This window comes from Ruegeria sp. SCSIO 43209 (assembly GCF_019904295.1).
Classification (GTDB): domain Bacteria; phylum Pseudomonadota; class Alphaproteobacteria; order Rhodobacterales; family Rhodobacteraceae; genus Ruegeria.
On the sequence record NZ_CP065359.1, the window covers coordinates 3,275,344 to 3,333,014 of the forward strand.

General features: G+C 57.2%; 40 protein-coding genes (2 of these 40 only partly in view). 26 read left to right on the forward strand and 14 right to left on the reverse strand.

Annotation, left to right across the window (positions count from 1 at the left end; translation table 11 throughout):
- Both I5192_RS16350 and I5192_RS16355 read right to left on the reverse strand, forming a co-directional pair.
- Positions 1 to 523 carry the 5' portion of a ribokinase gene (locus I5192_RS16350; protein ID WP_223117305.1) on the reverse strand. 350 nt of this gene lie to the left of the window's left edge, so only the first 523 of its 873 coding nucleotides appear in the window; its start codon is at positions 521 to 523; its stop codon lies beyond the left edge, outside the window.
- Positions 524 to 526: 3 nt separating this feature from the next.
- On the reverse strand, positions 527 to 2,782 hold the full coding sequence (locus I5192_RS16355) for an NADP-dependent malic enzyme (RefSeq protein ID WP_223118325.1): 2,256 nt from the start codon (positions 2,780 to 2,782) through the stop codon (positions 527 to 529).
- A 161-nt stretch (positions 2,783 to 2,943) separates the two neighbouring features.
- Between I5192_RS16355 and mutS the strand changes: the two genes are divergently transcribed.
- Positions 2,944 to 5,556, forward strand: a complete 2,613-nt coding sequence (gene mutS, locus I5192_RS16360; protein WP_223118326.1) for a DNA mismatch repair protein MutS — start codon at positions 2,944 to 2,946, stop codon at positions 5,554 to 5,556.
- Between the two features lie 31 nt (positions 5,557 to 5,587).
- Here the strand turns inward: mutS and I5192_RS16365 are convergent, their stop codons facing one another.
- Both I5192_RS16365 and hrcA read right to left on the reverse strand, forming a co-directional pair.
- A complete protein-coding gene (locus I5192_RS16365; protein WP_170399405.1) occupies positions 5,588 to 6,151 on the reverse strand; it encodes a nucleotide exchange factor GrpE in 564 nt (187 codons plus the stop codon).
- A 10-nt stretch (positions 6,152 to 6,161) separates the two neighbouring features.
- Entirely contained in the window at positions 6,162 to 7,226 is a 1,065-nt protein-coding gene (gene hrcA, locus I5192_RS16370; RefSeq protein WP_170399408.1) for a heat-inducible transcriptional repressor HrcA, read from the reverse strand.
- A gap of 112 nt (positions 7,227 to 7,338) precedes the next feature.
- Between hrcA and rph the strand changes: the two genes are divergently transcribed.
- Genes rph through I5192_RS16390 form a run of 4 tightly spaced genes read left to right on the forward strand, consistent with a single transcriptional unit; the run spans position 7,339 to position 10,164 of the window.
- Positions 7,339 to 8,052, forward strand: coding sequence for a ribonuclease PH (rph, locus tag I5192_RS16375; protein ID WP_223117306.1), 714 nt, complete (start codon positions 7,339 to 7,341; stop codon positions 8,050 to 8,052).
- Positions 8,049 to 8,663 carry an RdgB/HAM1 family non-canonical purine NTP pyrophosphatase gene (gene rdgB / locus I5192_RS16380; RefSeq protein WP_223117307.1) on the forward strand — a complete coding sequence of 205 codons (615 nt, stop codon included), beginning with the start codon at positions 8,049 to 8,051 and terminating at the stop codon, positions 8,661 to 8,663. The genes rph and rdgB overlap by 4 nt, the downstream gene beginning before the upstream one ends.
- Positions 8,653 to 9,807 carry a radical SAM family heme chaperone HemW gene (gene hemW, locus I5192_RS16385; RefSeq protein ID WP_223117308.1) on the forward strand — a complete coding sequence of 385 codons (1,155 nt, stop codon included), beginning with the start codon at positions 8,653 to 8,655 and terminating at the stop codon, positions 9,805 to 9,807. Before rdgB ends, hemW begins: the two co-directional genes overlap by 11 nt.
- Before the next feature lie 3 nt (positions 9,808 to 9,810).
- The gene (locus I5192_RS16390; protein WP_170399420.1) at positions 9,811 to 10,164 is read left to right on the forward strand and encodes a YbaN family protein; all 354 of its coding nucleotides are present in this window, start codon (positions 9,811 to 9,813) and stop codon (positions 10,162 to 10,164) included.
- On the opposite strand, the gene I5192_RS16395 is transcribed toward I5192_RS16390, so the two are convergent.
- The 7 genes from I5192_RS16395 to hemJ form a co-directional block, all read right to left on the reverse strand.
- Entirely contained in the window at positions 10,154 to 11,047 is an 894-nt protein-coding gene (locus I5192_RS16395) for a ParB/RepB/Spo0J family partition protein (RefSeq protein ID WP_223117309.1), read from the reverse strand. The two genes, I5192_RS16390 and I5192_RS16395, sit on opposite strands and share 11 nt — an antisense overlap.
- 20 nt (positions 11,048 to 11,067) lie before the next feature.
- Complete coding sequence (locus I5192_RS16400; protein ID WP_223117310.1) at positions 11,068 to 11,871, reverse strand: ParA family protein; 804 nt, start codon at positions 11,869 to 11,871, stop codon at positions 11,068 to 11,070.
- Complete coding sequence (rsmG, locus tag I5192_RS16405) at positions 11,864 to 12,487, reverse strand: 16S rRNA (guanine(527)-N(7))-methyltransferase RsmG (protein WP_170649056.1); 624 nt, start codon at positions 12,485 to 12,487, stop codon at positions 11,864 to 11,866. The genes I5192_RS16400 and rsmG overlap by 8 nt, the downstream gene beginning before the upstream one ends.
- Positions 12,484 to 14,352, reverse strand: a complete 1,869-nt coding sequence (gene mnmG / locus I5192_RS16410; RefSeq protein ID WP_223117311.1) for a tRNA uridine-5-carboxymethylaminomethyl(34) synthesis enzyme MnmG — start codon at positions 14,350 to 14,352, stop codon at positions 12,484 to 12,486. The genes rsmG and mnmG overlap by 4 nt, the downstream gene beginning before the upstream one ends.
- A 12-nt stretch (positions 14,353 to 14,364) precedes the next feature.
- Complete coding sequence (gene mnmE / locus I5192_RS16415; protein WP_223117312.1) at positions 14,365 to 15,651, reverse strand: tRNA uridine-5-carboxymethylaminomethyl(34) synthesis GTPase MnmE; 1,287 nt, start codon at positions 15,649 to 15,651, stop codon at positions 14,365 to 14,367.
- A gap of 31 nt (positions 15,652 to 15,682) precedes the next feature.
- Positions 15,683 to 16,954, reverse strand: a complete 1,272-nt coding sequence (gene rho, locus I5192_RS16420; RefSeq protein WP_170399438.1) for a transcription termination factor Rho — start codon at positions 16,952 to 16,954, stop codon at positions 15,683 to 15,685.
- Between the two features lie 126 nt (positions 16,955 to 17,080).
- On the reverse strand, positions 17,081 to 17,530 hold the full coding sequence (hemJ, locus tag I5192_RS16425) for a protoporphyrinogen oxidase HemJ (RefSeq protein WP_170515519.1): 450 nt from the start codon (positions 17,528 to 17,530) through the stop codon (positions 17,081 to 17,083).
- A 403-nt stretch (positions 17,531 to 17,933) separates the two neighbouring features.
- On the opposite strand from hemJ, the gene I5192_RS16430 reads away from it, so the two are divergent.
- From I5192_RS16430 to dnaQ, 4 genes are read left to right on the forward strand one after another with little or no spacing between them, the layout of a single operon-like run.
- Entirely contained in the window at positions 17,934 to 18,533 is a 600-nt protein-coding gene (locus tag I5192_RS16430) for a nucleoside triphosphate pyrophosphatase (RefSeq protein WP_223117313.1), read from the forward strand.
- Entirely contained in the window at positions 18,530 to 19,363 is an 834-nt protein-coding gene (locus I5192_RS16435; RefSeq protein ID WP_170515525.1) for a shikimate dehydrogenase, read from the forward strand. Before I5192_RS16430 ends, I5192_RS16435 begins: the two co-directional genes overlap by 4 nt.
- Entirely contained in the window at positions 19,360 to 19,953 is a 594-nt protein-coding gene (coaE, locus tag I5192_RS16440) for a dephospho-CoA kinase (RefSeq protein WP_223117314.1), read from the forward strand. Before I5192_RS16435 ends, coaE begins: the two co-directional genes overlap by 4 nt.
- On the forward strand, positions 19,946 to 20,668 hold the full coding sequence (gene dnaQ / locus I5192_RS16445; protein ID WP_170399452.1) for a DNA polymerase III subunit epsilon: 723 nt from the start codon (positions 19,946 to 19,948) through the stop codon (positions 20,666 to 20,668). Before coaE ends, dnaQ begins: the two co-directional genes overlap by 8 nt.
- A 25-nt stretch (positions 20,669 to 20,693) precedes the next feature.
- On the opposite strand, the gene secB is transcribed toward dnaQ, so the two are convergent.
- On the reverse strand, positions 20,694 to 21,197 hold the full coding sequence (secB, locus tag I5192_RS16450) for a protein-export chaperone SecB (protein ID WP_170399455.1): 504 nt from the start codon (positions 21,195 to 21,197) through the stop codon (positions 20,694 to 20,696).
- A 54-nt stretch (positions 21,198 to 21,251) separates the two neighbouring features.
- Positions 21,252 to 21,752 (reverse strand): FxsA family protein, encoded by a 501-nt coding sequence (locus I5192_RS16455; RefSeq protein ID WP_170399458.1) that lies wholly within the window; start codon positions 21,750 to 21,752, stop codon positions 21,252 to 21,254.
- Between the two features lie 108 nt (positions 21,753 to 21,860).
- On the opposite strand from I5192_RS16455, the gene I5192_RS16460 reads away from it, so the two are divergent.
- The 6 genes from I5192_RS16460 (at position 21,861) to I5192_RS16485 (ending at position 42,766) form a co-directional block, all read left to right on the forward strand.
- Positions 21,861 to 22,520 (forward strand): Tim44/TimA family putative adaptor protein, encoded by a 660-nt coding sequence (locus tag I5192_RS16460; RefSeq protein ID WP_170399461.1) that lies wholly within the window; start codon positions 21,861 to 21,863, stop codon positions 22,518 to 22,520.
- Complete coding sequence (locus tag I5192_RS16465; protein WP_170408811.1) at positions 22,517 to 23,557, forward strand: murein transglycosylase A; 1,041 nt, start codon at positions 22,517 to 22,519, stop codon at positions 23,555 to 23,557. Before I5192_RS16460 ends, I5192_RS16465 begins: the two co-directional genes overlap by 4 nt.
- Positions 23,557 to 24,144, forward strand: coding sequence for a Smr/MutS family protein (locus I5192_RS16470; RefSeq protein ID WP_170515080.1), 588 nt, complete (start codon positions 23,557 to 23,559; stop codon positions 24,142 to 24,144). Before I5192_RS16465 ends, I5192_RS16470 begins: the two co-directional genes overlap by 1 nt.
- A gap of 299 nt (positions 24,145 to 24,443) precedes the next feature.
- Positions 24,444 to 32,411: a SpvB/TcaC N-terminal domain-containing protein gene (locus I5192_RS16475; protein ID WP_223117315.1), complete on the forward strand. Its 7,968-nt coding sequence runs from the start codon at positions 24,444 to 24,446 to the stop codon at positions 32,409 to 32,411.
- A gap of 28 nt (positions 32,412 to 32,439) precedes the next feature.
- On the forward strand, positions 32,440 to 39,387 hold the full coding sequence (locus tag I5192_RS16480; protein ID WP_223117316.1) for a neuraminidase-like domain-containing protein: 6,948 nt from the start codon (positions 32,440 to 32,442) through the stop codon (positions 39,385 to 39,387).
- Between the two features lie 19 nt (positions 39,388 to 39,406).
- Positions 39,407 to 42,766 (forward strand): hypothetical protein, encoded by a 3,360-nt coding sequence (locus I5192_RS16485; RefSeq protein ID WP_223117317.1) that lies wholly within the window; start codon positions 39,407 to 39,409, stop codon positions 42,764 to 42,766.
- A 23-nt stretch (positions 42,767 to 42,789) separates the two neighbouring features.
- On the opposite strand, the gene I5192_RS16490 is transcribed toward I5192_RS16485, so the two are convergent.
- Positions 42,790 to 44,319, reverse strand: coding sequence for a sulfatase-like hydrolase/transferase (locus tag I5192_RS16490; protein WP_170399478.1), 1,530 nt, complete (start codon positions 44,317 to 44,319; stop codon positions 42,790 to 42,792).
- 375 nt (positions 44,320 to 44,694) lie between these two features.
- Between I5192_RS16490 and I5192_RS16495 the strand changes: the two genes are divergently transcribed.
- From I5192_RS16495 to I5192_RS16545, 11 genes are all read left to right on the forward strand, one after another.
- Positions 44,695 to 45,498, forward strand: coding sequence for an inositol monophosphatase family protein (locus I5192_RS16495; RefSeq protein ID WP_223117318.1), 804 nt, complete (start codon positions 44,695 to 44,697; stop codon positions 45,496 to 45,498).
- 4 nt (positions 45,499 to 45,502) lie between these two features.
- The gene (locus tag I5192_RS16500) at positions 45,503 to 47,203 is read left to right on the forward strand and encodes a Na/Pi cotransporter family protein (protein WP_223117319.1); all 1,701 of its coding nucleotides are present in this window, start codon (positions 45,503 to 45,505) and stop codon (positions 47,201 to 47,203) included.
- Entirely contained in the window at positions 47,200 to 47,949 is a 750-nt protein-coding gene (locus tag I5192_RS16505) for an N-formylglutamate amidohydrolase (protein WP_223117320.1), read from the forward strand. The genes I5192_RS16500 and I5192_RS16505 overlap by 4 nt, the downstream gene beginning before the upstream one ends.
- Positions 47,946 to 49,307, forward strand: coding sequence for a glutamine synthetase family protein (locus tag I5192_RS16510; protein WP_223117321.1), 1,362 nt, complete (start codon positions 47,946 to 47,948; stop codon positions 49,305 to 49,307). Before I5192_RS16505 ends, I5192_RS16510 begins: the two co-directional genes overlap by 4 nt.
- A 128-nt stretch (positions 49,308 to 49,435) precedes the next feature.
- The gene (locus I5192_RS16515; protein WP_223116729.1) at positions 49,436 to 50,818 is read left to right on the forward strand and encodes an aldehyde dehydrogenase family protein; all 1,383 of its coding nucleotides are present in this window, start codon (positions 49,436 to 49,438) and stop codon (positions 50,816 to 50,818) included.
- Between the two features lie 67 nt (positions 50,819 to 50,885).
- Positions 50,886 to 52,031: an iron-containing alcohol dehydrogenase gene (locus tag I5192_RS16520; RefSeq protein ID WP_223117322.1), complete on the forward strand. Its 1,146-nt coding sequence runs from the start codon at positions 50,886 to 50,888 to the stop codon at positions 52,029 to 52,031.
- Positions 52,032 to 52,033: 2 nt separating this feature from the next.
- Entirely contained in the window at positions 52,034 to 52,873 is an 840-nt protein-coding gene (locus I5192_RS16525; protein ID WP_170397778.1) for an EamA family transporter, read from the forward strand.
- Positions 52,874 to 53,051: 178 nt separating this feature from the next.
- Positions 53,052 to 53,945: a DeoR/GlpR family DNA-binding transcription regulator gene (locus tag I5192_RS16530; RefSeq protein WP_170397781.1), complete on the forward strand. Its 894-nt coding sequence runs from the start codon at positions 53,052 to 53,054 to the stop codon at positions 53,943 to 53,945.
- 20 nt (positions 53,946 to 53,965) lie between these two features.
- Positions 53,966 to 56,005, forward strand: a complete 2,040-nt coding sequence (locus I5192_RS16535; protein ID WP_223117323.1) for an ABC transporter substrate-binding protein — start codon at positions 53,966 to 53,968, stop codon at positions 56,003 to 56,005.
- Positions 56,006 to 56,066: 61 nt separating this feature from the next.
- On the forward strand, positions 56,067 to 57,071 hold the full coding sequence (locus I5192_RS16540; protein ID WP_170397787.1) for an ABC transporter permease: 1,005 nt from the start codon (positions 56,067 to 56,069) through the stop codon (positions 57,069 to 57,071).
- Between the two features lie 4 nt (positions 57,072 to 57,075).
- Positions 57,076 to 57,671, forward strand: partial view of an ABC transporter permease gene (locus tag I5192_RS16545; protein WP_223117324.1) — the 5' portion only. The gene runs 535 nt beyond the window's last position; 596 of the gene's 1,131 nt are visible here — the first part of the coding sequence; it begins with the start codon at positions 57,076 to 57,078; the stop codon falls past the right edge of the window.

Genomic DNA, 57,671 nt, shown 5'->3' on the forward strand with positions numbered 1-57,671 from the left:
AATCCAAATACGGTAGAACCGCTTGAACTGCGTCTGCCTGAAATGGGGCGGCGGCGTAACAGACGGTCAGCCCCATTTCACAACCTAGTTTAGCGGCCTCAATCTGCGCATTGGTTTCGTTCTGCATCACCAGCAGATCACCTGAAACAGCCGAGGACAACGCCTGCCCAAGTTGGTCGTTCGAGATGGCATGGTTAGCGCCTTGATACAGAATGATCAGGTTTTCACCCTGCGCATCTACTGCGATGATGGCGTGACCGGTCGGCACATCCACCTCGGCAATATGCCGCGTGTCCACGCCATATTCGGTCAGCCGGTCCCGTGCCCAAAGGCCATCCGAGCCCACCGCGCCGATATGGGATACCCGCGATCCGGCTCGTGCAGACGCCACAGACATGTTGGCGCCCTTGCCACCCAGAAACCTCTGTAGCCCGCTGGCCGCCAGAGTCTCACCCGCTTCGGGCAAATGCGGCAGGGCATAGACCATATCCGCGTTGATTGAGCCAAGGTTCCAGATTGTCATGATTTACCCGATATCGCAGGAGGCCAGGATGGCCATGTTCAGAATGTCATTTGCGGTCGAGACCGTCGAACAGATCTGGATCGGCTTGTCGACGCCGGACAGGATCGGGCCGATCACGGTGGCGCCGCCCATTTCCTGCATCAGTTTGGTCGAAATCGAGGCCGAGTGTCGTGCAGGAACAATCAGGATATTGGCTGGTCCAGTCAGTCGTTGGAACGGATAGGCTTCCTGCTGATCCACATTCAGGGCCACATCAACCGTCATCTCGCCCTCGTACTCGAAATCGACGCCGCGCTCGTCCAGCACTGCCGGGGCGCGGTGCATCTTCTCAGCACGTTCAGACACCGGGTAACCGAAGGTCGAGAAACTGACAAAGGCCGCCCGGGGCTCTAGCCCCATGTGGCGCGCCACGGCTGCGGCGCGCTCAGCGATATTGGCCAGATCGTTCTCATCCGGCCATTCATGCACCAAAGTGTCGCCAATCAGAACAATCCGTCCCTTGTGCAGCAAGGCGGTAACCCCAGCCGCACCATGGGCGGCATCGGCATCAAACACATGGTTGATGCGGTCCAAAACATGGGCCGACTTGCGCGTTGCCCCGGTCACCAGACCATCCGCATGACCATGCGCCAGCATCAGAGACGAAAACACATGTCGATCCCGTGCAGCGAGGCGGTGAATATCTTTGTGATCAAAGCCCTTACGCTGCAGGCGCTGATACAGAAAATCCTTATAGGCCTCGAGATGCGCGGTATTGGCGGCGTTCACCACATCAATTTCACGCACCGCGTCCCCAAGACCAGCGGCTTCGAGCTTTTCCTTTACGTCGTCTGGCCGGCCCACAACCAGAGCCTTACCAAAGCCCGAGCGTTGGTACATTACGGCCGCGCGCAATACGCGCGGATCGTCACCCTCGGCAAAGATCATCCGGCTTTGCGCCTGACGCGCCCGCGCATTCAAGCCGCGCAGGATGCTGGCCGTCGGGTCCATGCGGGATTTCAGGCTCAGCTCATAAGCGTCCATATCGATGATCGGACGTCGCGCCGCGCCGGTATCCATACCAGCCTTGGCAACCGCAGGCGGGATACGGTGGATCAGGCGCGGATCAAAAGGCGTTGGAATGATGTAGTCGCGCCCAAAAGTCAGCGACTTGCCATAGGCCATGGCAACCTCATCCGGAACATCTTCACGTGCCAATCGCGCCAGAGCGTGGGCGCAGGCGATTTTCATCTCGTCATTGATCGCACGGGCATGAATATCCAGCGCACCGCGGAACAGGTAAGGAAAACCCAGAACGTTATTCACCTGATTCGGATAATCGCTACGGCCCGTCGCGACGATCGCATCAACGCGCACCTCGTGCGCCTCTTCCGGGGTGATTTCCGGGTCAGGGTTCGCCATGGCGAAAATCACCGGATTGTCAGCCATGCTGGCGACCATGTCTTGTGTCACCGCCCCTTTGACCGATACGCCCAGAAATACATCCGCATCCTTCATGGCCTCTTCCAAATTGCGAAGATCAGTCGTGATGGCATGGGCCGACTTCCACTGGTTCATGCCCTCGGTCCGGCCCTGATAAATCACGCCCTTGGTGTCGCAGACGATGCAATTCTCGTGCCGTGCACCCATGGCCTTGAGCAGTTCGATACAGGCAATTCCTGCAGCGCCTGCCCCGTTCAGGACGATTTTTACATCTTCGATCTTCTTCCCCGAGATATGCAACGCGTTAAGCAGGCCCGCCGCACAAATCACTGCTGTGCCATGCTGATCATCGTGGAAGACCGGGATATCCATCTCTTCCTTCAAGCGTTGTTCGATGATGAAACATTCGGGTGCTTTGATATCTTCCAGATTGATACCGCCAAAGGTCGGACCCATCAGGCGCACAGCGCGACAGAACTCGTCAGGGTCTTCGGTATCCAGCTCGATATCGATCGAGTTCACATCAGCGAACCGCTTGAACAGGACCGATTTGCCTTCCATCACCGGTTTTGAGCCCAGCGCACCCAGATTTCCAAGGCCCAGAACGGCGGTACCGTTCGAGATCACGGCAACCAGATTGCCTTTGTTTGTATAGTCATACGCCGTCTCTGGTGCTTCAGCGATGGCTTCACAGGGAACCGCAACGCCAGGGCTGTAAGCTAGCGAAAGATCGCGCTGCGTGGTCATGGGTACGGTGGCCTGCACCTCCCACTTGCCGGGGGTCGGGTCGAGGTGAAAGGCCAGCGCCTCTTCTTTGGTGATCTTCGCTTTGGGCATCTTACAGGTCGTTTCCATGACTTTGGGGCTTTTGCCTCATAACGCAGGCGGGGCCGCGCCTCAACGAGAATGAGTTTTCACCTTTTACTGAAGATGCGGGATTTGTAAGGTCGCGCCCGGAACACGCCAGAAGGGGGCCGAATTTGTCCACAGTCACGCCGATGATGGCGCAGTACCTTGAGATCAAAGAGGCTCATGCAGATGCCCTGCTGTTTTATCGCATGGGTGACTTCTACGAGATGTTCTTCGGGGATGCGGTGAACGCGGCTGAGGCGTTGGATATCGCGCTGACCAAGCGCGGCAAACACAATGGCGACGATATCCCGATGTGCGGCGTGCCGGTGCATTCTGCCGAGGGCTACTTGCTGACCTTGATCCGCAAAGGATTCCGCGTCGCGGTCTGCGAGCAGATGGAAAGCCCGGCGGAAGCCAAGAAAAGAGGCTCTAAATCGGTGGTAAAGCGCGGTGTTGTGCGTCTGGTGACGCCCGGCACACTGACCGAAGATGCCCTGCTAGAGGCGCGGCGGCACAACTTTCTGGCCGCCTATGCCGAGGTTCGGGACGAAGCCGCACTGGCCTGGGCCGATATCTCAACCGGTGCGTTTCACGTGATGCCGCTGACGTCAATCCGGTTGAGCCCTGAACTCGCTCGGCTGGCCCCATCTGAGCTGATCGTGGCCGATGGGTCCGAGGAAAAGCTGCATGAAACCGTCATGGACCTTGGCATATCGCTTACGCCTGTCGGACGCGCCAGTTTTGACAGCGCTGCAGCCGAGAAACGCATCTGCGGGTTGTTTCACGTCGGCGCTCTGGATGCATTCGGGAACTTCGGGCGTGCCGAGGTTTCGGCCATGGGCGCGCTGATCGATTATCTGGAGATCACACAAAAGGGCAAACTGCCACTACTGCAAACTCCCCTGAAGGAATCCGAGGATCGCGTGGTTCAGATCGACGCCGCAGCGCGACGCAATCTGGAACTGACCCGGTCGCTGTCTGGTGGGCGCGCCGGGTCGCTGCTGTCCGTGGTCGACAGAACAGTAACGCCAGGTGGCGCAAGACTTCTGGAACAGCGACTGTCCAGCCCCTCGCGTAATCTGGATGTGATCCACGCCCGACTCGACGCGGTATCTTTCGCGGTCGAAGATAGCCTGATCGCCTCAGATCTGCGCGAAGCTTTGCGAAAAACACCTGATCTGGATCGTGCCCTGTCCCGGCTTTCGCTGGACCGGGGCGGCCCGCGTGATCTGGCCGCTATCCGCAATGGATTGGAACAAGCCGCAACAATCGCCGAAACCTGTGCCTCACAGGATCTGCCTGTTCTGCTGGCCACTGCCGTCCAGAACCTTGTCGGATTTGACGATCTGTTGGCTTTGCTGGACGAAGCATTGGTTGCTGATCCACCCTTGCTGGCCCGCGATGGCGGCTTTATCGCCCCCGGGTTTGATACCGAATTGGACGAAGCGCGCACCTTGCGTGACGAAGGCCGTTCGGTCATCGCAGGTTTCCAACAGAAATACGCCGAGCATACCGGCATCACGTCACTGAAGATCAAACACAACAATGTGCTTGGCTACTTCATCGAGACCACGGCAACCCATGCCGAGAAAATGTTGAACCCGCCATTTAGCGAGACTTATATCCACCGCCAAACCACCGCCAATCAGGTGCGCTTCACCACAGTGGAGCTGTCCGAGATCGAAACAAAGATTCTGAATGCCGGAAATCTCGCGTTAGAGATCGAAAAACGGCTCTATCAAAGGCTTTCTGGGGCTATTCTGGATATTGCCGCACGGCTAAATCAGGCCGCGCGCGGACTGGCTGAGTTGGATTTGACCACTGCACTCGCCGATCTGGCTCGCGGCGAAAGCTGGTGCCGTCCAAAGGTCGACGGGTCACGCGCATTCGACATCAAAGGAGGCCGTCACCCGGTGGTCGAGCATGCCCTGAGGCAGCAAAGCGGCGATGCTTTCATCGCCAACGACTGCGATCTGAGCGCCGATGCAGGCGCTGCAATTTGGTTGCTCACCGGTCCCAACATGGCCGGTAAATCAACCTTCCTGCGCCAGAATGCGCTGATCGCCCTACTGGCGCAGATGGGCAGCTATGTTCCGGCGGAACGGGCGCAAATCGGATTAGTCAGTCAATTGTTCAGCCGCGTCGGAGCGTCAGACGATCTGGCGCGGGGCCGCTCGACCTTTATGGTCGAAATGGTCGAAACCGCAGCTATTCTGAATCAGGCCGACGACCGCGCGCTCGTAATCCTTGATGAGATCGGCCGAGGCACCGCGACCTACGACGGCCTTTCCATTGCCTGGGCCACATTGGAACACCTACACGCGGCAAACCAATGCCGCGCATTGTTCGCCACCCACTACCACGAATTAACTGCACTCGCTGGAAGTCTGAACGGTGTAGAAAACGCGACCGTTGCAGTCAAAGAATGGGAGGGTGAAGTCATCTTTCTGCATGAGGTACATAAAGGCGCTGCCGATCGGTCTTACGGCGTCCAGGTTGCACAATTGGCTGGCTTGCCCACCTCGGTCGTGGACCGCGCCCGTATCGTGTTGGATCAATTAGAAAAAACCGAACGTGAAGGCGGTAAGCAGAAAGCACTGATCGACGATCTGCCCCTGTTTTCAGCTGCGCCGCCGCCTCCCCCTGCGCCAAAAACCTCGCCCGTTGCTGATATGCTGGAAACCATCCTTCCAGATGAACTCAGCCCCCGCGAAGCCTTGGACTTGATCTACAAACTGAAAGAGGCGGCCAGATCCTGACCGCCTCGAACCCGGTTGACCCAGGAACTGTTCAGCTTGCGGGCGTTGACGACACCCCAACCTGCGCCGGACGCAACAACCTGTCGTGCAGCATGAAGCCTTCTGCCGACACCTGAATGATGTCGCCGGCTTTGGTTCCGGGCACCGGGGCCTCGAACATCGCCTCATGTACATTCGGGTCGAACCTGTCCCCGACCTGTGGCGTAATCACCTCAATCCCATGCTTCTGGAACACATCCTTCAGCGCGCGCATGGTCAACTCGACACCTTCCAGCAAGCCGGCGGCAACCTCTTTCTGCTCATCCGTCGCGGCCTCAAGCGCGCGTTTCATATTGTCGTAAACCGGAAGCATGTCGCGGGCCAGTTTTGACCCGCCATATTGTTCCGCATCCCGACGCGCCTTGTCGCCACGCTTGCGCGCATTTTCGGCATCGGCCAGCGCACGCATGAACTTGTCTTTGTAATCATCGCGCTCAGCACGCAGTTGATCGACCTCAAGCGCCTCATCGCTGATCTCAGCAAAATCTTCGGCAAACTCTTCCGCCTCGGCGGACATGATGTCGTCCAGAAAATCTTCGTTCTTGGGCTCTGCCATCTCTTACCCTCTAGCTCCGGTCGGAAATCAGCTTGCCGACCAGTTGCGCCGTATAATCCACGATTGGTACGATTCGCCCGTAATTCAGACGTGTGGGTCCAATGACCCCAACCGCACCGATTATCTTACGATCAGCGTTCATATATGGAGACACCACCAAAGAGGAACCCGAAAGTGAGAAAAGTTTGTTCTCAGAGCCAATAAAAATGCGCACACCTTCGCCTTCTTCGGTCAATTCAAGGAATTCGGCGATATCGCGTTTGCGTTCAAGGTCGTCAAACAGGGTGCGGATTCGATCAAGTTCTTCTGCCTGACCCGGCTCATTTAACAGATTCGCCCGCCCGCGCACGATCAGCCGGGCCGAGTCGCCGCCGTCCCCGTCCCAAGCGGCAATGCCGCTCTCGACCATCTCACGCGCCAGAACATCGATTTCCTGTTTCCGCGCATCGATCTGCGACAGCATCTGCCGCCGCACTTCGCCAAGCGTACGTCCTTCGATCAGTGCATTCAGGAAATTGGCTGCCTCGCGCATCGAACTGGGTGTTTGGCCAGGCGGAGGTGTAAACAGCCGGTTTTCTACCTGCCCGTCTGAAAACACCAGAACCACCAAGGCCCGGTCATGCCCAAGCGAGACGAACTCGATATGCTTGATCTCGGCCTCATGCTTTGGCGTCAGAACCAGCGAAGCCCCTTGTGTCACGTGTGATAGCGCCGCGCCGACGCGATCGAGCATACCACCCACATCGCCTGCGTTAGAGCCTAGTGTTTCGTCCAGCTTCTGCCGATCATCCGCACCCAGATCGCCCATTTCCAGCAATCCGTCAACGAACATGCGCAGCCCCTGCTGTGTTGGAATTCGACCAGCGCTGACATGCGGACTGTCGAGCAAACCCAGAAATTCAAGATCCTGCATCACATTGCGTACGGTCGCAGCACTGACTTTCTCGGACAATGTGCGCGTCAGAGTCCGGCTGCCCACGGGTTCGCCGCTTTCCAGATAGCTTTCGACAATCAACCGGAACACCTCACGCGACCGGTCATTCATCTCGTCCAGAATTTTGCTTGCTTCGCTCATCGGCGGCCCTCTGCTGGATCGTCATTAAATCGCAGGCAAATGAAAGGTCAATCGGGCTTGCATCGTAACGCCGCAGGACGGTATCCCCAACCCAGCAGATAAAGGATTTCTCATGCGACCCTCAGGACGTGATCTAAACGAAATGCGCGCCGTTTCAATTGAAACGGGGTTCACCAAACATGCCGAAGGCTCTTGCCTGATCAAGATGGGCGACACCCATGTGCTATGCACCGCCACAATCGAGGATCGCGTGCCACCGTTCATCAAAGGCTCGGGCCTGGGTTGGGTCACCGCTGAATATGGCATGCTGCCCCGTGCGACCAATACGCGGATGCGGCGCGAGGCTGCCAGCGGCAAGCAAGGCGGACGCACCGTGGAAATCCAGCGCCTTATCGGCCGCGCCTTGCGCGCCGGTGTGGACCGGGTTGCCTTGGGAGAACGGCAGATCACTGTTGACTGCGATGTCATTCAAGCCGACGGCGGCACCCGCTGTGCCTCGATCACTGGCGGTTGGATAGCGCTGCGTCTGGCCGTGAACAAGCTGATGAAAACAGGCGATGTGATCTCTGACCCTTTATTAGACCCTGTTGCCGCCGTTTCATGCGGAATTTATGCCGGTCAGCCCGTGCTAGATCTGGACTATCCCGAAGATAGCGAAGCTGGCGTTGACGGCAATTTCATCATGACCGGCTCGGGCAAGCTGATCGAAGTGCAGATGAGCGCCGAAGGATCCGTTTTCAGCCGCGCGCAAATGGATCAACTGATGGACCTGGCCGAGAAAGGCGTGGGTGAACTTGCTGCTGCCCAGAAAGCTGCAACCGCATGACTCGCAGGTTCGAAGGTCATCGACTGCTGGTCGCCACCCACAACAAAGGCAAGCTCGAGGAGATGGCGCATCTGCTTGAGCCCTTTGGCGTAACGGTTGTCGGCGCGGGCGAAATGAACCTGCCCGAACCGGAAGAGACCGAGGACACTTTCGTCGGTAACGCCCGGATCAAGGCCCACGCAGCTGCAAAGGCGACCGGCCTACCTGCCTTGTCGGACGATTCCGGGATCACCATCGATGCATTGGATGGCGCACCCGGTGTTTACACCGCCGATTGGGCCGAAACCGGCAGTGGCCGCGATTTCCTGATGGCGATGACTCGCGCCCATAATGAGCTAGAGGCGAAAGACGCCCCCCACCCGCGTATGGCCCAGTTTCGCTGCACCCTGGTTCTGGCCTGGCCCGACGGGCATGACGAAGTGTTCGAAGGCATCGCGCCCGGTCACCTGACTTGGCCGATCCGCGGCAAGGACGGGTTCGGCTATGACCCGATGTTTGTCCCTGAGGGGCACGACATTACCTTTGCCGAAATGGATCGCTGGGAAAAGAACAAGATCAGCCATCGCGGGCGCGCGGTGGAGATGTTCGTGAAAGGCTGCTTTGGCGGATGATTGGCGAAACGGGGGCTTTGGCCTTTATGTGCATTGGCCCTTTTGCGAGGCCAAGTGCCCCTATTGCGATTTCAACAGCCACGTTTCCAAGAATATTAATCAAAAACAATGGTTTGAGTGTTATCTCAGCGAACTAAGCCGCTCGGCCATCGAAACTCCTGACCGGGTTTTGAACACAATCTTCTTTGGCGGCGGAACTCCATCACTGATGGCGCCTGAGACCGTCGCCACCATCATCGACAAGGCCCGCGCCCTTTGGCGATCGGCCAACGATATGGAAATCACGCTTGAGGCCAATCCAGGCTCGGTCGAGGCCGGACGGTTCGCGGCCTATCATGATGCGGGCGTGAACCGCATCTCGATGGGTGTTCAGGCCTTGAACGACGATGACCTGCGTCGTCTGGGGCGCATTCACACGGTTGCCGAGGCTCGCGCTGCCTTCGATATCGCGCGCTCTTGCTTTGACCGTGTGAGCTTTGATCTGATCTATGCCCGCCAGCATCAAACTCTGGACGCCTGGCGTGCTGAGCTGACCGAGGCGCTATCGATGGCAGTTGATCACCTGTCGCTATACCAACTGACCATTGAGGAAGGCACAGCCTTTGGTGATCGCTATGCCCTGGGCAAGCTGCGCGGTTTGCCCGAGGATGACAACGCTGCGGATATGTATCTGGCGACGCAGGAAATCTGCGAAGCGCATGGGCTGCCTGCCTATGAGATCTCAAACCACGCCCGGCCCGGAGCGGAATCACGGCATAACCTCATCTATTGGCGCTATGGTGACTACATCGGTATTGGACCCGGCGCACACGGTCGGATCACCCTGGATCGCCGGAAATTCGCGACGGAAACTCATCTTTCACCAAACAAATGGCTGACGGCTGCCTCCAATGGGCACGGCGAAAGCAATCGGTTCGAGCTTAGCCAACGTGAACAAGCCTCAGAATACCTTATGATGTGTCTACGTTTGGTCGAGGGCCTAAATATAGACAGATACACTCTGCTTGCAGGTGAAGAGCTTTCGCATGACAAACTTGATTCACTGATCGATCTGGGCATGCTAACCCTTGATCGCAATCAATTGCGCGCCACTTCAAACGGGCGCGCCGTGCTCAATGCGGTAATCCGAGAGCTGTTGGAGTAACAGATGCAATTTCTCTGGGCCGGATTGGGGTTGTTATGCGTTGCGCTTGCCATGATCGGAGTCGCTCTGCCGCTGCTGCCGACGGTGCCATTTCTTCTGTTGGCCGCGTTCTTTTTTGCCCGCTCATCGTCACGGCTACATAACTGGTTGCTGAGCCATCGAACCTTTGGTCCTATGATCATCGATTGGCAAAGCTCTGGCGCGATCAGACCCGGTGCAAAAAAGGCGGCCACCCTTTCGGTTGCCGCCGTATTTGGCTTATCGGTTCTGCTGTCGGTTCCTTCTCACGTCCTGATCATTCAGGCCATTGTGCTCAGCGCTGTGATGCTCTTTATCTGGACCCGACCTAACGGCTGAGCTTTGCGCACAGGTCATCCAACTGATCCAGGTTCTCATAAGCCATCACAACCTGCCCGGATTCAGATCCGGCCTTATGGTTGATCGTCACCTTCATCGCCAGAATCGCAGACAAATCCTTTTCAAGCGCTCGGGTGTCTGCGTCCTTCCCAGCATTCAGGTTTCTGGATTTCGGAGCCGGCTTATCCGCTCCACCTTGCTGCTTTTTCACTAGTGCCTCGGTCGCACGCACCGAAAGGCCCTCACGAACCACCTGTTTCGCCAGCTCCGATGGGTTTTCTGCCGTGATCAATGCCCTTGCATGACCGGCGGATAATTTTCCTTCTATTACAAGGGATTGCACGTCCAATGGGAGTGACAAAAGACGCAGCAGATTAGCGATATGGCTTCTGCTTTTACCAAGCGCTTCGGCCAGCTTTTCTTGCGTGTGACCAAAGCGATCCATCAATTGCTTAAAGCCTGCCGCCTCTTCCACCGCGTTCAGATCTGCGCGCTGAATGTTCTCGATAATCGCGACCTCAAGCACTTCGGTGTCATCAAATTCGCGAACAATAACTGGAATATCATGCAGTTGCGCCATCTGCGCAGCACGCCAGCGCCGTTCACCCGCAACGATTTCGTATTGGCCGCCATCGATGCTGCGGACAATCAGCGGCTGGATAATACCCTTTTCCTTGACCGAGGCCGCAAGCTCATCCAATTGCTCTTGCGCGAAACGGCGGCGCGGCTGATCTGGGTTCGCCTGCAGTTTTTCGATCGGTACCGTGAGATCCGGACGGCGGGGTTCAGATACAATCCGACCGTCAGCTTCTGGTGCGACATCAGCCATCAACGCAGATAGCCCGCGACCTAATCCTCGGGGTTTTCCTTTCCTGGCATTCATGTTGCCCTCCTCACGGCCACTTAAATGGCTACCTTGTTGTTCTTGTGCATAACCTCTCGGGCCAAATGCCGGTACGCCATCGCCCCAAGCGAACCCGAATCATATTGCAGCACAGGAAGCGCGTAAGATGGTGCCTCGCTGACCCGCACATTTCTGGGTATCTTGGTTTTAAATACCATCTCACCCAGATTGTCACGCGCATCCTTTTCGACCTGACGGGACAAGTTGTTGCGGTTGTCATACATCGTTAACACAACACCTTCGATTCTGAGGTCAGGATTAGCGGTCTGACGAACCTCGCGAATGGTCAACATCAATTGTGACAGCCCTTCCAGCGCAAAGAACTCACTTTGCAATGGAACAAGGACGGAATGCGCTGCTACCATTGCGTTTACCGTGAGCAGGTTCAAGGACGGCGGACAATCAATCAGCACAAAGTCCAGATTGAAGGCATCAATTGCAGTCTGTCGAAGCGCGTCATGCAGCAAATAACTGCGCTTTTCATTCGAGATCAGCTCAATATCTGCTGAGCTGAGATCTACGGTCGCCGGAACCACAAAAAGATTACCGATCTCGGTCTCCTGCACCACAGCTTCCAATGGTGCATCGTCGAGAAGAAGATCATATGTCGTCCAGTCGCGATCTTCGACCCCTAGACCCGTAGAGGCATTTCCCTGAGGATCGAGATCGACCACAAGAACCTTGCATCCGGCCTCGGCCAATCCGGCTGCCAGATTGATCGCTGTAGTGGTTTTCCCGACCCCGCCCTTTTGATTAGCAACCGCGATAATCCGAGGCCCAGCAGGACGAGACAGATCAACCACGTGCAACTCCTTTGATTTTCAGGATAACGGCTTGGGGTTCTGTTGAACTCTTAATGGGTTCAGCCTCGAATTTCCATTCTTTGCGCGCATCTTCCAGCTCTTTTTTCCAGGTTGCGCCTTTTGGCAACAACGCTGTACCGTTTTTACTTAAATGCCTGTCACAAAATGACATTAGAGTGGTCAGATCAGCCAGAGCCCGAGCTGAAAGCACGTCCGCATGCAAGGGATCAATGGCTTCAATTCGACGAGAGATCACGGAACAATTGGCGCCACTCTCTCTGGTCACACTTCGAAGAAATGCGGATTTACGTTGGTCGCTTTCGACTAATGTGAAACGCGTTTCAGGCGCAGATTCAATTGCCATGATGGCGCAGACCATGCCAGGAAAGCCGCCTCCGCTGCCTAAATCCACCCAATGATCTACCCGATCTGCGTTCTGAAAAACTTGAATGGAGTCTTTGATATGGCGAATCCAAATCTCTTCAAGACTATTTCTTGAAACCAGATTGATTTTTGGGTTCCATTTTTCAAGCAGAGATACATAGATCACCAGGCGTTCGAATGTTTCACGTGAAACATCCAGAGCCTCCGCAGAAGCGACGTTCTGATAAATCATGCTTTTCTGGCTTTCACATCGCGCCTGAGCTTCGCCAGGACGAGAGTTAAAGCCGCAGGCGTGACACCTTCTACCCGACTCGCCTGCGCAATATTCGCAGGCTTCGCCTGCGATAGCTTTTGCTTCATTTCATTCGACAGACCATCAAGCGCAAAATAATTGAAATCCCGAGGAATTTCATGCGCCTCATCGCGCTTCATTGCTTCGACATCCCGTTGTTGGCGCGCAATATAGTTTGCATACAACGCATCGCGCTCGACCTGACGGCGAATTTCATCGTCTGTATTCTGTAGATCGGGTTCGAGCAAAACCATGTCTTCAAACGATACTTCTGGAAAAGCAAGAACCGCCATTCCATCACGCCGGTTTCCGTCTTGATTTATGCTGATACCAGCTTCGCGAATTTGCTTTGGCGTATATGTGGTCTCTGTCAGTTTATTCTTTGCTTTTTCAAGCTTTTCTGATTTCTCAGCAAAAACCTTGCGGCGGAGTTCACCCACACAGCCCAGCTGCTCGCCAATCGGAGTCAGTCTTTGATCTGCGTTGTCAGCACGAAGTGATAGGCGAAACTCTGCACGGGATGTGAACATCCGATAAGGCTCGGCAACGCCTCGTGTTGTCAAATCGTCAATCATTACGCCAATATAACTGTCTGAGCGTGTAAAATGTATTGGCGCACGCCCCTGTGTTTCCAGAGCTGCATTCAAACCTGCAACGAGGCCTTGCGCGGCCGCTTCCTCATATCCTGTGGTCCCATTGATCTGTCCTGCAAGATATAGACCAGGAACATCGGGCACAGACAAAGACGCAGATAGAACGCGCGGGTCAACGTAGTCGTATTCAATCGCGTATCCGGGTTGTAGGATTACCGCGTTTTCCAATCCTACGATGGATTGGACATATTCGACTTGTACATCTTCGGGCAAAGACGTTGAAATCCCGTTTGGGTACACCGTATGATCCCGCACGCCTTCTGGTTCCAGAAATATCTGGTGTGACTCTTTTTCCGCAAATCGGACGATTTTGTCTTCGATTGAAGGGCAATATCTGGGACCAACACCATCAATTTGACCTCCATACATTGCTGATCGCGATAGATTTTTCTCGATTATTCCGTGCGTCTGAGCATTGGTATGAGTTATTCCACAGGCGATTTGCGGCGCCGTCACCGCTTGGGACATGAATGAAAACAGTGTTGGCTCTGCATCGCCATCCTGTCGTTCAAGTATATCCCAATTTATGGTTCGTCCGTCCAACCTCGGTGGCGTACCTGTTTTCAGCCGTGCCGTCGGTAATTCAAAAGCGTCAAGGCGCTCAGCCAACCTAACCGATGGACGATCCCCCATGCGTCCACCTGGCCTTGTAACGTCTCCTATGTGAATTACACCGCGCAGAAATGTACCCGACGTCAGAACAACTGTCTGAGCTGGGACCTCGGAACCGTCGGCTAGTTTGACACCGATTACGTAGTCACCATCCATTAGGAAATCGACCACTTCCCCAGTGATCACCGACAAATTGTCTTGTTTTTTCGTTTCTTCCTTCATCGCGGTCCGATAAAGCGCACGGTCCGCTTGCGCCCTTGGGCCTTGAACAGCTGGTCCTTTACGTCGGTTCAATAGACGAAACTGAATGCCGGCACGATCCGCCACACGACCCATGACCCCGTCCATTGCATCGATTTCACGGACCAGATGACCTTTCCCTAGCCCTCCGATCGCAGGATTGCAGGACATGACACCAATGTCCTTTTCGGACAAAGTAACCAGCGCCGTGTTCGCACCCATCCGTGCTGCCGCATGGGCAGCTTCGGTACCGGCATGTCCAGCGCCAATGACTACAACATCAAATCTCGAATGTTTCACGTGAAACACTCCCTATTTTCCCAGACAGAAACTTGCGAAGATTTCATCCAAAAGGGTTTCGACATCAATCCTGCCAACCAAAGATTCAAGCGACCGAATTGCCGTTCTCAACTCTTCAGCAGCTATATCATACATGTCCGGACCTGATTCCAGAACATCTCGCGCAGCCGCAAGTGCGTCCGATGCTTTAGTCATCGCAATACGGTGACGTTCCCGCGTTGCAATACCATGGCTAGCTGTTCGAACAGTCAGTACACGCGATATGTTGTCTATCAACTGGTCAATCCCGTGCCCGGTTTTCCCCGATATACCACCGGAAAAGGGCTCACGCAGGTCAGATTTTGGCAGAACATGAATGTCATCTGCCTGCATCGGTACACCTAGCTGATCAGGCTCATCCGACAGAAATACTCGTAGATCGGCCGCCTCTGCCCGTTTGCGCGCCAGTTCAATTCCCAGGTTTTCAACGTGATCATCGGTTTGCCTCAAACCGGCCGTGTCTAGCAGCGTGACAGGCAATCCGTCCAAGTCCATACGAACTTCAATCACATCACGGGTTGTCCCGGCATATTCCGAGGTAATAGCGGCTTCCCGACCTGCCAACGCGTTCAGCAAGGTCGATTTCCCTGCGTTCGGAAGGCCAACAATGGCGACCTCAAAGCCGGTGCGAATGCGTTCTGCGATCCGAACGCCTTTCGCTTCTTGCCTCAGCTCCTCCATAACACCAGAGATTAACGTTCGAACCTCCGGGGTTACGTCGATCGGCACCTCTTCATCAGCAAAATCAATCACGGCTTCCAACAGGGAAGCCGCGCGGATCAGATCACGCCGCCAACTTTCTGCCAATGTGCCCAAAGCACCAGCCAAAATCGTCTGTGCTTGTTTCCGTTGTGCTTCGGTTTCTGCATCAATCAGATCAGCAAGACCTTCGACCTGCGCCAGATCCATCTTGCCGTTTTCCAGTGCACGACGCGTGAACTCACCAGGTTCGGCCAGCCGAAGATCGTCCATATCCGAAAGAGAGGTCAGCACTGCGTTGACTGACGCCATACTTCCGTGAATCTGAAGCTCGGCCACGTCTTCGCCGGTAAAGCTGGACGGGGCCTGAAACGTCAGAACCAAGCCCTCATCCAACCGCGATCCATCCGACGCGCTGAGTGTTCGAACTCTCATTCCACGCCTTGGCAGGCCACCGCCAGACAACTCATTGGCGGAGGCATATGCCTGCGGACCAGAAAGCCTGATCACAGCCACGCCTGCTTTGCCCTGGGCGCTGGCCAGGGCGAATATCGTATCCATTGATAGCCCCCGCGTCAGTGCCAGAACCTTGTCAGGTGTTCATTGAATCGAAGAACTCGCCGTTCGTCTTGGTTTGTTTCAACTTCGACAACAGGAACTCGATTGCATCTGTTGTGCCCATCGGATTGAGGATGCGGCGCAGAACGAATGTCTTGGCCAGATCGCCCTTGTCGACCAGCAGATCCTCTTTCCGGGTGCCGGATTTGAGGATGTCGATTGCCGGGAACACGCGTTTGTCTGCGATCTTACGATCCAGAACGATTTCCGAGTTACCGGTGCCTTTGAATTCTTCGAAGATCACTTCGTCCATGCGGCTGCCGGTATCGATCAGGGCGGTGGCGATGATGGTCAGCGAACCACCTTCTTCGATGTTCCGCGCAGCACCAAAGAAGCGCTTGGGCCGTTGCAGGGCATTTGCATCCACACCACCGGTCAGAACTTTACCCGAGGATGGCACCACGGTGTTAAACGCCCTACCAAGTCTTGTGATTGAGTCGAGAAGAATAACAACATCTCGTTTATGCTCAACCAAACGCTTGGCTTTTTCGATCACCATCTCGGATACGGCCACGTGGCGGGTCGCGGGCTCATCGAAGGTTGAAGACACAACTTCACCCTTCACCGAGCGTTGCATGTCAGTCACCTCTTCCGGGCGTTCGTCGATCAGCAGGACGATCAGATAACACTCCGGGTGGTTCTGTTCGATGGAATGCGCGATGTTCTGCAGGATCACCGTCTTACCAGTCCGCGGAGGCGCCACGATCAGCGATCGCTGACCTTTACCAATCGGCGAAACCAAATCGATCACGCGAGCAGACTTGTCCTTGATGGTCGGATCTTCGATTTCCATCTTCAGACGCTCATCCGGATACAGAGGCGTCAGGTTGTCGAACAGAATCTTGTGTTTGGCCTTGTCCGGATTTTCAAAGTTGATCTTGGTGACATTTGTCAGCGCAAAGTAACGCTCGTTTTCATCGGGCGCTTTGATCTCACCTTCAACCGTATCTCCAGTGCGCAGCGAATGCTTGCGGATCATGTCAGGCGAAACATAGATGTCATCCGGTCCGGGTAGATAGTTCGCCTCGGGCGAGCGCAGAAACCCGAACCCGTCTTGTAGAACCTCCAGCACGCCGTCGCCACCGATGGTCCAGCCCTCATCCGCACGTTCGCGCAGAATCTGAAACATCATCTCGCCCTTGCGCATGGTTGAGGCGTTTTCGACCTCAAGCTCCTCGGCCATGGCCAGAAGGTCTTTGGGGCTTTTGGCCTTCAGATCGGCCAGATTCAGGGATTCAGTTGTCATGATGATACGAACCTCGGCCGCTTGGATCGCGGCACCAGAGTGGAATTTCAGAACGGAAGATACCTCGCCCGGACGGGCGCGTTACGCGTTAGATAAGCGCTTACCTAAGAAGAGTCAAACAGGCCCTCAGAACTTCACAACGACCGCTAGAACGATAACAACCATTAAAACGGTCGGAACCTCATTCATCATGCGGTACTGCCGCCCAGTCAGCTTATTTCGCCCCTCAGCAAAGTCCTTACGCCGAGCCATAAGCCAATGGTGAAACCATGTCATGCCGATCACTGCTGCGCCTTTGACCCAGGGCCAGTTCCAGTCCCACCCGACAATACCAGGTGTGAAAACCATGATCAGCCCGCAAATCCAGGCCACGACCATTGCGGGGCGCATGATCACACGCAGCAGCTTTTCTTCCATTTCAAAGAAAATCTGTTGCGCACCCTCTACGGCTTGCGCCTTTTCAACGTGATACACGAACAATCTGGGCAGATAGAATAAACCAGCCATCCATGAAATCACGGCCATGATGTGCAGCGATTTCACCCAAGGGTATATTGCGAAAAGAATATCGGTCATTGGGTATTCCGGGCTTACCTGAACCCCTCCTAATAAAAAAAATAAGAAAGAAAAAGGATGATGGTTTTGTAGGGAGGTCAAATTCGGTGGATTACTTTTTTGTCCTGCCTTTTTCCCCAGGTGGAAAAAGTGAAGCACATCGGCGCAGAATCTGTTGATCAAGAAAAAAAATGATTAATAACAATAAATTATGAGATAAAAGCTCGGGCTGAATTGTGGATAACCATTGGAACAATCCGGGACGGGATGCTTATCCGAGTATTCCAACTTATCCTTGTCCCGTCTGGACAGGATCCGGGCGACTCGGGGAAGTCTTGCGCCAAATTCCCGGGGTTGCGTGTCAACCGGAAAGCCATACAAACCATTCGAGACTACTCATTGATTTGCACACGGGGTTTTCCACATGACTGTCCCCATAGTCCTTGCCTCAGGGTCCGTGATCCGCGCGCAGTTGCTCAGAAACGCAGGCGTCCCGTTTTCGGTTCAGATCGCGCGGGTGGATGAAGACACAGCCAAACGCGCCCTGATGGCTGAGGGAGCTTCGCCCCGTGATGTTGCCGATGCGCTTGCCGAAATGAAAGCACGTAAGATCAGTGACAAAGTGCGCGGCGCTATGGTTCTGGGTTGCGATCAGGTTCTGGATTTCGAAGGTCAGATGCTGTCGAAGCCGGAAACACCCGAAAAAGCACTGGCGCAGCTTAAAGCAATGCGCGGCAAGCGACATATGTTGCTGTCGGCGGCGGTGATCTATCAGGATGGTGAGCCCATCTGGCGGCAAGTCGGTCAGGTGCGTTTGCGGATGCGGGCCAGCTCGGATGCTTATTTACGTGATTACGTGGCGCGGAACTGGGATAGTATTCGGCACGCAGTGGGGGCTTATAAACTGGAAGAAGAAGGCGTGCGCCTGTTTGCTACCATTGACGGCGACTATTTTAATGTTTTGGGTATGCCCCTGTTAGAGTTGCTCAATTTTCTGGCCGTAAAGGGAGTAATCGATCAATGACGGAGCATCGCGTTCCTCTGGCCGGCGTGATTGGGCAACCCATTGCACATTCCCGCTCGCCAAAACTGCACGGGCATTGGCTGAAAACCTATGGATTGGTGGGGCACTACATCCCAATGGATGTCGCCCCGGCCGATCTGGAAACCGTTCTGCGGACACTACCCAAGGCTGGGTTTGTTGGGGCCAACGTGACCGTACCGCATAAAGAGGCTGCTTTGCGGTTGGCGGATCATGTCTCGGACCGTGCCTCAGTCATCGGGGCGGCAAATACGCTTGTATTCCGCGAGGATGGTTCAATTCACGCGGATAATACGGATGGCTACGGGTTCATGGCTAATCTTCGCAGCGGTGCGCCCGATTGGAACCCGCAGGATGGGCCTGCGGTTGTATTTGGTGCGGGCGGTGCTGCGCGGGCGGTGCTTCAAGCGCTGGCAGAAGCCGGAGTGCCTGAAATCCTGTTGACCAACCGCACCCGCACCCGTGCGGATCATTTGAAGGAAGAGTTCGGCCAACGGATTACGGTCGTTGACTGGGTGCAGGCAGGAAATGTGATCGAAGACGCAGAACTAGTCGTGAACACCACGTCTTTGGGTATGCAAGGGCAGCCAGAGTTACGCGTTCCACTGGATGGATTGCAACCCGGCGCTGTTGTCACCGATCTGGTATACGCGCCGCTTCAAACGCATCTGTTAAAACAGGCGGAAGAGGTTGGATGTACAACGGTCGACGGGCTGGGAATGTTGCTGCATCAAGCTGTTCCCGGGTTTGAACGCTGGTTCGGTGTTCGCCCCGAAGTGGACGCTGAAACCCGCGCGGCGGCCTTGGCATGAATTTTGCGCTGGGGCTCACCGGATCAATCGGGATGGGCAAGAGCACGACCGCTCAGATGTTTGCAGATGAAGGCTGTGCGCTTTGGGATGCGGATGCTGCGGTGCATCGGCTCTATGCAAAGGGCGGCGCTGCGGTTGAGCCCATGCGGATTACGTTTCCCACCGCCATTGCCGAGGATGCGGTCAGCCGGGATGCATTGAAGCAAATCATTGCGGATAATCCTGACGCGCTAAAAACAATAGAAAAAATCGTACACCCTCTGGTAGCGGCGGATCGCGCCTCATTTCGTTCTTCGTCGTCCGCCGATATCTTGGTATTCGACATTCCGCTGTTGTTTGAAACCGGTGGTGATGCGGCGATGGATGCTGTTGCTTGTGTTTCAATCTCTGCTGAAGAACAAAAAAGACGGGTCATGGCGCGCGGCACGATGAATGAGGCGCAGTTTGAGCAGATTCGCTCCAAGCAAATGCCAAACGAAGAGAAATGCGCGCGGTCGGATTTCGTGATTGTCACGGATACTCTGGACCATGCTCGCGCGCAGGTGCAGGATATCGTCAGGCAGATACGGGCAGGGTTGGCAGATGCGTGAGATTGTACTCGATACCGAGACCACAGGGTTTGATCCCGAAAGCGGCGACCGGATCGTCGAGATCGGCGCGGTTGAGCTGTGGAACCACGTTGCCACAGGAGAAACTTATCACGTCTACATCAACCCCGAGCGTTCTATGCCGGAAGAGGCATTTGGTGTGCATGGCATCGGCCCCGACCTGCTGGAAAACCCGCGCCCGCCGGAAAAGGGCGAAGTGACGCTGAAGGACAAACCTGTCTTTGCCAAGGTTGGGCAAGGGTTTCGTGAATTCGTGGGTGACGCCAAGCTGGTGATCCACAACGCCTCGTTCGACATGAAGTTTCTGAACGCCGAACTGGGCTGGATGGGGGTGTCGCTGATCCCGATGGATCAGGCAATCGACACGCTGGCCATTGCGCGTAAGCGGTTTCCTGGATCACCCGCTTCGTTGGATGCGTTGTGCCGCCGGTTTGGCATCGATAACTCAAACAGGGTGCTGCACGGCGCGCTGCTTGACTCGGAAATTCTGGCCGAAGTGTATCTGGAGCTGATCGGAGGCCGTCAGCCCGACTTTGGATTGTCAACGTCGGCAAGCGCAGCGTCTGGCGGTGGTGAGGAATGGCGCCCGACAGCGCGACCCGATGCCCTGCCATCCCGGATCACCGAGGATGAGCGCGCAGCACATCAGAAATTTGTTGAAAAGCTGGGCGAGAACGCCCTGTGGACCCGCGCCTGACCCGAACCAGACGCGGACCAAAACCTTAGGCGTCGGTTTTTTGCTCTTGTGCGGCCGCCTGACGGCGCGCCAGTTCGTTGCGATAGAGCGCCACGAAATCAATGTTATCCAGGTTGACCGGCGGGTAGCCACCGTCGCGTGTGATATCGCTGACGATGCGGCGCAGGAACGGGAACAGCATGCGCGGGCATTCGATCATCAGGAACGGATGCATTTGATCTTCGGGCACACCTTCCACGTGGAACAGGCCGCAATAGTCGATTTCGCACAGGAACAGGACGTCTTCTAGGCCCTTGGCCTTGGATGTCAGTTTTAGCTTGATCGAGACTTCATACTGGTGCTCGGTCGTGCGTTTCTTTGCGTCCAGATTGACCTGAACTGAAATCTCGGGCTGTACGTCGCCTGAGACGCCTTTTTGCGCCATGACGTTTTCAAAGGACATGTCGCGAATGAACTGTCCCAGAACGCGCATCTGGATCTGAGGGGCTGCCTGTGCGGCGGTGTTTTCTGCAGGGCTTTCGTCAGCCATGAAACTTCTCCGGAATTGAAATTCGGCACTGCTTAGCAATTTGGGCCGGATAGCTCAATGCTGGTGCGGGCCTTCCACCCACTTCGACGGCTTTCCGGAGTTCTGGCGAGGGCGAACCTCGGTGAATTCGCCATCTATCACATCGTCCTGATCAAACGGGTTTGGCCCCGACCTGAATTGTGCGCCGGTGCCCATTTGAAAATGTGTGATGGTCGCCTTGGACTTGAGATAGCGGAACACTGCGACCCGGATGCCGGGAACAAGCAGCGCAAAACCAATGGCATCGGTGAAAAACCCTGGTGTCAGCAGCAAAACACCAGACAGCAAGATCATCGCCCCATGGGCCAGCGGTTCGGTTGGGTCGTCCAATTCGGCAAAGGATCGCTGCAAATTCGCCAGCGCCATGCGACCTTGTGTCCGCACCAGAACCGTGCCCAGAACGGCGGTCAGAACCACGATTGCAAGCGTCGGCCAAAGCCCGATCAGACCGCCAACCTGGATAAACAGGGCGATCTCGATGATCGGAACCAATAAAAAAGCCAAGAACAAGTACATTTGCGGTATCCTTTAGCATGGTCCGGGCTGTGGACTTGGCCCCGACTGTCACCTACATAGTGGCAGAGGGCAGCGTATACAAAGCCCGGGTTCTGAAAAGAGGACGAAATGAACTCACCCCTGATCCAGCTTCTGGTGCTGGCCGGAATTGCCATTTTCCTGATCCTGCGCTTGAAAAGCGTGTTGGGTACACGCGAAGGTTTTGAGAAACCGCCCCTTCAGCAACAGCCTGATACCAATGGCGCGCGCCGTGATTTCGAAGTGATTGAAGGCGGGCCAGATCACGACATCACCGACCATGTGGCCGAAGACAGTGAACAGGCGCAAACATTGGCCGCAATGAAGCGGGTCGAACCCAGTTTTTCTGTCAGCGAATTTGTTCAGGGCGCGCGCGGCGCCTATGAGATGATCGTGATGGGCTTTGAAAAGGGCAATCTGGACGAAATCCAGCCGTTCCTGTCCGAAGAAGTATTCGACAGTTTTGTATCGGTTGTTGCGGATCGTGAAGACAAAGGTCTGACCATCGAAGCCGAATTCATCGGGGTGCGTGAAACCACTCTGGTCGATGCGACCTTCGATAAGGATACCAATCAGGCCGAGATCACCATGCGCTTTATCGGTGAGCTGACGTCGGTCGTGCGCGATCGCGGCGGGGATATTGTCGAAGGCAACCCGAACACCGTCAAACGCCAAAAGGACAGCTGGACCTTTGCCCGTGTCATGGGCGCGGACGATCCGAACTGGCTGCTTGTTGCCACGGACGCATGATTGCAGCGCTCCGGTCGCTATTTCTGGGGGTCGTCATGACCACTGCCAGCGCCGCCGGAGCCGAGGCGACGCGATCCATCCTGTCATTCGATGACCTCGATGGCTGGGCCGCCGACGATCACGGGGCGGCCCTTTCGGTTTTTCTGAACACCTGTGGTGATCTGGACGATCCTGATTGGCAGGCGCTGTGTGGCGTGGCTCAGAGTTATGAACCTGGCGCGGCGCGGGCTTTTTTCGAGCTGTTCTTTCGCCCTGTTCTGGTCGAAGACGGCGATGATGCCCTGTTCACCGGATATTTTGAACCTGAACTGGATGGGTCGAAAACCCCAACTGATAAATACCGCTATCCACTCTACCGGATGCCGCCCGAGGCGCGAGAGGCGGGCAAGTGGCTCAGTCGCCGTGACCTGCTGACCGGTGACGCCCTGACAGGTCGGGGCCTTGAGATAGCGTGGGTCGATGACCCTGTTGAGTTGTTCTTTCTGCAAATTCAAGGCTCGGGCCGGATACGTCTGCCCGATGGCGGTGCATTGCGGGTTGGATATGGCGGTGCGAATGGGCATCCCTATCGCTCGATCGGCGCGGAACTGGTCCGACGGGGTGCGCTGGGCGCGCACCAGGTCAGCGCGCAGATGATCCGGACCTGGGTACGCAAAAACCCTGAAGCCGGGGCTGAGCTGTTACTACACAACCCTTCTTATGTTTTCTTCCGAGAGGTGACGCGTGTTGCGCCCGAGTTCGGACCGTTAGGCGCCATGAACCGCTCAGTGACCACGATGCGCAGTATCGCGGCAGATCCGGCTTATACACCTTTGGGCGCGCCAGTTTGGGTAGAAAAGGATGGCAAAAACCCGCTGCGCCGATTGATGATCGCACAAGACACCGGATCGGCGATCAAGGGTGCGCAACGTGCCGACATTTTCTTTGGCACAGGGGATGATGCCGGGCAGGCCGCCGGTCGCTTGAAGGATCCCGGCCGTATGGTTGTGCTGTTGCCGATCCAGAGGGCCTACGCCCTGTTACCGGATGAGTTCTGATGACCCGGCGCAAACTAACTGCGGATGAGATCGATTTGTGGCGCAAGGTCGCCAAACAGGCTGAGCGTTTGCACCCCGAACTGCCTCAGACTGTGCACCCCACTACCTTGCCCAAGCCCAAACCGACCAAAACGCCCAAGGCGCGGATAGAAGCCTTTGAACTGGGTCAGACTGCGCCAACCAAACCGTCACGGAATAACCTGAAGCCATCGATCACCGAAGGTTTACGGACAAATCCGGTGCAGATGGACACCAAGTCTTTTGGTCGCATGAAACGCGGCAAGCTCAAGCCCGAAGGCAAGCTGGACCTGCACGGGATGCGCATGAGCGCAGCCCATCCCGCATTGGTTCGGTTCGTCCTGACCGCACAGGCACAGGGCAAACGGCTGGTGCTTGTCATAACCGGCAAGGGCAAGGACCGGGACGAACCGGGACCCATTCCAACGCCGCGTGGGGTCTTGCGCAATCAGGTGCCCCACTGGTTATCTATTCCACCACTTGCACAAGCAGTGCTGCAGGTAACACCCGCACATATCAGCCATGGCGGTGATGGCGCCTATTACGTCTACCTCAGGCGCGTCCGTTAGTCGGATCGCTGATTCTAGCTGGCCCACATGAACCGGATTCGCACGCGTACCCTGCCCTTACCCCTACTGGTTTATTGTTTCTGCAGGTCCCGCAACCCCGGTGATAAACTGCCGGCGCAATGAAACTTCGTAGCCTTGTCCAAGGCTTGCGAGCTTGTGCTTAACAACACAACCAGAACGGTATGGCAGACAATCGCCGATCCCATCTGATTGCATTGACCCAGCGGTTTCCGATTGCTTACCCTACGTAAAGCACCCCTGTGGCGCTGATATTTTTATGACGAATTTATGGTGGCCGAATGTTAGGCTCCACTGCCATTTCCCGACCTCAAAGGTCGGAAGCATCCGCCATTTCAGGTGACAATGGCGCCAACAAAGATGTGCTGTCGCTTAATCTGCCGAAAGGCGGTGGCGCGATTTCTGGTATTGGTGAAAAGATTACCTCGAACCCGGTGACCGGGTCTGCGTCCTTGACGATTCCGGTTCCTGTCAGCCCTGGGCGTGGTGGTTTCACACCAGAGTTGCAACTGAGCTATGAGGCTGGCACCAGCAGCGGCATATTCGGCTTTGGATGGTCACTTTCGCTGCCCGAGATCACACGCAAAACGGAAAAAGGCCTGCCCCAATACGACGATGCCGCCGGATCGGATGTCTTCCTGATTTCGGGGTCTGAAGATCTGGTGCCGCTGCTCGATTCTCAGGGGGCACAATGGGAGGATCGCGGGCGGTTTCCAGGTGTGACCATCCACAGGTTCCGCCCACGGATCGAAAGCACTTTTGCCCGCATTGAGCGTTGGACAGACGAGGCGACGGGTATTGCGCATTGGCGTGTCACGTCGCGCGAAAACGTCACTTCGATCTATGGCGCGTCAGGCCTATCAAGGGTGGCAGACCCGAACGACCCCGCCCGTGTATTTCGCTGGTTGTTGTCCGAGACCTTTGACGACAAAGGCAACGCCATCCGATACGAGCATGTCGCCGAAGACGCAGTTGGAATCGATCAGGCGCAGGCGCACGAAGCCAATCGGTCCCGCACAACCGAGCGGTACCTGAAACGCATCCGCTACGGCAATCGAGTCTCTCGTTTGGTTGATCCGGATGTGAATGCAGGTGGATGGCTGTTCACGGTCGTATTCGATTATGGCGAAGACCACCTGTTGCCAATCGCACCTGATCCCAACGTGGCGACGGATGCACAGCATGAGCTTGTCCATGCATCCGCTGATCCCGGCCGAAATTGGCAAGTGCGCCCGGACCCCACATCAAGCTACCGCGCGGGCTTTGAGGTTCGGCGCTATCGCCGCTGCCATCGAATTCTGACCTTTCATGATATCCCCGACTTGCCGACGGGCGAACCGGGCTATCGCGGTCTCGTGAAGGCAACTGAGTTTTCCTATGACGATTTCACGCCTCCCGGTGCTGACACTGATGACGAGCGTCAGCACCCCGGCAGTACGCGCTATGGCTCATTCCTCATGGCGGTCGCGCAGTCGGGCTTCGCTCTGGACGATACTGTTGCACCGCGCGATGTGAACGGAGCCACGTTCCTTGCCTATCGGCGTCAGGCGATTCCGCCCGTGGAATTCACATATAGCCGGGCCGAGGTGAACGATATTGTGCACCGCCTTGACCGCGGGCAGACCGAAGGTGCTCCGGCCGGACTTACCGATCCGGCAAACTGGGTTGATTTGGACGGTGACGGTGTTGGTGGAATTCTGACCTCGACCCCGGGTGCCTGGCATTACACTCGCAACCTTGGGCCAATGAACGGCACGGCGCGCTTTGCGGCCCCCGTGCTGGTTGCCGAGCGGCCTGTATTTGCTGAGTCAGGCCAATGGATGGACCTTGCTGGGGATGGTCGCCCGGATCTGGTGGTAATGGACCGGACAACCCCGGGGTTCCATGAGCGCGACGCGCAATCAGGTTGGTCCGACTTCCGCGCGTTTGAATATTGGCCACATGTAGATGCGTCCAATGACAGCATGAAGATGGTTGACCTGACAGGCGATGGCCTTGCAGACATTCTTCTGACCGAGGACACCGCTTTTGTCTGGCACCCCTCTGAAGGCGAGGCCGGGTTTGGCCCCGCGCGCAGGCAAGCGCAGCCATGGAACGACACTGACGGACCCCGACTTGTGTTTTCCGATCCTGAGGCTGCAATTTTTCTGGCGGATATGTCCGGCGACGGATTGTCTGATCTGGTTCGTATCCGCTGTGGTGAAGTCGCCTATTGGCCCAATTGCGGATATGGGCGTTTCGGCACCAAAGTGGCGATGGACGACGCGCCACAATTTGATCGCCCCGAAATGTTCGACCGCAGCCGCCTGCGCCTGACGGATATCGACGGCTCGGGCACCACCGACATTGTCTATCTGGGTGCAGAAGGTATCGACCTCTATTTCAACATGTCTGGCAACCGGCTTGCACCGCGCCGACGCCTAGGGAATGTGCCGCCGCTTGATACCGAAACTTCGGTCGATCTGCTCGATCTATTTGGAACGGGCACCGCCTGTCTTGTGTGGTCCTCTACTTTGTCCCGCGACGCAGGTCAGCCTCTGCGTTACGTCGATCTGATGGGCGGACAAAAACCGCACCTCATGACCCGATATGTCAACAATTTCGGTGGCGAGACCGAATTGCGCTATGCCTCGTCGTCGCGGTTTTACCTGCAGGACCTTTATGAAGGCCGCCCTTGGGCCACGCGCCTGCCGTTCCCGGTGCAGGTGGTTGATCGCATCGTCACACATGATCGTGTGGCGCAAACCCGGTTCGTATCTCGCTTTGCCTTTCACCATGGTCATTTCGACGGGGTCGAGCGCGAGTTTCGCGGGTTCGGCATGGTCGAACAATGGGACACCGAGGAATTTGCGACGCTCTCGTCAGATGCGCTGGGGCCACTGGCATCAAACGAAGACCCGGCATCTCATGTTCCGCCCGTACTGACCAGAACATGGTTTCATACCGGCGTGTATCTCGACCAAGGTAGTCTGCCCGATGTCTTGGCTGGTCTTCTTGATGGGCAGGATCGTGGGGAATACTGGCGCGCACCCGCTTGGCGTGACGACGATGTTGAAGCGCGACGGCGGCTTTTGCCCGACACGGTGTTGCCACCCGGATTGACAACCGAAGAAACACGCGAGGCTGCGCGCGCGCTTCGCGGCACGGTGCTTCGGCGTGAAACCTATGCGCTCGATGGCAGGGCGAAGCCCGGCTATCCCAACGGTCACCCCTATCAGGTGGTCGAGCAAACGCGGACTGTGCATCTTCTGCAATCCCGTGGACCCAACCGTCATGCCGTGTTTCTGACCCATGCCCGGGAAAGTCTAACCGCGCATTATGAGCGGATCCCCGATGACCCACGCCTTCAGCATCAGGTCATACTGGAGGTTGACCCGTTTGCGACTGAACTGCGCCGCGTCGATGTCATGTATGGCCGGCAAACACCTGATCCGACGCTGACGCCTGAAGATCAGGCGCGTCAGGCGCAGTTACATGCGGTATTACACACGCGGCGCGTCACGGACCTGATCGCGACAGATCAAACCTACCGCGCCCCGGTGTCATGTGAAGAACAAAGCTTTGAGCTTACCGGCTTAAGCCCAGCGCCGGGTACGCGTTTGTCCTTTGATGAGATCGAGACAGAGGCGAACGCTGCAGCCGATCTTGCTTATGAAGCTACCCCAACCGCGGGTCAGGTGCAGCGTCGTCTGATCGAACACCGCCGTCAGTACTTCAGGGATGATACGCTGACCGGCCCACTGCCGCTTGGCCAGATGGGCAGTTTGGGGCTTCTCCATCAAAGCTTCCAACTGGCCTTCACGCCGGGTCTTGTCACGCAGGTTTATGGAGGCCGCGTTGGTGCGGCCGAGATGGCGCAGGCGGGATACACCGAGATTGACGGCGACGGCCAGTGGTGGCGCCCATCGGACCGTCAGCTTTTGTCGCCCTCAAGCGGTGATACGCCCGCGCAAGAGCTGGCATTTGCACGTCAACATTTTTTTCGACCACATCGCCTGCGGGACCCGTTCCATCAGCCTGCGACACATACGGAAACAACAGCCCGCTATGACGCTTTCGACCTGCTGATCGAGGAAACGCAGGACGCATTGGGCAATCGCATGTCGGCAGGGGTACGCTCGACCGGTCCAGCTGGCGCAATCACCGAACGCCGACAGGATTATCGCGTTTTGCAAGCCTCGGTATTGACCGATGAGAACGGCAATCGCAGCGAGGTGGTCTTTGACGCCTATGGCCGCGTGACCGGCATGGCCCGAATGGGCAAGGTCGATGGGCCCGACGAAGGTGACAGGCTGGATGGCTTTGATCCGACACTGGTGCCTGCAGCACGCACCCAAGTGCTGAACGATCCGCGTGGACCTGAAGCTCTGGCAGCACTTGGACGCGCGACAATGCGTTATGTTTATGATCCCTGGGCCTATTATCACTCTCGTGGGGATCCTGTCCCATCACCCGTCATCGGTCTTTCCCTGCATCGAGAGGTTCACGACAGTGATCTTTTGCCGGGTCAAGCCACCCCGTTCCTGGCCGAAATTACCTTTACAGATGGGATGGGGCAGGAAATTCAACGCAAGATTCAGGCCGAAGACGGTCCGGTCCCAACGCGTGATGGCTCGGGGAGCATCCTGCTGGGACCTGATGGTCGGCCGGTTATGTCCGCATCGCAGTCACAACGCTGGGTCGGTACCGGCTGGCAAGTGCGCAACAACAAAGGCAATATTGTTCGACAGTTCGAACCGTTCTTCACAGATCGCCCGACCTATGAGTCCGACATCCGCATCGGTGTAAGCCCAATTTTCTTCTACGACGCATTGGGCAGAGAGATCGGGATTTTGAATCCCGATCATACATGGAGCAAACACCGGTTTTCTGTTTGGGACCAGACGACATGGGACCCGGGCGATACTGTACTGATTTCGGATCCCGCCCAAGACCACGATCTTGGCGACCATTTCCGCAGGTTGCCGCAGGCTGCCTATTTACCCACTTGGCACGCGCTGCGCACTGATCCGGCGCAAGCGCAGGCGTTGGCGACCCGTTTCCCCGATCCCGAAGACCGGGAGCGCGCCACTGAGGCTGCATCGAAATCGGCGCTTTATGATGACACACCGATGCGGGCTTTGGCAGATACCCGTGGTGCGCTGATCGCGCGCCTCACCACGAACCGCACGCTCTACAGCAACACGGCCCCGGGCACCCTACCGACCGAGACATTCCACCGCGTTGCGACCGAAATCGATATCGAAGGCAATACGCGCCGAACCTGGGATGAGCTTGGGCGCGAGGTTCAGCGTACCGCTTTCGACATGCTCAGCACCGCCATTCGGACCGACAGTATGGAGGGCGGTACCCGTTGGCGGCTATCGGATGTAAATGGCGAAACGGCGTTTACGTGGGATGCGCGCGACCACCGGCTGCGCCACGAATTCGATGTATTGCGCCGACCCATCGCCACTCATCTAAGCATCAATGCGGTTCCTGAGCTGCGGATCGATGAAACGGTCTACGGAGAATCGCTGCCGACACCCGAAGCCCTGAACCGCCGCAAACGCATCGCGATCAGCCGCGACCAATCCGGCACGATGGAAATTCTGGCCCATGATTTCAAAGGCAACCCAATCCGCAGCCAGCGGCAACTGGCGCAGGAGTTTCGCACCACGCTCGATTGGGCCGCACCCGTGGCGACTGAGCCCGAGATTTTCGCAGGGCAAACCCGCTATGACGCGCTGGACCGTCCGGTTCAACTGGTGCCGCTGCAACCGCAAGGGCCGGGCGCGCGCATCCAGGTTGTGCAGTACCGCTATAACCCGTCCTCGCGGCTTGATCGGGTGGACACCTGGCACGCACGACCCGCGGCACCTGACACTTTATTGGATCCCGCCACTGCGGATCATGCCGTGGTCACAGGCATTGCATACAACCCTTGGGGCGACCGCGAACGCATCACCTATGGCAACGCGGTTGAAACAGAAATCCTACATGATCCGTTGACCCGTCTCACCGAACGCATCATCACCCGGCGCGATGCAATCGGATTTGGCTCGGACTGTCCGACACCGCCAGTTGCAGGCTGGCCAGGATGCCACTTGCAGGCGCAGCACATGATCTACGATGTGTCTGGCCACGTGACCCACATCCGCGACAGCGCGCAACAGCAGATCTTTTTCCGCAATCGCCGTGTTGATGCTTCTAACGACTATACGTTTGATGCCCTGCATCGTTTGATCGAGGCGACGGGCCGCGAACATCTGGGCCAGCAAGGCGGCGCACCCGGTGCCCACAGCTATAACGATGCCGCGCGAACCCGGCTGCCACACCGCAGTGATGGTTTCGCCCTTGGCCGTTATCTTGAGCGTTTTCACTATGACATTGCGGGCAACTTGATTGAGATGCGCCACCGGGGCTCTGATCCCGTGGCGCCCGGTTGGACGCGGACCTACACCTATGGCGAGGACAGCGATCTGGCCGCGGGGGTATCCTCGAACCGCTTAAGTCAAACATCGGTCGGTGCCTTGAATGATATCATCAGTCAGGGCGGCGATGGCTATGACGCGATGGGTAACATGTTGCGGCTTTCCCACCTCGATCAGATTGAATGGGATCACGACAACCAGCTGCGTATGTGTCGCCGTCAGGCAGTTGGACCGGGTGATACGGACGGCCTTGCCCATCAGGGGGACCGCACATTCTTTGTTTACGCATCTGACGGGACCCGCATCCGAAAAGTGACAGAAACCGCTGCAGGAGCCATCCGTCGCGAGACGATCTCGCTGGGCGGGTTCGACATTATCCGCGAACCGGGTGCAAACCCGCGGACCCGAGAGACCCTGCATGTGGGGGACGAAGCTGGCCGTATTGCATTGGTTGAGACGACGATCGCCGGTGGTGCGGTCAGCCGCGTCATTCGTTATCAGCACAGTAACCATGTGGGCAGTGTGGGGATCGAACTGGACGAGAACGGCAATGTTCTGTCTTACGAGGAATACAGCCCCTTTGGCAGTACCACCTATCAAGGCGTTGCCACCGCTGGCCTAGGTCCGAAACGTTTTCGATATACCGCGATGGAGCGGGATGCCGAAACCGGGCTTAACCATCATGGTGCCCGCTATGCCGCCCCTTGGCTCGGCCGATGGATCAGCGCCGATCCCATCGGAATTGAAGGCGGGCTGAACCTTTATGCCTATGCCTATAACAACCCGGTAACGCTCAACGATCCCGAGGGCACTGCGCCGCCCACTGTGCCCAACGGAGGCCTTGAAGTTGCATCGTTGCAGAAGGGTCTTGAGACGCTTGATGCGCTGGCGACTCAGGTCAGGAACACCGAAGGCAGCGTGCAGGAGTTCGCCCTTATCAAAGAGAACAACACGTTCAAGATATTGAAGGGCACGGCCACCAAGCCCGAGGTCTCGATTCCAAAGGGAACGACGGCTATCGCACACACGCACCCGCCCACTGCCATGGTTTCCTTTGCAGACGTCAACACCACCCATGCCCAGGGTGTGAAGGTCGCCGGAGTCCGGTCTCACCTGGTGGCGCATGGCAACGGCAATTGGACGCTGATCGAGATCCCGAAACAGGGAAACGGAATGTTGACCTCATTCGACACCAATACCGGCATGATAAAGGGCACCGTGCAAGTCTACCGCCCGGGCGCTGCGCCTGACACTGCGTCGATGGTGCAAAAAGTCGACACCATGAACATGGTGAACAAGCAAGGCAAAATCACCTCAATTTCCAAGCTCGCCAAAGCAATGCGGGGTAGCAAGGCAGTGTCGCAGACCCTGTCCGGCGGCCGCGCCATCCTAGGGGTCATGGGCCGTGGGCTCATGGTGATCGGTATGGCGGCCAGCGGCATTCAGGTTGGCACAGGGATCACGCAAATCGCCGAAGGCGAGACCGGCGTGGGCACCGCAAATGTGGTCGAGGGCACAGCCTCGGGCACTCTCAACGTGGTCTCGGTGTCGGGCAAGCTCGTCACGGGTGGTGGTGCTGGATCGGTCCTTGCCGCCGGGCTCGCAGCTTTCGGCTCAATTGCACTGGCCGGAACCGAAGCTCGCTCCGCAATCAAAGGCGAAAAAACCGCCGCACGCGAAGCGGCCGATTTTTGGGTGGACGAAATCGATGCAGGCCATCGTCAGGGCGGCGTTGGCGGCTTCTTCCGACGGTCCGCTGGATACCTTGGCCTGGGCGCGGCAGGCACGATGTCGATCCTGCAAGGCCAGGGCATCAAAGGCCATTTGAAATGGTGAACGCAGTTGTCAGAAAGGGTACCTCCTCATGACCAAAGTTACGCATCCGCTAAAGCCCAGAATGCGCCGCGCTACGGTGGGCGATCTGCAATCCGCTTTGCTGGCACTGCTGCGTGAAGGCTTGCTGCTGGCCAATGATATCAGCGCGCGCCGAGCGCTGGCCGATATCGTGTCGCGCGAAAAGGATGGCCGCACACCGACCTACGGAAAAGGCACCACTGAAGCCGTTCGCCTGGTTCAGAAAGAGGCCGATCTGTCCCCGACCGGCAGTGTCGATAAAAGGACGGCGGCTGTGATTAACGATCTGGTCGCTCGACTGGACACACCGACGGATTTTGGCACCTACCGTGTCAGCGGTCGCGTCATAAGTGCGCAAAGTGCGGCTGTTGATGGCCTTGCTGTTGTTGTTGTCGACAAAGGTGTCGGCGGCGACTTTGAACTGGGGAAGGCTACAACCGGTAAACGCGGTGCCTTCGAGATTGTGTTTACCGGAGATCAGATCACCAAGCGCGGCAAGGATGCACCAGACCTTCAGGTGCAGGTGCGTTTGAATGACGATGTGGTTGCCGCTTCGGCGGTGGAATATGACGCCGGACCGGATTCCGAGCTTTCCGTGGTTCTGCCTGCTGAAAGTGCTGCAAAACTGTCGTCAGAACACGCCACACTGACCAAGGCGCTCTCTGGTCAGTTCAACGGTGCTTTGTCGAAACTTGAAGAAAGCGACACCCGTCAGGACATCACATATCTGGCCAATAAAACAGGTTGGGACGCGCGCGCCGTGGCACTGGCGTCGCTATCCCAGCAGTTGTCTGACAAGACCGCTGGACGGCGTGGTCAACGCATCGACTCTGGCCTGTTCTATGCGCTTTTACGTGCAGGTGTTCCCGCCGATGACACCGCGGTTTTCCGCACGCCCCCTGCTAAAGTGGCGCAAATCTGGAAATCCGCGCTGGATGAAGGATTGATCGACGCCAAACTGGCGGATCAGATAGATGCCTCCCTTGCCCGATTTACCGAAGTCTCCGCGCGCGTGCGGCTGGATACGCCACCTCCCGGGGCTTTGGCCGGAATGCAGCCTTTGCTTGCACTTTCGCTGACGCGGGATGACGAGCGTGAAACTTTTGCCGCGCTCCATGCGGCGCATGGTGATGATCTCGATACATTCTGGACCGAGGTAGAGGGTAAGTTGGGTCAGGACAAAGCGGCCCGTTTGCAGACCGATGGCAAGCTTGCCTATCTAACGCTCAACAACTCCAAGCTGGTCGAACGCTTGCATCGTGACACCGATGGCGATGCGGACGGTACGTTGGGAGGCCTAGTGAAGGCGGGTTTTCATAAAGCCGATGCCTGGGCCGCGATCATGGATAATACCGACCCCGTGCCAGAGGCAGTTCAGGGCCGGGATGCCGCCGAAAGACGCGCCAACTATGCAGAAGTCATGGCCGCTCAGGTGCGGCTGTCTTTCCCGACTGCGGTTGTTGCGGAAATGGTCCGGGCGCAGGAGACGCCATTGGTCGATACAGGGCTGTCGAATAACGTGCATGGTTTCCTCGCAAAACATGCCGATACCTTCCAGATAGGTCAGCAGCCCGTTGCGCGCTTTATTGCAAAAAATGCGCTGGACGAACCGCCAGAAGTGGTGCGCGAAATCTCACGCATTCAGCGGGTCTATCAGATCTCGCCCGACGACAGCAGTATGAATGCCATGCTGGCTGCAGGGTTGGATTCGGCCTATGCGGTCGTGGCGCTGCCACAAGATGAGTTCCTGCGCGCCCACAAGGCCGTTTTGAACGAGGCCGTCGCGATGCAGATCTACCGCAAGGCCGAACAGGTTCATGGGGCGGTTCTGAATCTGGCCACCGCTTATATGACTCACCGGATGATGCCAGCGATCGGCCCCAGCGTGGGCGCTGCTGACGGGTTTTTGAACCCTGCCCCGGGCGGGTCGGACAATTTTGGCGATGTGCTCGCATACTCCACACTAGAAGAGCTTTTCGGTTCGATGGATTATTGCGGATGCGAGCATTGCCGGTCAGTCCTCAGCCCCGCAGCCTATCTTGTCGATCTTCTGCTGTTTCTCGATCGCCCCGCGACCGAGATTCCGAACGGCTTCACCAATCCACTTGATGTGTTGCTTGATCGGCGGCCTGATATTCAACACCTGCCTCTGACTTGCGAAAACACTCTGACGCCTGTGCCATACATAGACTTGGTGAACGAGGTGCTGGAGCATTTCGTTGTCAACGGCATGTCTTTGGGTGGATATCAGGGTCATTCGACCGATGGTCAAACACCGCCTGAAGAGTTGCTGGTCAGCCCTCAATTTGTACGCGATGCCGCCTATGCCACGCTGGCCACCGCCCAGTTCCCCACCCCATTGCCGTTTGACCGTTCGTTGGAGGCACTGAAGGCCCTGTTCAATCGTTTCGACGCGCCTTTACATCGGGTTATGGCCGACTTGCGTTCGTCAGACGCGCTGGACGATGCACCGTACGGATGGCGCGACATCTGGCTGCAGCGCTTGAACATCTCGCGCGGTCTCAACGCCGTCCTGACCGAAAGCGTGTCGGTTGCCGGGTCAGCGCGACCCGATCTGACAGTGCGTTCGCTTTATGGTTTTGATGCGGGTACCAGCGCAGCCGAAGTGCGTGATGGCTTGGAAAGCGTGCGCGACCTGTGCCGCCGCACCGAGATCACGCCGGTTGATCTCGTGAACATCCTAAAGACCGAGTTCGTGAACCCCGGAGCCGCGCTGATCCCGAAGCTTGAGCATCTTGGCCTGGGCTTCGACGATATCCGGGCCTTCCGGGACGGCGCGATCAACTTCGCAGAACTACAAAGCCGGATGGCGGCAGGGGTCGAGCCTGAACGCTTTGGCGGTGATATCGAGGCATGGTTGCTTGATGACACTACTTTCGACCGGATCATGGGTCTGATCGTGCTTACAAATCCGCAAGACCCGTCGGATATGTGCGACCTAAGCGCGCTTGAACTGCGTCACCCAGACCCTGATCCGCTGTCCAACCGCCTTGAATGGAATGACTTTATCCGGATTAACCGGTTCGTCCGCCTGTGGCGTGTTCTGGAGCTTAGCATTGCCGACACGGATGCTATCATCTCGGCGCTTTATCCGACGAACCAGATGCCGGGCGGCGCCGACGCGCAGGTAGACCTGGCTCGCATGGATGCCGGCTTTGCCGAGCTCCTGCCACAGTTGGGCATCGCCATGTCGGCCCTTGATGCGCTGGAGCTAAGGCCCGAGGACGCGCTGCGCCCGATCCTGGCCCTCTTTGGACCAATCAGCACCAATGGAACCGCCGCGCTATTCCGTGAAATGTTCCAGCGGCCTGCTCGCGAAAACCCCGCCTTTGCCGAGGACGGTTTTGGCGGTGTGCTTACAGACCCTGCGACCCTGTTGCTGCCCGAGGTTGAAACCTTGCGCGCGGCCTTTTCATTGACGGGTCCGGAATTTAACCGGATCGTCGCTGTTTTGGGGTTCGATGACACGACACCCCTGACCATCGAGACGGTCAGCGCAATCTACCGTCGCGGCTGGTTGGCGCGCGCGCTTGAGCAAAGCGTGCCGGGATTGGAGCGTTTGCTTCAAGCCACCGGTCTTGACCCCTATGGCCCGCAAGACGCCACTGCACCCGCTCTGCTGACGGTTATCGATCTGGTGCATCGCCTGTCCGAGCTAGGCCTGTCGCTGGAAACAGCGCTGGCGCTGCTGTTGAACCATGACCCAAGTGGCCAGACGACACCGCCCGCAGAAAACATCACGACCCTGGCACGCGATCTGCGTGCAGGGTTTGCGGCGATCACCAATGACTTTGTTCTGGTGGACGATCCCGATGGCGGTATTGCCCGGTCCCACATGGCTCTGGTCTATGGGGCCGAAGCGACCGAGCAGTTCTTCGGATATCTGGAGGCCACATCCTCGGCCGAGGTTACCTATGACCATTCTGCCCCTGCGCTAGAGCCGGTGATCCTGGCCGAGGCGCCCGATCAAATCGCTTATGACGATTTCCGCAAAGTTCTGGTTTTCAACGGGCTCATGTCGACCACTGTCAGAGATGCCCTGCAGGCCGTTGCCGGGACACCTGCTGCCTTCGCGCCAGCAATTGACGCTTTATTCAACGCAAGCGAGGCACAATCACAGCCATTTTTCACCCGCTTCCCCGAGCTGCTTCCGCTTCACGACGCATACCGCAGCTCAATTGCGTCAAAGGCCGATGCCTATCGTGCCCTGCTTGAAGGAATCCTGCCGCAGCTGATCTCAAGACGGAAACGCCAGGTGGCGCTGCAGCTTCTGGGTACCGCGATCGAAGTTGAGGCTGATCTGGCAGCCGTCCTGTTCGAAAAGGCCGAGGTTCTGCATGCGGCGACTGATCCGGCCAGCTCCGCGCTTGAGGATGCCCTGATGCTCGAATCCGGGGGTCTGAGTGCTGAAATCAGCGATGGTCCGGCCCACACTGCACCGCCTGCGCGGGTCGAAACCATATCTGGCGCGATTGATTTTGCCTCCACTGGAACAGTGCTGCCAGACAATCAAACCACACCAGGTTCTTCGATTTCGATCCGGTTACGGGGATATCTGGAAGCGCCTGAAAACGGATTCTTCAACATTGCTGTCGAAGCTGATGCGGGCGCGACCGTGACACTCAGCATCGCAGGCGAACCTGTTCCTCTGACCGAGGCGGGCGGCATATGGTCAAACACCAACGCGATCGAGCTTCGCGCAGGCACTTTGGTCGAAATCGCGCTGGGCGTGGCCAATGTGACCGACCGTCTGGCGTTGCGTTGGAGTGCACCGGGCCGAGGAACTGAGGTCATCGGCGCTTCGCATCTCTACCCGGCTGATCCGGTATCGCATCTGGGCGCGGCCTACCTGCGCACGCGCCGCATTGCCAGGTTGTCCGAAACGCTGAAACTTGACGTCGCTGAGGTCTTGCACCTGACGACACATGGCGATTTGCAGATTGCGGGTGCGGCCTGGCCAAACAGCCTGCCCGTCACCGGCACACCTGATGATCCGACCTCCGCCGCGCTGATGGGGGTGCTAACGGCACACCTGCGCATGGCGCGATTAAAGGCGGCTTATGACCCTGAAAATGCCCGGCTGGTCTCGATAGCCGAGAATCCAGCATTCGCCATAGCCGACGCCGAGGCTGAGTTGTTCCAAGTCACGCGCTGGGATCCCGTGGATATCGCCGCCCTGTTGGTACATTTCGGACTCACCCCAGCCGATATTGGCGATCTGGCCGTTCTGGAGCGGCTTCATGACATCGCCGAATGGCTGACGGCACTTGGGATTCCGGCGACAGCGCTTATCGCTGCCGCAACACCCGCCCCAACCGGACCCATTGTGCGGAATTTCCGCGCCGCCCTTCGTGCGCGTTACAGCCCGGATGACTGGCTCAAAATCCTGCAACCGATCAATGACCGCCTGCGCAAGCGCCAGCGTGATGCATTGGTGGCGCATATCCTGCACGATCTGCGCGGGCGTCCGGATGCGGCGCATATCAACACGCCCGAAAAGTTGTTCGAATACTTCCTGATGGACGTGCAGATGGAGCCGTGCATGCTCACTTCGCGGGTTCGTCACGCATTGTCCTCGGTACAGATCTTTACCGAGCGCTGCCTGATGAACCTTGAACCCCGTGTGGCTGCATCCAGCCTTCGGTCCAAGCATTGGGAGTGGATGAAGCGTTACCGCGTGTGGGAGGCAAACCGGAAAATCTTCCTGTACCCTGAAAACTGGATGGAGCCGGAATTGCGCGACGACCAGTCACCCTTCTTCCGCGAGGCGATGAGTGAATTGCTGCAGGGTGACATCACCGAGGAACGCGCAGCCACCTCGCTGATCGGGTATCTGCAGAAACTGGAAGAGGTCGCCAAACTGGAAGTATGCGGTCTCTACCAGATCGAAGGCGATCCCGGTGCTGCAGACGACGTGTTGCATGTTATCGGGCGCACCGCCGGGGCCAAGCGCAGTTATTACCACCGAACCCGTGCCTACGGCTCGTGGAGCGCGTGGGAGAAAATCCCGCTGGATATCGAGGATAATCCGGTTATGCCGCTGGTCTGGAACAATCGTCTGTTCCTGTTCTGGATCAAGATGATGCCTGAAAACACGGCGCGGGGAACACCCAATGCCGGATCAGGACCGCTGGCCGAGGTTGAGGCGTCATCGTTGATGGATGTTGATGAACCCACCTTTGACGTCAAGGTCATGCTGAACTGGACCGAACGGGTGGATGGCGTGTGGCAACCGCCGCGCAGTTCGGATCCTGATGAGCCCCTGTTGCTGCGCGAAAACGTGCCAGCCCGAGAGATGCGCAATTTCCGTAAAGGCATCCGCCTGTCTTCATTCCCATGGACCAACGGGATGCGGATATCGATCTCGTACAAGGATTGGCTGGGCGTTTCGTTCTTTATGTACAACACGTTTAGCACACCCGATACGCGCTCACCCAAGAAGGCGCCGCATTTCTTGCCGAAACGTATTACGTCGACCGGGTCAAACCGCCTTACAGCGATCTATTCCAATGACGGGATCACGCATCGGTTGCTGTCCAATAAGGCGCCCGATCAGGCCACACAGCCGCATCACCCGACCAATGGAGAAGCCTGGGAGTCGCCGTTCTTCTATGCCGACCCGCGACATGTGTTCTACGTGTCCACGAAGCAGCGGATCGTCGAAGTTGTGACCTGGCTTGATTTTGGCCGCGTGGCCGAAGTTGACCCGACAATCGATACCATGGTGCTGGCATTCGAGCCGCTTGCCGAGCAGCCCGACCGGATTGAACGGGTGACTGCAATCCCCGGCTTTGGCAGCGCCGACCTGAGCACTCTTCGTGCATTCGTGACCGAAGACGCCTTTGTCCATACAGCGCTGGGCACCGGTGGCACGGTCCGCTTTGGCGACCGCGACATCGGCCCGATGGGCAGCACCGTCCGCATGCGTCGCACTTGATCCGGAAAGGACTTTGATCATGGATACCAGCAAGATCAGCACTTACGGCTATCATCACCTGCTTGATCAGGACATTTTCGGCCCCCAGAAGATCAAGCTTATAAGCTATGAAAAACACTGGGACTACACGTTTGAAAACTTCTTCCACCCCTTCGTGTCGGAGTTGATCGAGCGTCTGAACATACAGGGTGTGCCCGGGATGTTGTCCCCGGAGTTTCACAAAAGCTTGCGCAAGTCATTCTTCAATTCCCTCTATTCCCCACAGGAAACCGACAAGATCGACATCCATTCGTTCCCGAAGGAAATCGACACGCGGATGGGTGGGCCTTATGCCAACTACAATTGGGAACTGATGTTCCATGTGCCGCTGACCATTGCGGTGCACTTGTCCAAGACCCAACGTTTCGCCGAAGCGCAACGCTGGTTCCATCTGATTTTCGATCCGACCGAGAATGACCCCGATGTACCGGTGCCCACACGCTATTGGCGTTTCCTTGCCTTTCGCGAGGGCGAAGCCCAATCCATCGATACGTTGTTGACCCTGCTCAGCAAACCAAACGACGAATGCACCGACGCGGAGCTGGCCGAGAAAGAAGCGATCCTAAATGGGTATGAAGCGGTGCGAAACACCCCGTTTCAGCCCTTTGCAGTCGCGCGCACACGGACGATTTCATTCATGATGCACGTGGTGATGAAGTACCTCGACAATCTGATTGCCTGGGGTGACAACCTGTTCCAGCAATTCACGCGCGAAGCCATCATGGAAGCGCTGCAGATCTATGTGCTCGCCTCGAACTTGCTGGGCGACAAGCCGCAGCGTTCACCTGCGGGTGGAACAACCACGCCACGCACCTTTGCGCAGCTTCGGGCGCAAGGGCTTGATCCGATGGGCAATGCACTGGTCGAGCTTGAAGGCGCGTTCCCCTTCAATTTCACAACGCCAACAGGTGCGGGCACCAGCGACAGCGCTGCGCCGTTATTCGGTATGGCCCGCACGTTGTATTTCTGCATCCCGCATAATGAAAAGCTGCTGGGTTATTGGGATACGGTTGCCGACCGGCTGTTCAAAATCCGCAACTGTATGGATATCGAAGGGCAGGTTCGTCCGCTTGCCCTGTTCGACCCGCCGATCGATCCCGGAATGCTGGTCAAGGCGGCGGCGGCTGGGCTGGATATCGGCTCTGTCGTTTCGGGTTTGAATCAACCGGTCAGCCCCGTCCGCTCGCGCGTGTTGATCGAGAAGGCGGCGGAATTGGCCGGAGAGGTCCGCAATATCGGGTCGGCCTTGCTGACCGCCTTGGAAAAACGCGACGCCGAGGCACTGGCCCTGTTGCGGCAAGGTCACGAAGTCAGCTTGCAGAAACTGCAGGTCGATCTTCGTTACCTTCAATGGAAAAACACCGAGGCAGCGACGCAAGCGCTGATAGGCAGTCGTGGCGCGGCGCTTGAGCGATTGAACTATTACAAGCGCCTGCTGGGTCAGGAAGCTGATCCAAATGCGCCCGAGACCCTTGAGTTGACCCGTCAGACCCTGACAAAGGCCAATTTCGACGAAGCCTACGAAGCACTTGTTGCGCAATATGACGTGCCGGTTCAGCGGCTGGAGTTTCCCGATCTTGAGCGTCCGGGCGATGGCGATGGCGCGCAGACGTCAGGCCAAACCGGGGACGGAGACCTTCACCTGTCGAAAAAAGAGAATGAAGAACTTAACATCCTGCTTCCAATAGCCCGGGACACAACGCTGGCCAAATCGGTATTCCACTCGATCTCGGCAACGCTTACCCCGATCCCCGACCCGAAACTTGATCTGCACTATTGGGGTCTCGGCGGCACCATCGATTTTAAGGTGGGAACCGTGCTGTCCTCGGTCATGCGGATCGCGGGGGATGTTTCCGGGATGATCGCGGACTGGAACCGTGATCAGGCCGGGATGGCGGCCCGCACTGCCGCCTATGAACGTCGCGCCGATGAATGGATATTGCAGCACAATCTGGCGGCCCATGATGTGATGCAGATCGGGCGTCAGATTCTGACATCGTTGATCGCGGAACAGGCGCAGCATCGCGAATACCTGAACTTGAAGAAGGCAATCCGTCTAACAGAGCAGACCCGCGATTTCTTGCGGGACAAATACACCAACGAAGAGCTCTATGGCTGGCTGCAAGGCGAGTTGTCAAAGCTGTATTACGAGTACTACCGCTTTGCCTTCGATACTGCGCGGCGTGCCGAGCAGACCATGAAAGCCGAACTGATGCGGCCCGAGCTGGATCAGAAAACTCTGGTGCAGTTCAACTATTGGGATGGCGGTCGCAAGGGGCTTCTTTCCGGCGAAGCGCTGCTGCTGGACGTCAAGCGGATGGAGCTTGCGTATCATGAACACAACCGCAACGAATACGAGCTGACCAAACATGTCAGCCTGCTGCAAATCGATCCACTGGCCCTGGTCAACCTACGACGCACGGGTCGGTGTACCTTCAAAATCCCCGAGGCGCAGTTCGATCTGGATGGGCCGGGCCATTACTTCCGCCGGATCAAGAGTGTTGCGCTCAGCCTGCCCTGTGTTTCCGGGCCCTATATCGGGACCCATGCGAAACTTGTGCATCTCAAGAGCAGCATCCGGCAGCGACCGGACATCGGGGATGGCTACGTTCGCACGGGCCCCGAAGACGACCGTTTCGCCGATATTCACAGCGCCGAAAGCAATGTGTTCAGTGCGGCGCAAATGGAAACCGGTCAGTTCGAGGGCATGCCTGATGATCGCTATTTACCATTCGAAAATGTGGGCGCAGTCAGCGAGTGGCGGCTAGAGCTGCCGGCGGACCCAACGCAAGGCGATCCGCAGCAGTTCGACTATGACACGATCTCGGACGTCGTCTTGCACCTGCGCTACACTGCGCGGGATGGCGGTGGACCCGTGCGTAATGCGGCGGTTGATCATCTGAAAGCCGATATCGCGGCAGACGGGACTGTGGGCAATGTGCGGCTATTCTCACTGCGGCACGAGTTCCCGACAGAATGGGCACGCTTCCGCCGCGAAACACCCGCTGCGGGTGGGCGTCACGAGCTGCGGCTGACACTCCGACCCGAGCACTATCCCTATTGGTCGGCTGGTCGCCTCACGACGCTCAAACGGTGCGATCTTTTTGCTGAAAGCAGTCTGGATGCTGCTCCGGCAACAATCACGGTGTCTGATCGTTCTGATACCAGCGACGGAGGTGTGGTTCAGGACACATTGACCCGCCGTCCGGAACTGGGCGATCTGGCGGTTGGTCAGTTGGCGACGGTTCCGTTACCCGCAGGCCCAACGGGTGAGATCGTGCTGTTTTTCGACACCGCAGAGTTCGAGGATATGCTGATGACTGTAACCTGGGGTGGTTGACGATCCTCAGCCATATAGGAACGTCACGGATGGCGCGGACCATCCGGGGTGATCATCCAGTTTGATAGGGTCTTGTCCATTTTCCGCATCCGGTGGCGCAACATGTCGCGTGTCATGCGTGCCAATGTGGCGGCGTGTTCAGGATGTTCTGCCACGTTCTCCATCTCACCCTGCCCTTCACCGTCAAACAGCATGGGCGGAAGATCAGCCGCAAACTCAACCAATGTAAACCGGTTGTCGCGCAGGATGCTCAGGCAGCTGTCCTCTAACCCCGTTTCCAGTTCGCGTTGCCAGCGGGTTGGGTTCAGCGGATCAGCGAAGTCCAACTCCGAGAATGAATAGCGGCGCCAGTCAGCCGGGGTTGAGGATTCACTCTGAAGGAAGGGCAACAGCGAATGCCCATTCATGGAATCCGGTATTGTCCGCCCGATCCATTCGAGAATCGTCGGAACGATATCAATCGATTCCGTGGGTGCCTCGACCCGTTTACCACGGGCTCCATCGGGCATGCGCACGATCAAGGGTGTATGATAGGCCGCATCATAAACCGACATCTTACCCCAACTGTGCCGATCCCCCAGCATCTCGCCATGATCTGCGGTGACCACCAGCATTGTGTTGTCGTACTGCCCTGTCTCTTTCAAAAACGAAACCACGCGGCCGATATGATGATCTACCTCCGTGGCAAGACCCAGATAGATCGAACGCAGCGTCTGCACTACCTCGTCCGTCGGTTCAAGGTCCGGGAAACCTTCAACAAACCCGGCAACCGTGCTGTTGGCCCGTGCCGGAGCGAAAAACGGATGCAACGCCTCTTCGGCCTCGGCGGTTAGCAGTCGCGATGGCAATGGTAGCGAGGCAGGGTCATACATTCGGTTATATGGTGCCGGGGCTACCAGCGGTGGATGCGGGCGAATGTAGGTCAGATGTGCAAACCATCCCCTGTCATCATCCGCATACGCCGGCATGGTTTCCAGAAACCGATCGGTTAGAAAGGCGGTATCGCTATCCTCGGCTGCGTAGAAGGCCGGGTCATTCAGTGCAGGCTGGCCGCCATCGGGTGCGACCGGTTTGAACACGTCAATATAGTTTTCGAACTCATATCCACGGTTTTTCAGATGAGAACGCCATGGGAATGACATCTCCAACCGCATTTCCAGCATTTCCTGAAAACCGGCCATGTGGAATTCATATGACCTGAGCGCCGGGTCTTTTGCATCAAACACGCGCGGGTCCTGTGATGTGTCGGTATATCCAAAAAGCATCGGCAGATACCCTGCCTTGCGCATCTCGCTGGCGATGGTCGGTGCATCGTGGCGCAGGGGCGTGCCGTTTCGTACCGACCGGTGGTTCATCGCGTATTGCCCGGTCAGCAATGAGGCGCGCGATGGCCCGCAGGGGTTGGTAACGGAAAAGTGCCGCGTGAAAGAAACACTGTCCTCCATCAATGCGCGCATGTGAGGCAGGTCAACATGGGCCTCCAATGCCCCAAACAAACAATCCGCCCGCATCTGGTCGGTAATGATAAACAGGACGTTGTGTTTGTCTGTCATATCCCGGTGCTCCTAATCGCTGAACCGAATCTTTGGCCCTGCGCGTGTATTCCTGCCAAAACTACGCGGCGGTATTGCCTGCTTTGCCTCGGAATGGCGATACCCACCGCTCAAAAATCCACAAACGAAACCGCCAATCAACCAAAAACGGAATAATTTGGTTGAATAAGTTGTTTTTTGTGGGTTAATGTTGCTGTGCTGTGTGGGGTTTTGTGACGTTGATGCTTAAAAGATGTTGCGTAATGCAGCATCGCAGAGTGACGATACAACCGGAACACCCATGTGCAATGGCGATCCGTTAGTCATCCAGTTTACCTGTACCATGACGGCGTCTCTGAATACTGCTTAAGGCATTGCAATGAGGGACAAAAACAGATGCTAACCCCACCTAATACCGTTGCAACGCCCGAAGGTACGGCAGATATCGCGATTCACGCCGCCGAAATCGCCAATATCGCCGCGCAGGCTGCGCGCGGGTACTTTCGGGGACGTTTGGGGGTTGAGTTCAAGGCGGACGAAAGCCCGGTCACACAGGCGGACAAGGGTGTCGAGGCCGTGGTGCGACAATATTTGGCTGAGAACTTTCCAGATGACGGTATCTTTGGCGAAGAACAGGGGTTCGAAGGTCAGGATCGGCAGAATATCTGGATTGTAGATCCCATTGACGGCACCCGATCATTCCTGTCGGGGCATCCGTTGTTTGGGTTCCTGTTGGGATATCTCACGAATGGTGTTCCCCGATTGGGGGTCATCGGCATGCCTGCCCTGAACGAATTTCTGATCGGCATGAAAGGTCAAGGGGCCACACTGAATGGCAAGCCTGTCTCGGTCAGCGTTACACACCAATTGAGCGACGCAGTTTTTTTCGTCAACGAAGGCGACAAGATTTACCGGGATCATCCGGCCCTGTTTGATCGGTTGATGAATTCGGGACAGACCCGACGCTTTGCCTATGACTGCTACCCGCATGCACTGCTTGCGATGGGCCATGTTGATGCGGTCATCGATTATGATCTGCAGCCTTATGACTATCTGCCGGTTTCCGCCGTAGTTGAAGCTGCGGGCGGGATCATGAGCGATTGGGAGGGTAAGCCGCTAGGTCTGAACTCCGACGGCCGAGTCATATCGGCGGCCACGCCGCAACTGCATTCCGAGCTGCTTGATCTGGTGAACGGATAACGGAATGGCGATTGTCAGTTTCCTCATAAGTCTGGCTGGTGCAACGATGCTGCTGCTCTACGCTGTGCGCATGGTGCGCACGGGCATCGAGCGTAGCTATGGTGCATCGTTTCAGCGGGTGATGACGGGGCAGCGCAGCTATGTGCAGGCCTCGATGGTAGGGCTTACAATGGCCGTCGTCTTGCAAAGCTCGGCCGCGGTTGCATTGCTGACCTCCGGATTTGCGGCGGGCGGGATGTTGGCCTTTCCGACCGGGCTTGCGATGGTTCTGGGTGGCGATCTCGGCTCGGCGCTGATCATTCAGGTTCTGTCCTTCAAACTGGATTGGTTGGTGCCGCTACTGCTTGCGGTCGGCGGCTATCTGTTCGTCAAGACAGAGGCCAAGAAACCGCGCCAGTTGGGCCGTATTTTGATGGGTGTCGCATTCATCCTGATCTCACTGCGTTTTCTCCGCGAGGCGATGGACCCAATCCGTGACAGCGCCTTTCTACCCGCCATCGCCGAGTATCTTGCGCGTGATTACATCACAGCGTTCCTAGTCGGTGGAGCGCTGGCCTTTGTCATGCATTCTTCGGTCGCTGCGATCTTGATGTGTGTGACCCTGGTGCAAATCGGGGCGATCCCGTTTGCCGCCGGGCTCTCACTGGTGTTGGGTGCTAATTTCGGGTCCGCCTTCATCCCGGTTTGGCTGACACGCGGCATGGCCCTGTCTGCAAGGCGCATTCCCTTCGCTAATCTGGCGTTGCGGGGCAGTTGGTCAATTGTCTCGCTGTTTGCTGCCAACCTGGCGCTGCGAATCGGAGTATTGGGCGATCTGCAAGGCGGGCAGATGCTGGTGAATGCACATCTGATTTTCAACGCCTCGCTTTTGGTTCTGGCACTGCCGTTCTGCGGCATGCTGCGCGCGCCATTCGAAAAACTGCTGCCCGATCCGAATAGTCCTGAAAGCAGCGCGCAGCCCGGGCAACCGATCAGCGCACTTGATCTCGACTCCCTCAGCAGACCCAATCAGGCCCTGTCTAACCTCAAACGCGAGCTTCTGCGGATGAGCGACATGGTTGGCTCTATGTTCCGGCCTGCGCTGGAGCTTTATCGCAGCGGCGACAAGGAGCAGATCCGGGCCATTCGGGACATGGATACTGATGTGAACGATTGCCTTTCTGGTATCCGGCAATATGTGGCGGCTATCCCCGCTGATGCGTTCGGCAAGGAAAATGCCAAGATTGCGCGGGACCTAATGGAATATGCCATTCGCCTGGAAACCGCGGGCGACGTGGTGGCCAAACGCCTGACGGCATTGGCGGATGACATGCGCAAAAAGGGGGCCGCGTTCTCGAAAGAAGGTTGGTCAGAGCTGGTCGAAATGCACGAGGGGATTGTGGCCAACCTGAAACTGGCCTCGAACGTGCTGATCTCGGACGATCTGGAAAGCGCGCGTCTGCTGAGCCTGGAAAAAACCGAAATCAAGCGGGCCGAGCGTGACAGTCGCAAACGCCACCTTAAACGCTTGCAACATGGCAGCGCAGAAAGCTTTGAAACCAGCGACATCCACCTCGAAACGCTGCGCGCCTTTCGCGAATTCAACAGTCACATCGCGGCCGTCGCCTATCCGATCCTGTATCGCAACGGGCAGTTGCTTGAAACCCGTCTGATCGAAGAAATGCCGCAGATGGAACAGGATGCGGATACCGAGGTCAAAGGGTGACCGGATCGGTCGAAATCCTGAACGAGACGGGCATTGGGCGCGTCGTTCTGCTGTGTGAACATGCAAGCAACCGCATTCCGGCAGAGTTTGATGATTTGGGGTTGTCCGCATCCGCGCGCGTCAGCCATGCTGCTTGGGATCCGGGCGCAATGGCGCTGACACGGGCGCTGTCGACAGCGCTTGATGCTCCGGTCGTGGCCTCGACCGTCTCGCGATTGGTCTATGATTGCAACCGTCCGCCCGAGGCGGCAAGCGCAATGCCCGAGAAATCAGAACTGATCGAAGTGCCGGGCAATGTGGGCCTCGATCAATCGCAACGCGATGCACGTACCCAGGCAGTGTATGCCCCGTTCTGCCAGGCTGTAGCACAGGTTCTGGATGCGCGCGGTCCGGATACAGTCGTTGTGACTATTCACTCCTTCACGCCAGTCTATTTTGGGCAGCCGCGCGCGGTTGAACTTGGACTTCTCCATGACCAGGACAGCCGTCTGGTCGATGCCATGCTGGATCACATGGATCAGATCCCGCATCGCCGCACGGAACGCAATCAACCCTATGGCCCCGCTGACGGTGTAACGCATTCGCTCCGTCTCCATGCGCTGAGCCGGGGGCTGGCCAATGTGATGATCGAAGTACGCAATGATCTTTTGGGCAATGAAATACAGGTTGCCAACATGTCCCGGGACATACTGGCGCTGCTTGAACCGGCGCTGAACGATATCACGATCAGGGAGGGCGCATCGTGAGCGCGAAACTGACATTTGAGCATTTGAAGGCTGAGGTTTCGTCTGGCGAGATTGATACGGTATTGGTTTGTCTGGTTGACATGCAGGGCCGTTTGATGGGGAAGCGGTTTCATGCGGGTCATTTTGTTGCGGGAGCGTGGGAAGAGACGCATTGCTGCAATTATCTGCTGGCGACGGATCTCGAGATGGGGACGCCGGATGGGTATGCGTCGACCAGTTGGGAGCGGGGCTATGGCGATTATGTGATGAAGCCGGATCTGAGCACGCTGCGCCCAGTGCCGTGGCTGGAAGGCACGGCGATGGTGATGTGCGATGTGCTGGATCATCACACGCATGAAGAAGTGCCACACGCGCCGCGCTCGATCCTGAAACGCCAGGTGAACCGGCTGAAGGCGATGGGTTATGACGCCATGTGCGCCACCGAGCTGGAGTTTTTCCTGTTCGAGAAAAGCTTTGATCAGATCCGCAAGGAAGGCTTTCGCGACCTTGAGCCGATCTCGGGGTACAACGAAGACTATCACATCCTTCAGACCACCAAGGAAGAGCATGTGATGCGCCCGATCCGCAACCATCTGTGGGATGCGGGGATACCGGTCGAGAACACGAAAGGTGAGGCCGAGACCGGGCAGGAAGAGCTGAACATCAAATATGCGCCTGCGATGGAGACGGCCGAGTATCACTCGATCGCCAAGAACGCGGTGAAAGAGATTGCCTGGCAGCATGGGCATGCCGCGACCTTCCTGCCGAAATGGCATCATGAGAAAGTGGGCAGTTCCAGCCACGTGCATCAGTCGCTCTGGTCCGAGGGGCGGCCGATCTTTTTCGACGAAAAAGATCCGCTCGGCATGTCGGATGTGATGAAAAGCTACATGGCGGGTCTTTTGAAATACGCCGCCGATTACACCTGTTTCATGGCGCCCTACATCAACAGCTACAAGCGGTTCATGAAGGGGACCTTTGCGCCGACGCGGATCATCTGGTCGGTGGACAACCGCACCGCCGGGTTCCGCCTGTGCGGTGACGGCACCAAGGCGGTGCGGGTGGAATGCCGTATCCCGGGCTCGGATATGAACCCCTATCTGGCGATGGCTGGGATGCTGGCGGCGGGGATCGCTGGGATCGAAGAAGGGCTGGAGTTGCAGCCGCCGACCACGGGCGACGTCTATCAGGGAGAGACGGGGATGATCCCGGGCGATCTGCGCGCGGCGCGGGATGCGCTGCATGGCTCGGCGATGTTGCGGGCTGCGATGGGAGATGACGTTGTCGATCACTATGCGCGCGCGGCCGAGGTTGAGATCGAAGAGTTTGAGCGCGTGGTGACCGATTGGGAAATTGCCCGCGGGTTCGAGCGGGCTTGAGAGGGTGAAAGCGAGGGGCCAGCCCCGCCGCCATTGGCGCTCGAACCAATGGCGCACCAATGGCGGCCCCCGAGATATTTATGGCCAGATGAAGCAGGGATCCTGCTCTCTTTAGAGATGGAGTGACTATGGGGCAGATGTTGCAATGTGTCTCGCCGATTGATGGGTCGGTTTTTGCCGAGCGCGAGGTGTTGTCGCGGGAGGCGGCGTTTGAGGTTGCGGGCCGGGCGCGGGCCGCACAGGCGGCTTGGGCGGCGCGGCCCTTGCGGGAACGCATTGATCTCGTGATGGCGGGTGTGGCTGCTGTTGGCGCGATGAATGAGGAAATCGTGCCCGAGTTGGCGCATATGATGGGTCGCCCGGTGCGCTATGGCGGTGAATTCGGCGGCTTCAACGAGCGCGCAAGCCATATGGCCGGGATTGCCGAAAGCGCATTGGCTGATATCGCGGTGGGCGAAGATGAGACGTTCAAGCGCTATATCAGGCGCATCCCGCATGGGGTGGTGTTTGTGGTGGCGCCCTGGAATTATCCTTACATGACGGCGATCAACACGGTGGCCCCGGCGCTAATCGCGGGTAATACGGTGATCCTGAAACACGCCACGCAGACCCTGCTGGTGGGCGAGCGTATGGCGCAGGCCTTCCATGCAGCGGGTGTGCCGGAAGACGTGTTCCAGAATGTCTTTCTGAGCCATGACGTGACCAACGATCTGATCGCGGGCAATGCGTTCGACTTCGTGAACTTCACCGGCTCGGTCGGCGGCGGCCAGGCGATGGAGCGCGCGGCGGCGGGCACCTTTACCGGCGTCGGGACTGAGCTGGGCGGCAAGGATCCGGGTTATGTGATGGACGATGCCGATCTGGAGGCGGCGGTTGAGACGCTGATCGACGGGGCAATGTTCAACGCGGGCCAGTGCTGCTGCGGGATCGAGCGGATTTATGTGCATGAAAGCCTGTATGACGACTTCGTCGCCAGGGCGGTGGAGATCGTGAAGGGCTATAAGCTGGGCAATCCGCTGGACGCTGAGACCACCATTGGCCCGATGGCCAATGTGCGCTTTGCCGATGAGGTGCGGGCGCAGATTGCCGAGGCGGTCGAGGCTGGTGCGGTGGCCCATATCGACATCTTCCCCGAGGATGATGGCGGCGCATATCTGACGCCGCAGATCCTGACCAATGTCACCCATGACATGCGGGTGATGCGGGATGAAAGCTTTGGTCCGGTAGTGGGCATTATGAAAGTGTCCACGGATGACGAGGCCATCCGGCTGATGAATGACAGCGCGTTTGGCCTGACGGCGAGCCTCTGGACCCGCGATCTGGACCGTGCTGCGCGGGTGGGCGACCAGATTGAGACGGGCACCGTCTTCATGAACCGCGCCGATTATCTGGATCCCGGCCTGTGCTGGACCGGCTGCAAGAATACCGGGCGCGGCGGCGGTCTGTCGGTCATTGGCTATCACAACCTGACACGTCCCAAATCCTATCACCTGAAAAAGGTCACGGGCTAAGGACGCCGGCCTGCCTCGGAATGACCCCCTCGCCGGGGCAGGCCTTTTGACACGAAGGAAAGCAAACATGTCACTTGTTGGAAACTGGTCTTATCCAACCGCAATCAAATTCGGGGCCGGGCGGATCAATGAATTGCCCGAAGCCTGTGCTGCGGCCGGCATGAAGAAGCCGCTGCTGGTCACCGACAAGGGGCTGGCCGACCTGCCGATCACCACCGCGACGCTGGATATCATGGAGACCGCCGGTCTGGGCCGGGGTCTGTTCGCGGATGTGGACCCGAACCCCAATGAACAGAACCTCGAGGCCGGTGTTGCGGCCTATAACGCGGGCGGTCATGACGGGGTGATCGCATTTGGCGGTGGCTCGGGGCTGGATCTGGGCAAGATGGTCGCCTTCATGTGTGGTCAGACGCGCCCGGTCTGGGACTTTGAGGACATCGGCGATTGGTGGACCCGAGCGGATGCCGATGCCATCGCGCCGATCATCGCCGTCCCCACAACTGCCGGGACCGGGTCCGAAGTGGGGCGCGCCAGCGTCATCACCAATTCTGAAACCCACGCCAAGAAGATCATCTTCCATCCCAAGGTGCTGCCGACCGTGGTGATCTGCGACCCCGAGCTGACGGTGGGCATGCCCAGGTTCATCACCGCAGGCACCGGTCTGGATGCGTTCGCGCATTGTGTCGAGGCGTTCAGCAGCCCGCATTACCACCCGATGTCTCAGGGCATCGCGCTGGAAGGAATGCGGCTGGTCAAGGACTACCTGCCACGTGCCTATGCGGACGGCACCGACATCGAAGCCCGCGCCCAGATGATGAGCGCGGCGGCGATGGGGGCCACCGCCTTCCAGAAAGGCTTGGGCGCCATCCACGCCATGAGCCACCCCGTCGGCGCGGTGTTCAACACCCACCACGGCACCACCAACGCGGTCTGCATGCCCGCCGTGCTCGAGTTCAACGCGCCAGTCATCGCCGACCGCTTCCAGCAAGCCGCCGCCTATCTGGGCATCGACGGCGGCTTCGACGGCTTCCGCAGCTTCGTGCAAGAGTTCAACGACAGCCTCGCCATCCCCCGCAATCTCTCCGACCTCGGCGTCACCAAAGCCGCCATCCCCGAATTGGTCCAGGGCGCAATCATCGACCCCTCATGCGGAGGGAACCCAATCCAACTCAACCAACAAAACATCACTGAGCTGTTTAAAGTGGCGATCTGACAGTGAGCGCTGAAATCGTTCTCATAATCCTTGCGGCCGCGTTGCTGCATGCGATCTGGAACACGGTTGTAAAAACGGCCGCTGACCGAACAGTCACGCTGGGTCTGGTTGCACTGGGGCATGTTATCCCGGGGGCGCTGATGGTAGCGGTTCTGCCGCTGCCGAATGTCGAGAGCCTGCCATATCTGGCAGGTTCGACTGTCGTTCATTTCGGATATTTCTACATGCTGAATCAGGCCTACCGGCATGGTGATCTCAGTGTGGTGTACCCGATCGCGCGCGGTGTGGTTCCTGCGCTGGTCGCTCTTTGGGCCGTAATATTTGCGGGCGAACATCTGCCGACGCAGGCATGGATTGGGATCGCGGTGATTGCCACCGGCATTCAACTGTCCAGCTGGTCGGTTTTGAGGCAAGGGGTCGGTAGGGCATCGCTTGTTTTCGCATTGGGAACGGGCTGCTTTATTTCCATCTACTCGCTTGTGGATGGCCTGGGCGTGCGGGTGTCAGGCAACATCCTGAGTTATTGGGCCTGGCATTCGGTTCTGCATATCTTTGTTGTGGGCTTTGTCGCGCTACGGCGAGGCGCGCGTGTGCTTGATTTGCCTCTGCGCATCTGGGTGATCGGGATTGCAGGCGGAATGGTGTCGATGACGGCTTACGGCCTAGTGCTTTATGCCAAGAATTTCGCTCCGCTTGGCGTCGTGTCAGCCTTACGCGAAACTTCAGTGATCTTCGCGGCCCTGATCGGATTTCTGTTCCTGGGTGAAGGCAATCCCATGCGACGCCTTCTGGCAGCCGTGATGATGGCTGCAGGCGTGACGCTGATCGCATTGTCGTCATGAACACATGCTGGGATGAGTTGAATGATTCTTGCGAGAGATCTGAAATCCACCTGTCAAGCCGCATGAAACTGCAGGTTTGTTGTGCCATGTTGACCGGAAAAGGCAAAAAAACCAAAATTGTCGCAAAAGATTTACATTTATTGTGGATTTTTGCGCGAAAATGTGACCGAGTCTGAAAATGGATGATGATAGCGTAACCATCCCACATCGTGGCCGAGAGCTGCTGGATGTCCTTGCGCGGCTGGGGGGGTCAGCGCGCAACACTCAGATCGCCCAGATCATGGACGTCTCTGAGGAAACGGTGCGTCGTTTGGTCAAGGCACTGGCGCGCGCGAACAAGGTTGAGCGTGTGCATGGCGGCACATTTCTGTCTCGAGCACAGGATACACCGATGTTTTCGGGCGCGCTGGAGTATAATGCCGACGAGAAAACCAACATCGCCAAGCGGGTCTGCGGGTTGCTTGAGGACGAGATGGTGTTGTTCATTACCGTTGGCTCGACCATGACTCATGTGGCCGAGCAACTACGTGAGCTGCGGGGTTTAACCGTCGTTAGCAACTCTTTGTCAGTTGTCGCATCCCTGGCCGATCACAATGGCACGCGCGCCGTTCTGGCAGGGGGCGAAGTAATCCGCTCCGAACGAGGCAGTTTTGGCCGTGCAGCTGAAGAACTGGCGTGTCAGTACAGCTATGACGCGGTGATCTGCGGCGCGGATGCACTGTCGCTGGTTGGAGGCGTATTGGCTTCGAACCCGCTAGAGGCGGATCTGACCCGTGCGCTGCAAGGGAACACGCATCGTATGATCGTTGCAGCGGACCACACCAAATTCGGTGCAAAGGCAGCCAACGTGTCTTGCCCGTTCGACAAGGTGACGGATCTGGTGACCGATATCGCGCCACCTGATGCGTTTGCACCCGTTCTCAAGCAAGCTGGGGTCCAAGTGCACATTGCATCGCAATACGATGTCAAATCCGGGCCAGATGAAACAGAGCCCCGGAAGCAAAAAAAGAACAAAGAAACCTCCGAAAGCAAAGCGGGCAAATCGGGCTCTCGGAAACGCAAAACGAAATAAACAAAACCTAGGGAGAAAACATGAAAAAGCTTCTTATGTCTGGTGTGGCCTTTGCCACAATCGGGGGCGCGGCCTGGGCCAATTGTCCTGCTGCAACCGTCGCGGATATGCAGGGCGTCGCAGCCGGCGCTTATCCTCAGCAGTTTGATCTGTCCGAGTTTCAATCAGCTGCAAACTGTACGCTCAGCTTTGCAGAAAACCCGGCTATTGGGGATCTGAACGGCATGATCCGTGGCAATGGCGATCTTGCGGCCGTTGCAGATCGTCTGCCGGCTGACCCGTTGGTCATCGTACCCTATGACTCGATAGGTCAGTATGGCGGTGTTCTGGACGCGCTCTCCAACGCCACAGAAAGCGGCACCTCGGACTTCCTTTCGGTGCGTCACGTCAACCTGTTCCGCTATTCCGACGACCTGCAGACCCTGGTGCCCAACGTGGCGAAATCCTGGGAATGGAACGATGACTTCACCGTGCTGACCGTGAATCTGCGTGAAGGCCACAAGTGGTCGGATGGCGCGCCATTTACGGCGGCGGATATCGTCTTCTGGTACGATAACCTGATGATGGACACCAATGTCATCGCCGAAGCGAAGGATTATGCACTGGCGGGCGGTGAGCCCATGAATGTCGAAGCGCTGGACGACACCACCGTCCGCTTTACCCTTGCCGCGCCCAAGCCTGGCCTGACCGAGACATTCTCGTTCACCTATGTGCAGCCCTACCAGCCCAAGCATTTCTTTGAAAAGTTCCACCCGGCGCTGGATGACAACGCCGACGCCAACGCGCAGGCGCTTGGTTATGAAAACGGGTACGAGCTGATCAAGGCCTATTATGGCAACTCGGACTGGATGGATACGCCATCTCCGATGCTGACAGCCGGTGACAAACTGGCGGGTCTTCCCACCGACACCATGCCGACGCTGGAGAGCCATATCCTTGTGAAGGAGAGCACCGAGGGTCGTCACTACGTGGCCAACCCCTATTTCTTCCAGGTCGACACGCAGGGTAACCAGCTTCCCTACATTTCGGAAATGGATGAAACTTACGTTCCGGACGAAGAAGTACGCACCCTTAAGTTGCTGAATGGCGAGGTCGATTACAAATCGCAGGGTGTTAACCTGACATCCGCTCCGGTGCTGCTCGAAGGTCAGGAGAACGGTAACTACACGGTCGAGGTGAAGCCTTCGATCGGCTATCCGGTTCTGACCTTCAACGTGACCGCAGAAGACGAGGCCAAGCGCGCGATCTTTAACGATATTCGGTTCAGAACTGCGATGTCTGTTGCGATGGATCGCAACCAGCTAAACGAGGTTGTGGCTTTTGGTCTGGGAACACCGACACAGTACATCGGCTTCTCGCCACGTCCCGATTTCATCGACGAAAAATGGTCGAACCATGAGATCGAATTCGACGCAGAGCGCGCCAATGCGCTGCTGGACGAAGTAGGTCTTGTCGACAAGGACGGTGATGGCTTCCGCGACTTGCCGAATGGTGATCCGTTTGTTCTGGATTGGCAGTTCTCGACCCAGCCAGCTTCGGCGCAATTGGTGGAACTGATTGCTCAGAACTGGAAAGACGTTGGCGTCAACACCGCGATCAAAGAGGTGACATCCGACGAATTCCGCGCCGCACAAACGGCCAACTCGCTGGATATGGGCCTATGGCTGAAGAGCCAGCCAGCCGGGTCGATCCTCGGGGACAGCGAGATCTGGGTGCCTCCGTTTGATGGCTATTTCGACGTACGTACAGGTATGCTTTGGGCTGAATATATCAGCTCAAACGGTGAAAACGGTGTTGAACCACCGGCTTGGGTCGCGGATCTGAAGGCTGCATTGGACACCTATCAGTCCAGTGCACCCGGCTCTGATGCGTCAGTATCCGCCGCGCAGAAGATGGTCGAGATCATGACCGGCGAGCTGCTGTTCCTGGGTACCGTGAATGCTCCTGCCCCGATCTATCACTCGAACAACCTGCAGAACTTTACCGAGTTCAAAACGCAGTCTTACGAGTTCTATCGGACCTATCCTTACCGCCCCGCCCAGTGGTGGCTGAGCGAATAAGGTTGAGAAGATAAGAAGGTGGGCGCCCGCGCCCGCCTTCGCGCATCCCGCGGGGACAGATATGTTGCAATTCTGCAGATTTGCCGCCACCCGGGCGGTTATGGCGTTGGTCACTTTGGTCATCGTATCGCTGATTGTTTTTTCACTGATGGAACTGGTGCCCGGTGACTGTGCCGAGCGCTATTTGGCGTATAAAAACACCCAAGGGTCCGCGATCACCGTTGCTGACGTTGCAGCAGAACGCGCCCGACTGGGGTTGGATCAACCGTTCCTGACCCGATGGGCCACTTGGTTGTCAGGGGCATTTCGCGGCGATTTCGGCGAAAGCTGCATCCTGCGGGTGAATATTGCACAGCTGCTGGGCGACAAGTTCTGGCTGTCGCTGTGGATCTGCCTTGGCGCTTTGACGCTGGCTTATGCCATTGCAATCCCTGTGGGCATCATTTCTGCCGCCTCGCGCAGTGCGGTACTGAACAACTCGCTGCGGATCGTCAGCTATCTGGGTCTGGCGATGCCGAACTTCCTGCTGGCCCTGATGGTGATGCTGGTTTCAACCGTTTATTTCGGCGAGACTCTGACCGGGCTGTTCTCGCCCGAGTACAAAGAAGCGCCTTGGTCTTGGGGCAAGTTCCTTGATTTGCTGAAACACGCCTGGCTGCCGATCTTCATTCTGGGCTGGTCGGCCACAGCCTTTGCGCTGCAGACCGTGCGCGCGTTGATGTCGGATGAGATCGGGAAGCTGTATGTCACCGCTGCTGCCGCGCGGGGCATTTATGGCCGCCGCCTGTTATGGCGCTATCCGGCCCGTCATGCGCTGGGGCCGATCGTCAACAGCCTTGGCTTTGACCTGAACCGGATCTTCAACGAACTGCCCATTGTGGCGCTGATCCTGACATTGACCGAAGCCGGGGCGCTTTTGCTTGAAGCGTTGGCGCGGTCCAATGATCAGCAACTTGCGGGGGCCATCATCTTTCTGCTGACGGCATCAATCGTGACGTTGAATTTCTTCACCGACATTCTGCTTGCGGTGATCGATCCGCGCGTGCGCAAAAGTATCCTTAGGTGACCAGATGACTGCGACAATCGACAACCAAAAGGCAAAAGAAGCCTATTTCACCGCCTCGCAGCGTCAGTTGATCTGGGCCCGATTCAAGAAACAGCGCGCGGCGATGATTGCGGCCGCAGTTCTGGTCGTCCTGATCCTGTCGGGCATCTTTGCTCCGTTCCTGTCGCCTTACGATCCGACCGCCGCAGGGCGTGACAAAGACTATCTGAACGGAGCCCCGCAGATTCCAAAATTCTGCGACAAGAATGGCTGCTCGATCCGCCCGTTCCTGCACGGGGTAACCCGCGAACGCTCGTTGGCGACCAATTTCCGCTGGGTCGAGAAAGTGAACGAGGATGAACGCCGATATATCCAGTTCTTCGTTCGGGGCGACAAATATAAGCTGTTTGGAGTCATTCCCGGTAACATCCACCTGTTTGGTGTCGATCAGGGCTATGTTCACCTGTTCGGAACCGACAGTGCCGGCAAGGATATCTTCAGCCGTACACTGCATGCGGTTTGGACGTCGCTACAGGTCGGAACGCTTGGGGTGATGATTTCGTTCGTGCTGGCGCTCGCGATCGGAGGGGTGGCCGGATATTACGGTGGAATGGTCGACAG

What these genes read in the sequence shown, in the direction of transcription:
- I5192_RS16355 (WP_223118325.1), bottom strand. Translation starts at nt 2,782, where the DNA reads ATGCCCAAAGCGAAGATCACCAAAGAAGAGGCGCTGGCCTTTCACCTC.
- mutS (WP_223118326.1), top strand. Translation starts at nt 2,944, where the DNA reads ATGATGGCGCAGTACCTTGAGATCAAAGAGGCTCATGCAGATGCCCTG.
- I5192_RS16365 (WP_170399405.1), bottom strand. Translation starts at nt 6,151, where the DNA reads ATGGCAGAGCCCAAGAACGAAGATTTTCTGGACGACATCATGTCCGCC.
- hrcA (WP_170399408.1), bottom strand. Translation starts at nt 7,226, where the DNA reads ATGAGCGAAGCAAGCAAAATTCTGGACGAGATGAATGACCGGTCGCGT.
- rph (WP_223117306.1), top strand. Translation starts at nt 7,339, where the DNA reads ATGCGACCCTCAGGACGTGATCTAAACGAAATGCGCGCCGTTTCAATT.
- rdgB (WP_223117307.1), top strand. Translation starts at nt 8,049, where the DNA reads ATGACTCGCAGGTTCGAAGGTCATCGACTGCTGGTCGCCACCCACAAC.
- I5192_RS16390 (WP_170399420.1), top strand. Translation starts at nt 9,811, where the DNA reads ATGCAATTTCTCTGGGCCGGATTGGGGTTGTTATGCGTTGCGCTTGCC.
- I5192_RS16395 (WP_223117309.1), bottom strand. Translation starts at nt 11,047, where the DNA reads ATGAATGCCAGGAAAGGAAAACCCCGAGGATTAGGTCGCGGGCTATCT.
- rsmG (WP_170649056.1), bottom strand. Translation starts at nt 12,487, where the DNA reads ATGATTTATCAGAACGTCGCTTCTGCGGAGGCTCTGGATGTTTCACGT.
- mnmE (WP_223117312.1), bottom strand. Translation starts at nt 15,651, where the DNA reads ATGGATACGATATTCGCCCTGGCCAGCGCCCAGGGCAAAGCAGGCGTG.
- rho (WP_170399438.1), bottom strand. Translation starts at nt 16,954, where the DNA reads ATGACAACTGAATCCCTGAATCTGGCCGATCTGAAGGCCAAAAGCCCC.
- hemJ (WP_170515519.1), bottom strand. Translation starts at nt 17,530, where the DNA reads ATGACCGATATTCTTTTCGCAATATACCCTTGGGTGAAATCGCTGCAC.
- I5192_RS16430 (WP_223117313.1), top strand. Translation starts at nt 17,934, where the DNA reads ATGACTGTCCCCATAGTCCTTGCCTCAGGGTCCGTGATCCGCGCGCAG.
- I5192_RS16435 (WP_170515525.1), top strand. Translation starts at nt 18,530, where the DNA reads ATGACGGAGCATCGCGTTCCTCTGGCCGGCGTGATTGGGCAACCCATT.
- coaE (WP_223117314.1), top strand. Translation starts at nt 19,360, where the DNA reads ATGAATTTTGCGCTGGGGCTCACCGGATCAATCGGGATGGGCAAGAGC.
- dnaQ (WP_170399452.1), top strand. Translation starts at nt 19,946, where the DNA reads ATGCGTGAGATTGTACTCGATACCGAGACCACAGGGTTTGATCCCGAA.
- secB (WP_170399455.1), bottom strand. Translation starts at nt 21,197, where the DNA reads ATGGCTGACGAAAGCCCTGCAGAAAACACCGCCGCACAGGCAGCCCCT.
- I5192_RS16455 (WP_170399458.1), bottom strand. Translation starts at nt 21,752, where the DNA reads ATGTACTTGTTCTTGGCTTTTTTATTGGTTCCGATCATCGAGATCGCC.
- I5192_RS16460 (WP_170399461.1), top strand. Translation starts at nt 21,861, where the DNA reads ATGAACTCACCCCTGATCCAGCTTCTGGTGCTGGCCGGAATTGCCATT.
- I5192_RS16465 (WP_170408811.1), top strand. Translation starts at nt 22,517, where the DNA reads ATGATTGCAGCGCTCCGGTCGCTATTTCTGGGGGTCGTCATGACCACT.
- I5192_RS16470 (WP_170515080.1), top strand. Translation starts at nt 23,557, where the DNA reads ATGACCCGGCGCAAACTAACTGCGGATGAGATCGATTTGTGGCGCAAG.
- I5192_RS16475 (WP_223117315.1), top strand. Translation starts at nt 24,444, where the DNA reads ATGTTAGGCTCCACTGCCATTTCCCGACCTCAAAGGTCGGAAGCATCC.
- I5192_RS16480 (WP_223117316.1), top strand. Translation starts at nt 32,440, where the DNA reads ATGACCAAAGTTACGCATCCGCTAAAGCCCAGAATGCGCCGCGCTACG.
- I5192_RS16485 (WP_223117317.1), top strand. Translation starts at nt 39,407, where the DNA reads ATGGATACCAGCAAGATCAGCACTTACGGCTATCATCACCTGCTTGAT.
- I5192_RS16490 (WP_170399478.1), bottom strand. Translation starts at nt 44,319, where the DNA reads ATGACAGACAAACACAACGTCCTGTTTATCATTACCGACCAGATGCGG.
- I5192_RS16495 (WP_223117318.1), top strand. Translation starts at nt 44,695, where the DNA reads ATGCTAACCCCACCTAATACCGTTGCAACGCCCGAAGGTACGGCAGAT.
- I5192_RS16500 (WP_223117319.1), top strand. Translation starts at nt 45,503, where the DNA reads ATGGCGATTGTCAGTTTCCTCATAAGTCTGGCTGGTGCAACGATGCTG.
- I5192_RS16515 (WP_223116729.1), top strand. Translation starts at nt 49,436, where the DNA reads ATGGGGCAGATGTTGCAATGTGTCTCGCCGATTGATGGGTCGGTTTTT.
- I5192_RS16520 (WP_223117322.1), top strand. Translation starts at nt 50,886, where the DNA reads ATGTCACTTGTTGGAAACTGGTCTTATCCAACCGCAATCAAATTCGGG.
- I5192_RS16530 (WP_170397781.1), top strand. Translation starts at nt 53,052, where the DNA reads ATGGATGATGATAGCGTAACCATCCCACATCGTGGCCGAGAGCTGCTG.
- I5192_RS16535 (WP_223117323.1), top strand. Translation starts at nt 53,966, where the DNA reads ATGAAAAAGCTTCTTATGTCTGGTGTGGCCTTTGCCACAATCGGGGGC.
- I5192_RS16540 (WP_170397787.1), top strand. Translation starts at nt 56,067, where the DNA reads ATGTTGCAATTCTGCAGATTTGCCGCCACCCGGGCGGTTATGGCGTTG.